At 64.3% G+C, this 48,544-nt stretch carries 39 protein-coding genes, 1 tRNA gene and 1 pseudogene; 26 read left to right on the top strand and 15 right to left on the bottom strand.

The genetic code is table 11. From position 1 onward, the window contains the following. The 7 genes from zwf to coaBC form a co-directional block, all read right to left on the bottom strand. A partial coding sequence (gene zwf / locus DF200_RS07140; protein WP_109137591.1) for a glucose-6-phosphate dehydrogenase occupies positions 1–1,071 on the bottom strand: 1,071 nt, incomplete at its 3' end. 261 nt (positions 1,072–1,332) lie between these two features. After that, positions 1,333–1,716 carry an aspartate 1-decarboxylase gene (gene panD / locus DF200_RS07135; protein WP_109137590.1) on the bottom strand — a complete coding sequence of 128 codons (384 nt, stop codon included), beginning with the start codon at positions 1,714–1,716 and terminating at the stop codon, positions 1,333–1,335. 30 nt (positions 1,717–1,746) lie between these two features. Then, positions 1,747–2,616: a pantoate--beta-alanine ligase gene (gene panC, locus DF200_RS07130; protein ID WP_109137589.1), complete on the bottom strand. Its 870-nt coding sequence runs from the start codon at positions 2,614–2,616 to the stop codon at positions 1,747–1,749. A 111-nt stretch (positions 2,617–2,727) separates the two neighbouring features. Then, a complete protein-coding gene (gene panB / locus DF200_RS07125) occupies positions 2,728–3,555 on the bottom strand; it encodes a 3-methyl-2-oxobutanoate hydroxymethyltransferase (protein ID WP_109137588.1) in 828 nt (275 codons plus the stop codon). Positions 3,556–3,616: 61 nt separating this feature from the next. Continuing rightward, positions 3,617–4,528 (bottom strand): Rossmann-like and DUF2520 domain-containing protein, encoded by a 912-nt coding sequence (locus DF200_RS07120; protein ID WP_109137587.1) that lies wholly within the window; start codon positions 4,526–4,528, stop codon positions 3,617–3,619. After that, positions 4,525–5,322, bottom strand: coding sequence for a type III pantothenate kinase (locus DF200_RS07115; protein WP_109137586.1), 798 nt, complete (start codon positions 5,320–5,322; stop codon positions 4,525–4,527). Before DF200_RS07115 ends, DF200_RS07120 begins: the two co-directional genes overlap by 4 nt. A gap of 55 nt (positions 5,323–5,377) precedes the next feature. Next, positions 5,378–6,703, bottom strand: coding sequence for a bifunctional phosphopantothenoylcysteine decarboxylase/phosphopantothenate--cysteine ligase CoaBC (gene coaBC / locus DF200_RS07110; RefSeq protein ID WP_109137585.1), 1,326 nt, complete (start codon positions 6,701–6,703; stop codon positions 5,378–5,380). Between the two features lie 360 nt (positions 6,704–7,063). Between coaBC and DF200_RS07105 the strand changes: the two genes are divergently transcribed. From DF200_RS07105 to DF200_RS07095, 3 genes are all read left to right on the top strand, one after another. Beyond that, the gene (locus tag DF200_RS07105; protein WP_109137584.1) at positions 7,064–7,843 is read left to right on the top strand and encodes an SDR family oxidoreductase; all 780 of its coding nucleotides are present in this window, start codon (positions 7,064–7,066) and stop codon (positions 7,841–7,843) included. A gap of 88 nt (positions 7,844–7,931) precedes the next feature. Beyond that, positions 7,932–8,264: a hypothetical protein gene (locus DF200_RS07100; RefSeq protein ID WP_109137583.1), complete on the top strand. Its 333-nt coding sequence runs from the start codon at positions 7,932–7,934 to the stop codon at positions 8,262–8,264. 331 nt (positions 8,265–8,595) lie between these two features. Continuing rightward, positions 8,596–9,609 (top strand): LacI family DNA-binding transcriptional regulator, encoded by a 1,014-nt coding sequence (locus DF200_RS07095; RefSeq protein ID WP_109137582.1) that lies wholly within the window; start codon positions 8,596–8,598, stop codon positions 9,607–9,609. Between the two features lie 6 nt (positions 9,610–9,615). On the opposite strand, the gene lacZ is transcribed toward DF200_RS07095, so the two are convergent. Then, positions 9,616–12,897: a beta-galactosidase, LacZ type gene (gene lacZ, locus DF200_RS07090; protein WP_109137595.1), complete on the bottom strand. Its 3,282-nt coding sequence runs from the start codon at positions 12,895–12,897 to the stop codon at positions 9,616–9,618. 368 nt (positions 12,898–13,265) lie between these two features. On the opposite strand from lacZ, the gene DF200_RS07085 reads away from it, so the two are divergent. The 5 genes from DF200_RS07085 to DF200_RS07065 all read left to right on the top strand — a co-directional run bounded on the left by DF200_RS07085 (position 13,266) and on the right by DF200_RS07065 (position 20,606). Beyond that, entirely contained in the window at positions 13,266–14,843 is a 1,578-nt protein-coding gene (locus tag DF200_RS07085; RefSeq protein WP_109137581.1) for a glycoside-pentoside-hexuronide (GPH):cation symporter, read from the top strand. A gap of 684 nt (positions 14,844–15,527) precedes the next feature. Next, positions 15,528–16,544 carry a cystathionine beta-synthase gene (locus DF200_RS07080; protein WP_109137580.1) on the top strand — a complete coding sequence of 339 codons (1,017 nt, stop codon included), beginning with the start codon at positions 15,528–15,530 and terminating at the stop codon, positions 16,542–16,544. A 276-nt stretch (positions 16,545–16,820) separates the two neighbouring features. Further along, positions 16,821–17,990, top strand: a complete 1,170-nt coding sequence (locus tag DF200_RS07075) for a cystathionine gamma-synthase (protein ID WP_109137579.1) — start codon at positions 16,821–16,823, stop codon at positions 17,988–17,990. A 58-nt stretch (positions 17,991–18,048) separates the two neighbouring features. After that, on the top strand, positions 18,049–19,974 hold the full coding sequence (locus DF200_RS07070) for a RecQ family ATP-dependent DNA helicase (protein WP_109137578.1): 1,926 nt from the start codon (positions 18,049–18,051) through the stop codon (positions 19,972–19,974). Positions 19,975–20,123: 149 nt separating this feature from the next. Beyond that, positions 20,124–20,606, top strand: a complete 483-nt coding sequence (locus DF200_RS07065) for an S-ribosylhomocysteine lyase (protein ID WP_241520181.1) — start codon at positions 20,124–20,126, stop codon at positions 20,604–20,606. Positions 20,607–20,724: 118 nt separating this feature from the next. Here the strand turns inward: DF200_RS07065 and DF200_RS07060 are convergent, their stop codons facing one another. Beyond that, positions 20,725–21,732 (bottom strand): LacI family DNA-binding transcriptional regulator, encoded by a 1,008-nt coding sequence (locus DF200_RS07060; RefSeq protein ID WP_109137577.1) that lies wholly within the window; start codon positions 21,730–21,732, stop codon positions 20,725–20,727. A gap of 264 nt (positions 21,733–21,996) precedes the next feature. Here DF200_RS07060 and DF200_RS07055 point away from each other — a divergent pair, with 264 nt between their 5' ends. The 4 genes from DF200_RS07055 to DF200_RS07045 all read left to right on the top strand — a co-directional run bounded on the left by DF200_RS07055 (position 21,997) and on the right by DF200_RS07045 (position 25,679). After that, a complete protein-coding gene (locus tag DF200_RS07055) occupies positions 21,997–23,010 on the top strand; it encodes a zinc-binding dehydrogenase (RefSeq protein ID WP_109137593.1) in 1,014 nt (337 codons plus the stop codon). A gap of 144 nt (positions 23,011–23,154) precedes the next feature. Next, a complete protein-coding gene (locus DF200_RS07050; protein ID WP_109137576.1) occupies positions 23,155–23,928 on the top strand; it encodes an SDR family oxidoreductase in 774 nt (257 codons plus the stop codon). Between the two features lie 274 nt (positions 23,929–24,202). Next, a complete protein-coding gene (locus tag DF200_RS11160; RefSeq protein WP_241520180.1) occupies positions 24,203–24,568 on the top strand; it encodes a hypothetical protein in 366 nt (121 codons plus the stop codon). Next, positions 24,525–25,679 (top strand): MFS transporter, encoded by a 1,155-nt coding sequence (locus tag DF200_RS07045; RefSeq protein ID WP_241520179.1) that lies wholly within the window; start codon positions 24,525–24,527, stop codon positions 25,677–25,679. Before DF200_RS11160 ends, DF200_RS07045 begins: the two co-directional genes overlap by 44 nt. 155 nt (positions 25,680–25,834) lie before the next feature. Here the strand turns inward: DF200_RS07045 and DF200_RS07040 are convergent, their stop codons facing one another. Next, positions 25,835–26,842 carry a LacI family DNA-binding transcriptional regulator gene (locus tag DF200_RS07040; RefSeq protein WP_109137575.1) on the bottom strand — a complete coding sequence of 336 codons (1,008 nt, stop codon included), beginning with the start codon at positions 26,840–26,842 and terminating at the stop codon, positions 25,835–25,837. A gap of 249 nt (positions 26,843–27,091) precedes the next feature. Between DF200_RS07040 and DF200_RS07035 the strand changes: the two genes are divergently transcribed. The 5 genes from DF200_RS07035 (at position 27,092) to DF200_RS07020 (ending at position 31,995) form a co-directional block, all read left to right on the top strand. Next, a complete protein-coding gene (locus DF200_RS07035) occupies positions 27,092–28,105 on the top strand; it encodes a zinc-binding dehydrogenase (RefSeq protein ID WP_109137574.1) in 1,014 nt (337 codons plus the stop codon). A 190-nt stretch (positions 28,106–28,295) separates the two neighbouring features. Next, complete coding sequence (locus DF200_RS11155) at positions 28,296–28,661, top strand: hypothetical protein (protein WP_241520180.1); 366 nt, start codon at positions 28,296–28,298, stop codon at positions 28,659–28,661. After that, a complete protein-coding gene (locus tag DF200_RS07030; RefSeq protein WP_241520179.1) occupies positions 28,618–29,772 on the top strand; it encodes an MFS transporter in 1,155 nt (384 codons plus the stop codon). The genes DF200_RS11155 and DF200_RS07030 overlap by 44 nt, the downstream gene beginning before the upstream one ends. Before the next feature lie 108 nt (positions 29,773–29,880). Then, entirely contained in the window at positions 29,881–31,128 is a 1,248-nt protein-coding gene (locus DF200_RS07025; protein WP_109137573.1) for an enolase C-terminal domain-like protein, read from the top strand. A gap of 90 nt (positions 31,129–31,218) precedes the next feature. Continuing rightward, entirely contained in the window at positions 31,219–31,995 is a 777-nt protein-coding gene (locus DF200_RS07020; RefSeq protein WP_206603424.1) for an SDR family NAD(P)-dependent oxidoreductase, read from the top strand. A gap of 328 nt (positions 31,996–32,323) precedes the next feature. On the opposite strand, the gene DF200_RS07010 is transcribed toward DF200_RS07020, so the two are convergent. After that, positions 32,324–33,034, bottom strand: a complete 711-nt coding sequence (locus DF200_RS07010) for a FadR/GntR family transcriptional regulator (RefSeq protein WP_109137570.1) — start codon at positions 33,032–33,034, stop codon at positions 32,324–32,326. Positions 33,035–33,210: 176 nt separating this feature from the next. Here DF200_RS07010 and DF200_RS07005 point away from each other — a divergent pair, with 176 nt between their 5' ends. Both DF200_RS07005 and gnd read left to right on the top strand, forming a co-directional pair. Continuing rightward, a complete protein-coding gene (locus tag DF200_RS07005; protein WP_109137569.1) occupies positions 33,211–33,741 on the top strand; it encodes a gluconokinase in 531 nt (176 codons plus the stop codon). A 75-nt stretch (positions 33,742–33,816) separates the two neighbouring features. Further along, positions 33,817–34,782 (top strand): annotated as a pseudogene (gene gnd, locus DF200_RS07000) (phosphogluconate dehydrogenase (NAD(+)-dependent, decarboxylating)); the annotation flags it as partial. A gap of 351 nt (positions 34,783–35,133) precedes the next feature. Here gnd and DF200_RS06995 read toward each other — a convergent pair. After that, the gene (locus DF200_RS06995; protein ID WP_109137567.1) at positions 35,134–36,282 is read right to left on the bottom strand and encodes an ROK family transcriptional regulator; all 1,149 of its coding nucleotides are present in this window, start codon (positions 36,280–36,282) and stop codon (positions 35,134–35,136) included. 355 nt (positions 36,283–36,637) lie between these two features. Between DF200_RS06995 and DF200_RS06990 the strand changes: the two genes are divergently transcribed. The 3 genes from DF200_RS06990 to DF200_RS06980 all read left to right on the top strand — a co-directional run bounded on the left by DF200_RS06990 (position 36,638) and on the right by DF200_RS06980 (position 40,600). After that, on the top strand, positions 36,638–37,969 hold the full coding sequence (locus DF200_RS06990) for an MFS transporter (protein WP_109137566.1): 1,332 nt from the start codon (positions 36,638–36,640) through the stop codon (positions 37,967–37,969). 94 nt (positions 37,970–38,063) lie between these two features. Then, positions 38,064–38,840: an SDR family oxidoreductase gene (locus DF200_RS06985; protein ID WP_109137565.1), complete on the top strand. Its 777-nt coding sequence runs from the start codon at positions 38,064–38,066 to the stop codon at positions 38,838–38,840. Between the two features lie 236 nt (positions 38,841–39,076). Further along, on the top strand, positions 39,077–40,600 hold the full coding sequence (locus tag DF200_RS06980; protein ID WP_109137564.1) for an FGGY-family carbohydrate kinase: 1,524 nt from the start codon (positions 39,077–39,079) through the stop codon (positions 40,598–40,600). A gap of 182 nt (positions 40,601–40,782) precedes the next feature. Here DF200_RS06980 and DF200_RS06975 read toward each other — a convergent pair whose 3' ends face one another. Beyond that, the gene (locus tag DF200_RS06975; RefSeq protein ID WP_109137563.1) at positions 40,783–42,219 is read right to left on the bottom strand and encodes an APC family permease; all 1,437 of its coding nucleotides are present in this window, start codon (positions 42,217–42,219) and stop codon (positions 40,783–40,785) included. A gap of 348 nt (positions 42,220–42,567) precedes the next feature. Here DF200_RS06975 and DF200_RS06970 point away from each other — a divergent pair, with 348 nt between their 5' ends. From DF200_RS06970 to dnaG, 3 genes are all read left to right on the top strand, one after another. Next, entirely contained in the window at positions 42,568–43,404 is an 837-nt protein-coding gene (locus tag DF200_RS06970) for an ATP-binding cassette domain-containing protein (RefSeq protein WP_109137562.1), read from the top strand. A gap of 44 nt (positions 43,405–43,448) precedes the next feature. Continuing rightward, the gene (alr, locus tag DF200_RS06965) at positions 43,449–44,807 is read left to right on the top strand and encodes an alanine racemase (protein WP_109137592.1); all 1,359 of its coding nucleotides are present in this window, start codon (positions 43,449–43,451) and stop codon (positions 44,805–44,807) included. Between the two features lie 64 nt (positions 44,808–44,871). Then, positions 44,872–46,953 carry a DNA primase gene (gene dnaG / locus DF200_RS06960; RefSeq protein WP_109137561.1) on the top strand — a complete coding sequence of 694 codons (2,082 nt, stop codon included), beginning with the start codon at positions 44,872–44,874 and terminating at the stop codon, positions 46,951–46,953. Between the two features lie 202 nt (positions 46,954–47,155). Here dnaG and DF200_RS06955 read toward each other — a convergent pair whose 3' ends face one another. Together DF200_RS06955 and DF200_RS06950 are read right to left on the bottom strand one after the other, a co-directional pair. Next, positions 47,156–47,701, bottom strand: a complete 546-nt coding sequence (locus DF200_RS06955; protein WP_109137560.1) for a DNA-deoxyinosine glycosylase — start codon at positions 47,699–47,701, stop codon at positions 47,156–47,158. Positions 47,702–47,839: 138 nt separating this feature from the next. Beyond that, a tRNA-Arg gene (locus DF200_RS06950) sits at positions 47,840–47,913 on the bottom strand. Positions 47,914–47,947: 34 nt separating this feature from the next. Between DF200_RS06950 and DF200_RS06945 the strand changes: the two genes are divergently transcribed. Next, positions 47,948–48,175: a hypothetical protein gene (locus DF200_RS06945; protein ID WP_109137559.1), complete on the top strand. Its 228-nt coding sequence runs from the start codon at positions 47,948–47,950 to the stop codon at positions 48,173–48,175. Positions 48,176–48,544 lie beyond the last annotated feature (369 nt).

Below are 48,544 nucleotides of genomic sequence, written 5' to 3'. Positions count from 1 at the left end.
GGCCCAGCGGCGGGGGGCGACGTCGAGCCGGATGGCGGCGTAGGTCTCGGTGGGGGAGTCGGGGCTGATGCCGTGTTCGTCGAGGTATCCGATGACCTTCTCGGAGCCCTGCCAGCCTTCGGCGTACTGGCCGCGGGCGGTGTGCAGGGCGAGGTCCTTCGGCAGGTGCACCGCGGAGAGCACCTTGGTCTTCTCGGCGCGCAGGTCGCTGGCGGAGAACGAGACCGGCTCCTCCATTGCGGTGAGGGCCATGAGCTGCAGCAGATGGTTCTGGATTACGTCGCGCGCCGCGCCGATGCCGTCGTAGTAGCCGGCGCGTCCGCCGATGCCGAGGTCCTCGGCCATGGTGATCTGCACGTGGCTCACGTAGTTGGCGTTCCAGACCGGCTCGAACATCATGTTGGCGAAGCGCAGCGCCAGCAGGTTCTGCACGGTCTCCTTGCCGAGGTAGTGGTCGATGCGGAACACCGATTCGGGGCTGAACACCTCGCCGACCACGCGGTCGAGCTCCTTGGCGCTTTCGAGGTTGTGGCCGAACGGCTTCTCGATGATCACGCGGCGCCACGCGCCCTCGGAGGAGTGGGAGAGGCCGGAGGCGGCCAGCTGCTTGGAGACGACGGGGAAGTCACGCGGCGGCACGGCCATGTAGAACGCGTGGTTGCCACGGGTGCCGCGGTCTCGGTCGAGTTCGGAGACGGTGTCGCTCAGGCGGGTGAACGCCTCGGAGTCGTGGAACTCGCCCTGCACGAAGCGGATGGAGTCGCGCAGGTGCCCCCAGGTGGATTCGTTGAACGGGGTGCGGCAGTGGGCGCGCACCTGCTCTTCGGCGTAGTTGGCGAATTCCTCGTTGCTCCACGGGCGGCGGCCGAAGCCGACGAGGCCGAAGCCGGCGGGCAGCAGTCCCCGGTTGGCGAGGTCGTATACGGCGGGCAGCAGTTTGCGTTTCGCCAGATCGCCAGTGACGCCGAAGATCACCAGCGAACATGGTCCGGCGACGCGTGGCAGGCGCAGGTCGCGCGAGTCACGCAGCGGATTGGAATACGCTGCCGTATTCCCCAAGGTGTTCCCCATGTGCAGCTCCTTTGGTGTTGATAGTGCGCATCAGTCTACAGATACGATATCTGTTCGAGTCCCGCCTTGCCCGAGTTTTCCTGAAAGGAAAAGTTATAGCGGGCTATCGGGGGTGTCGCGATCCGTTGTTCCATCGCATTGCGGTATGCGCTTGCCGCAATGCGATTCCCCTTATGGCGGACGCCGGCCGTGCGGGCCGCAAGTCGGCGTCCATGGACATATGCGGGCGTCCGTGGACCCGATGGCCGGCGCCTGCCGGCGTCACGCGATCTGGCCGTGCTTTTCGTAGTTGGTCACGCGCGTGGCGTGGTTCTCGCCGTCGACGAACACCACCTTGGGCTTGTGGGTCTTGGCCTCCTCGGCGTCCATCTGGCAGTAGCACATGATGATGGCGGTGTCTCCGGGGTCGAAGAAGTGCGCGGTGGCGCCGTTGAGGCAGATGATGCCGCTGCCGGGTTCGCCGGCGATGGTGTAGGTCTCAAGCCGCTGGCCGTTGTTCACGTTCACCACGGCGACCTTCTCGTATTCGAGGATGCCGGCGGCGTCGAGCAGGTCGGAGTCGACGGTGATGGAGCCGACGTAGTCGAGTCGCGCCTCGGTGACGGTGACGCGGTGGATCTTGCCTTTGAGCATGGAGAGTTGCATGATGCCTTTCCTTTGGATGAATTGCGTGAATCAGTGGAGTTCCGGGTAGAAGAAGTTGTCGATCAGTCGGGTCTTGCCGATGCGCACGGCGATGGCCACCAGCACCGGCTGGTCGAGCGTAGCCACGGGATGCACGTTCTCCAGGTCCACGACCTCCACATACTCCGGGTCGGCGAGCGGCTCGGTGGCCAGCACCTCGCGCACCTTGGCCTTGATCGTCTCGGCGTCCTTCTCGCCCGATTCGGCCAGCGCGCGACCGGCCTCCAGCGCCTTGTGCAGGATCGGCGCGGCCGCGCGCTCCTGCGGGTTCAGATACGTGTTGCGCGAGCTCTTGGCCAGGCCGTCGTCCTCGCGGATGATCGGGCAGCCGACGATCTCGATGTCGAAGTTGAGGTCGCGCACCATGCGCTTGATGACCAGCAGCTGCTGCGCGTCCTTCTGCCCGAAGTAGGCGCGGTTCGGCGTCACGATGTTGAACAGCTTGGCGACGACCGTGCACACGCCGCCGAAATGCACCGGACGGCTCTTGCCGCACAGTTCCTCGGTGATGGTGGCCATGGTGATCGCGGTGGTGCGGTTCGGGTGGTACATCTCCTCGGGGGAGGGGTTGAACAGCAGGTTCGCGCCAGCGCCGGAGACGAGTTTCGCATCGCGGTCGAGGTCGCGCGGATAGGCTTCGAGGTCCTCGTTCGGACCGAACTGCACGGGGTTGACGAAGTCGGAGACGACGACGCGGTCGTTGTCGGCCACGGCGTGTTCGATCAGGCTCCTGTGCCCCTCATGCAGGAAGCCCATGGTGGGCACGAGTCCGACGGAAAGGCCCTGGGCCTTCCACGCCTTGACGGTCTCGCGCACCTCGGCGATGGTATGGACGATGGCGAACTCGTTGGTTTCGGTCATGATGATGTCCTTCTTGTCTTGATGAATGTGGATATTGATTCGGATATTGGACTATTGCGTTTACCGCCGTTCCCTTTGCCTCCCTCGTCGTAGGGAGGCAAAGGCGTTGTGTCAGTGCAGCTCGTCGAGGATGGCCTCGTCCATCCTGAAGCCTTCCTTCGCGTTGTCGGGGAAGGCGCCGGACTTGACGTCCTTGATGTATGCGCCGAACGCCTCGCGCATCTCGTTGCCGATCTCGGCGTAATGGCGCACGAACTTCGGCTTCATCTCGCCGTACATGTTCAGCATGTCCTGGTAGACGAGGATCTGGCCGTCGGTCACGTCGCCGGCGCCGATGCCGATCGTCGGGATGGACAGCTCCTCGGTGATGCGCTTGGCGAGCGGAGTGGGCACGCCCTCAAGCACCACGGCGAACGCGCCGGCGTCCTCGATGGCGCGCGCGTCGTCGAGGATCTGCTGCGCGGTCTTGATGTTCTTGCCCTGAACCTTGAATCCGCCGAACGCGTTCACCGACTGCGGGGTGAGGCCCAGATGCGCCATCACGGGGATGGATGCGGTCACGATGGCCTTGATCTGGTCGTGGAACGCCACGCCGCCTTCGAGCTTGACGGCCTGGGCGCCGCCCTCCTTGACGAGCCGGCCGGCGTTCTCCACGGCCTGGTCGACGGTGTGGTAGGCCATGAACGGCAGGTCCACGACCACGAGCGCGTTCTTCGCGCCGCGGGTCACGCACTTGGCATGGTGGATCATGTCTTCCATCGTCACCGGCAGCGTGGAATCGTAGCCGAGCATGACCATGCCCAGCGAGTCGCCGACGAGAATGCCGTCGATGCCGGATTCGTCGAGCAGCCTGGCCGTCGTGTAGTCGTAGGCGGTGAGCATCGAAAGCTTCTCGCCGCTGTTCTTGGCCGCACGGAACGTTACCGCAGTGTGCTTCATTGTTGGGTTCCTTTCGTTGGTCGCGGTCGGCAGGGCCGATCCACGCCTGATTCGTTATTGTTCAGTTATGGGTGGAAGAGTCATGCGCCTGGCCGAGCGCCGCCCGCAGCCCGGCATAGTCGCGGTTGGGGTTCTTCGCGGCGGCGATGCCGGCCAGAGCCCGCGAAAGCGGAAGATACAGGGCCGACGCGTCCGGAGGCAACACGGAGAGATGCGCCTCGACGGTGCCGACGTCGGCGCGTTCGACCGGGCCGGTCAGCGCCGCCTTCGCGCCGCGCTCGCAGAACGAGTCCGCGTTGTGGCGGATCATCGCCGAAAGCGCCTTCCGGGCGTCGGGCTCCGTGAACCCGCAGGACCGCAACGTCTCCACAGCCTGGTTCCACAGGGCGATCGGCAGATTGCTGGCCATGACCGCGGCGGCATGGTATCGGGGCTTGTCCCCGGCGGCGATCGTGCGGTTGGGGTTGCCCAGCGACGTCAGCAGCTGCGACATCGCCTCGGTCACGCGTGCATCCCCCTCCAGCGCGAAGAACGCGCCGTCGAGCTGGTCGCGTCCGTCGGCGGGGAAGCGCTCGCTCACCGCCTGCATGGGATGCATGGAGAACGCGGAGACGCCGGCCTGGTCGGCACCGTCGAACACGCGGGACGAGAGGCATCCGCTGCAGTGGCCGATTGCCATGCCGCCCACGGCGTCGTCGGGCAGGCCGAGCAACGCCTGCCACACCCCGGCGATGGCGTCGTCCGGGGTGGTGACGACGAGCATGTCGCTCAGTTCGACGGCGGATGCCAATGACGGAAACGCCGCCACGGGAATGTTTGCATCGCCGGCGTCCACGTTCAACGCGTCGGCGGCCGACCGGGCCGACGTCGACGACCGGCTGTAATAGCCGCTGACGTCGACGGTCGTTGATCTGCGCAAGTGCGCGCCCAACGCGCAGCCCACCTTGCCGGCGCCGATGAACCCGATTCTCATCGACGGCCCTTCCCGCCGCGCGGCCCCTGCTTCCTGAGCCTCGCGTAGATGATGGCGAGACCCTTGAAGATGAGCTGCCGGTCGTAGACGTCGATGGAGTCGGTGGCGTTGTACAGCACGCGGCCGAGCCCGCCGGTGGCCACGACCTTGAAGTCGTGGCCGATCTCCTTGCGGAACTGGGCGATGGTGTATTCCACGCCGCCCAGATACTGGTAGTAGATGCCGGCCTGCATGGCGGTCTTCGTGTTCGTGGCGAGGATCGTATCCGGCTGCTCGATCTCGATCTCCGGGAGCTGGGCCGTGTGGCTCCACAGCGAATTGGCGCTGGTCTCCAGGCCCACGCCGATCACGCCTGAGCTGAACGTGCCGTGCTCGTCCACGTAGTCATAGGTCGTGGCGGTGCCGAAATCGATGACCAGCACCGGGCCTCCATACAGGTAGTAGGCGCCGGCGCAGTCGGCGATGCGGTCCGCGCCCACGGTCTTCGGGTCGTCCAGCCGCAGATTGATGCCGCAGCGGATGCCCGGGCCGATGATGATGGGGTCGAGGTCGAGGAACTTCTTGATGCTCGAACGGAACGCGTACATGACCTTCGGCACCACGGAGGAGATGATCACGTCGTCGACCTCGTCGGGGTCGATATGCGACATCGACATGAACGTCGACAGCATCATCGCGTATTCGTCGCTGGTGCGGCGGGTCTTCGTCGTCAGACGATACGTGCCGATGATGTCGTCGCCGTCGATGAATCCGATGACGATGTTCGTGTTGCCGATGTCGACGGCGATGAGCATGGCCGTTCCCTCTCCTTGTATCTCTCGTAGGTCCCTTGTCCTCAGCATGACCGCGTCACGCCGCCTGCAGCGTGTTCGCCCCGCGCAGTGCGGCGAGGCGGTCGAGGATCAGTCTGGCCAGACCGGTCTTCGGCATCCTGCCGATGCGTTCGATGTCGGCGATGCTGTGGTCGTGGTCCACGTCGTCGGGCGGCGTGAGGATCGTCACCACGTTCGTGTCGGTGGCGAATCCGGCGCCCGGGTCGCGCAGATTGTTGGCCACAAGCATGTCGCAATGCTTTTCGGCGAGCTTCCTCGCCGCGTTCTCCACCAGATGCTCGGTCTCCATGGCGAATCCGCACAGCACCTGCGAGCCGTCCGTGCGCTTGTGCTCACCGGCCCAGGCGAGGATGTCGGGGTTCGAGACGAGCTCCAGCGTCAGCGTGGTGCGCCCGTGCTTCTTGATCTTCTGCGGGCTGGCGGTCTCGGCGCGGAAGTCGCCGACCGCGGCGGCCATCACCGTGATGTCGGCCCCGGGGAAGCGCTCGCTCACGGCGGCGAACATGTCCCGGGCGGTCGTCACGTCGACGACGTCCACGCCTTCGGGGGCGTCAAGGCTCACGGGGCCGGAGACCAGCGTCACATGCGCGCCCATGTCGCGCGCCGCCTCGGCGAGGGCATAGCCCATCTTGCCGGTGGAATGGTTGGTCAGGTAGCGCACCGGGTCGAGTGGCTCCTGCGTGGGGCCGGCGGTCACCAGCACTTCAAGGTCCCTGAGCGGCATCGGGGCGGCATCGTCGGCATCGTCGTCGAACAGCGCGTCGATGGCCCGCTCGATGTCCTCCGGCTCGGCGAGACGGCCCTTGCCGACGTCCTGACAGGCCAGCAGCCCCGACGTCGGATCGACGAAACGGAAGCCGAGCTCGCGGCATTCGGCGATGTTGCGCTGCGTGACCGGATTCTCATACATATGCACGTTCATGGCCGGACACACCAGTTTCGGACAGGTGGCGGCGAGCACGGTGCTGGTCAGATAGTCGTCGGCGATGCCGGCGGCGAACTTCGCGATGACGTTCGCCGTGGCCGGCGCGATGACCACGGCATCGGCCCACTTGGCGTCCTCGATATGGCTGACGCCGACGCGCGCCTCGCCGAACCCGTCGGTGTACGTGGCGTATTCGGAGGCGGGGAACATGGCCGTCCTCGTGGCGGTGTGCGTGAGGGAATCGAATGTGACCGGGCCGACGAACCGCGTGGCGGCGTCCGTCATCATCACGCGGACCTCGTTGCCGTGCTTGGTGAGATTCGACGCCAGCTGGCACGCCTTGAACGCGGCGATGGAGCCGGTGACGCCCAGAAGGATATGACGCGGACGGGTGCCGCTGCTGTGTTTGGCGCTCATTACGCTGCCTCCATACGGCATACGCCACCCTCGCGGTGGGATGCCAGATCTCCAGTCTCTGCGGGAAGTCCCCGTCAAAGCCGATACAAGTTTAATAAGCGCGCGCACGCCGCCGCCACCGCGTGCCGACAATTGCCGCTGTAATCTTCCTCACATTCGCGATGCCCGCGCGGACGGCGTCACCCCTTCTGCAAATGCTGGCAAGGTCCGTGGCGCATCGTCCATGACGCTATACAGTGGAAGACACCTTCCGGCAGAGGCGCTTTCGGAGGACAATCCAACAACATTCGGCAATATTCGGTTTCGTTCCGCGGCATTCACGCAACGATGGTGGCCGCGGGATCGGCGAAAGGACGGAACATGGGCGTGTATGTCATCACCGGCGCGACGAGCGGCATCGGGGCCAAGACCGCGGAGATACTCGCGAAACGCGGCCACGAGGTCGTCAACATCGACCTGAAGGGAGGTGACATCAACGCGAACCTCGCCACCAAGGAGGGACGGCGGTACGCGCTCGACGAATTGCACGAACGATACCCCGACGGCATCGACGCCATGATCTGCAACGCCGGCGTCTCCGGCGGCCGCGCCCCCATCCCGCTCATCATCTCGCTGAACTACTTCGGCGCCACCACCATGGCCGAAGGCGTGTTCGACCTGCTGAGGAAGCGGCACGGCAGCTGCGTGGTCACGTCGTCGAACTCCATAGCCCAGGGCTCGGCCCGCATGGACGTGGTCGGCATGCTCAACAACAACCCCGACGAGGCGCGCATCGTCAACCTCGTCAAGGACTACGACCCCAAGGTCGGGCACACGTTCTACGCGGCCACCAAGTACTCGCTCGCGCGCTGGGCGCGCCGCATGAGCGCGCAGTGGGGCGCGTCCGGCGTGCGGCTCAACGCCGTGGCGCCCGGCAACGTGCGCACCGCCATGACCGCGAACATGCTGCCCGAGCAGCGCGTGGCCATGGAGGCGCTGCCCGTGCCCACCCATTACGGCGAGGAGCCGCTCATGGACCCCGTCGAGGTCGCCAACGTCATCGCGTTCGTCGCATCCCCCGAGGCGAGCGGCCTCAACGGCGTGGTGCTGTTCGCCGACGGCGGCACCGACGCGCTGCTGCACTCCGAGAAGGTCTACTGACGCGTCGCGGCGCACGGTCTTCTCAGCCACCACGCAACCATCACGCGATCACAACATAATCACCGGGATTTTCACAGGAGAGAACCACATGATCATCGATGACTACATCAAGGCCCTGCGGAGCAAGGACCACAGGGCGCTCGCCGAATGCTTCGTCGAGGAATGCCGGCTGTTCGACTACTGCCCCTCGCTGGTCGGACGCGAGAACTCGTTCGTCTACGGCCGCAAGGCGGTGGACATGTTCTTCCACAACCAGTTCGTGCTCGGGGGATACTCCATCCTCGACCCCCATATGGTCAACAGCCGCACGATGAACTTCTACGCCAACTACCGCGGCACCATCATCCATGCGCTGGCGCAGATAGAGAACGTGGACGACGCCGAGGGTCTCATCCAGGAACTGGTGATCCGTCCCGCGTAGCGGGGGTGCGGGAGTCGGGCGGCATGTGTCCCGCGATACACTCAAGGCCGTTCGGCCGCCGTTCCGGAGGCTGCTGGGTAAAGCCTAGCAGCCACCTCCACTAGCCTACGATCGCGGAACACATGCCGCCCTCCTCTCGTCAGGGTGCGTGCCGCATACGACGTCGGGAGCTGGCTCGCGCAGCATGACCGAGGACGGGCGGAATGCTCCGTCCCGCGATCTCCGTCATGTCGTCCCGCTGTCCGGCATGGCGACATAGGTGGCCTGATGCGTTACACTACAGATGAGTAAAATATTTACTAAATCTGTGGTGCAACGTACTGGAGCCGTCATGGTCACGATCAAGGACATCGCCAAGCGGGCGGGATATTCGCAGGCCACGGTCTCGCGACTGCTCAACGGCGACCCGAATCTCTCCATCAAGGAGGAGACGCGTCGCCGCATCATCAAGGCGAGCGAGGAACTGGGGTACTCCTCGCAGACCAAGCACATCACCGTGCCCCGCAATGTGGCGGTGCTTGACGTCATCGACCCCGGCGACCATCTGCAGGACGCGTATTTCAACGAGCTGCGTGACGTGCTGAAGTCATGCGCCGAACGCGAGCGCATGGACCTGACGTTCATCACCGATGTGGAACGGCTGATAGCCGAGGGCGACCGTTTCGACGGCTTCATCGCGGTCGGGGCCGAGATCGTCGGCAACGATGCGTTGCGCCGTCTGCATGGCGTGCTGCCGTACGGCGTGTTCGTCGATACGAATCCCGCGCCGAACCTGTTCGACTCCGTATGTCCCGATCTTTCCCAGACGGTGCTTGACGCGTTGGACGAGTGCGTGGCCGCGGGCATGGACCGTATCGGCTTCATCGGCGGCGTCGGACGCATCATGGGCATGCATGAATATGAGGAGGATCTGCGTCTTCTGGCATTCCGCGACTGGACGCGGCGGCTGGACCTCGACACCGGGGGATTGGTGTACATCGACGGGCCGTTCAACGTGGAAAGCGGCCAGCGTCTCGGCGAACGCATCATCGAGGACCTGCACGGCGACCTGCCGGATGTGTTCATCGTGGCGGCGGACGTGATCGCGGTGGGGGTGCTGCAGGCGTTCAATGCGGCGGGTGTGCTGGTGCCGCGGGATGTGAGCCTTGTCAGCATCAACAACCAGCCGATCGCCCAGTACACGTCGCCGCCGCTGAGTACGTACGCCATCGACCAGAACGAACTGGTCCGCGCGGCCATCGCCACATTGGGCGACGCGATCTCCAGCAGACGCGCTGTGCGGCATCATCTGCTGCTGTCCACCACGTTGGTGCCGCGCGGCAGCTTCGTACCTGTCCGGGAATAGCGGCGGCTAGATCAGTTCGATATGCACGTCGAGCGTCAGCGGTTTGGCGGCGTCGAGCAGGTACCGCCGGTGCACGGGCGCGCCCCACGAGTCATCGCCGCCCACACCCATCTGGGCCGCAAGCAGCCGCAGGAACGTGTGACGCGGCTGTGGCAGCTCGTTCTGGTGCGTGGCCTCCTCCAGCATCAGGGATGAGTAGGGGAGCAGGCTCGCGCTGAAGCGGTCGGCCCCGGCCTGCGAGACCCGCATGCCGTGGCCGTGCTCGTCCGTGACCTCCGCCCAGCGCACGTCCTCATGGTTGCCGGTTTCCTGCGGCACCAGATACTGGGCGACGGAATCCGCGGCGGTGGTCTCGTGGATGCCGAGCCTGCCGCCGAGCTTGCGGTCGGGATACGTCTCTTCGGGGCCGGGGCCGTAGAACCGCAGATTCGTGTACTGCGCGGGAAGCATCCACTCCAGGCCGAACGCCGGCAGTGTCGGCGCATCTGCCGCACCGGGATAGGATGCCGTCAGATGCACCGTGCCGGCGCCATCCACCTCGTACCGCACCGTCACGCGGGTGTGCCGCGGTTCGGCCAGTTCGTAGACGTATTCGGCCGTGATACGGTCCGGCGCCGCGTCGAACCGGGTGTCGGCCACGCGGGCGTAGCGTCCGGCTCCGAACCACTGTGCGCGCTCGAATCCGCTCCCGTTGCCGCGGTCGTTGTCGGTCAGCGGCCGGAACGTCACGATCTGCGGCCTGCGGATCACCATTTCGCGCCTGCCGCGGCGCAGCGACACCATGCCGCCCTGCGTGCGGGAAAGCAGCACCTCGAAATCGTCGTCGCCGGTCGTGCCTGTGCCACGTCCGGCCATGCCACTGTCGCCGGCCACGCTATGGATGCCGAGGTTCCAGCGCCCGTCGACGACCTCGATGGCATTGGGCCGCGTACCGCCGTTCCCGTCGTCCCCGCCGTCCGCCTTCGACTCCACCGCGATCGTGTGCTGGCCGAACGCGAGCTCATAGCCGGCCTCGGCCCATGGGGTCGCCTTGGCCAGACGCTGGTCGACCTCATACGTCACCTCCACGGTTCCGCCGTCAACGCGAGCGAAGTCGCCGGCATCGGGGAATGCGACGTCGAAGCGCCGCGTCTCGCCGGCGGGCACCTCGAACCGGTAATCCGCCTTCCACCGCTCGACGCCGTCGACCAGCAGACGGGCCGTGAACACGTATCCTCCGGTCGGCACGAACAGGTTCCCGTTCGCAATGGTCACACCCGTGGCGTCCGGCGTGATCCTCACGTTCGCATACAGCTGCTTCACCTCCTGCGCCTTGGGTGAGATGGTGCGGTCGGCGAATACGATGCCGTCCCCGGCGAACTCGTAGTCATGCGGACGGTCATCCCAGTCGCCGCCGTAGGTGAGACGCTCGGACCCGTCGCCGAGCCGCTGCCACAACGCCTGGTCGATGTAGTCCCAGATGAACCCGCCCTGATACCGCGGATACCGTTCGAGCGCCGTATACAGTTGCATGCCGCCCACGGAATTACCCATCGCATGCATGTATTCGCATGAGATATACGGCTTCTTCGGGTCGTTCGTGAGATATTCCTCGATTTCAGCCGGCTTGGCGTACATGCGGCTTTCGATGTCGGAGGCGGCGTCGAATTTGCGGTTCCAGAACACGCCCTCGTAATGCACGGGGCGCATGGCGTCGAGCTCGTGCACCAGGTCGTGCATGGCCTGGATCACCGTGCCCGCATAGGATTCGTTGCCCAGCGACCAGATGACCACGCTCGGATGGTTGAAATCGCGCCGGATCATGGAGTCCACGCGGTCGAGGCAGGCACCCTCCCATCGCGCGTCGTTGCCGGGCACGTTGGTCTCGGGCGTCACCCCGTCGCCGGGGGCGGACCAGGTGCCATGTGTTTCGAGGTTCGTCTCGTCGATGAGATAGATGCCGTATTCGTCGCACAGCTCGTACCATCGGCTCTGGTTCGGATAATGCGAGGTGCGTACGGCGTTGAGGTTGTGCCGCTTCAGGAAGCGCACGTCCCAGAGCATGTCCTCCTCGGTGACTGCGCGGCCGCGTCGGGCGTCGAACTCGTGACGGTCCACGCCCTTGAACACGATGCGTTTGCCGTTGATCTTCATGATGCCGTCTTCGATGGCGAATCGACGGAATCCGATGCGCTGCTCGGCGACCTCCACTACCGACCCTTCCGCGTCGGTCACGGTCAGGCGCAGCGTGTACAGGTACGGGTCCTCGGCGCTCCACGGGTGCGCGCATTCCACGGCGGTGTTCCAGCTGAGCATGGCGGCATCGGCCATGCCGTCGTCGCCGTCCGCCGCCGCGCCGTCGTCCCGGACTGGCCCGACGTCGTGCGGGGAGCGCCACACGACGTCGCCGTCGGCGTCGATCAGCTGCGCCGTCACGGTGCGTGCCGTTCCCGGGACGGCCCCATGCAGTTCGGTGCGGATGTCGAGCAGTCCTTCGCCGCGCCTGTGGTCGAAGTCGGCGACGATCCGCATGTCGCCGATGTGCGCGGCCGGCCATGCGGTCAATTCCACGCTGCGGAACAGGCCGTGAAGACGCCAGTAGTCCTGGTCCTCCAGCCAGCTGGCGCTCGCATACTCGTAGCATGCGACGGCCAGCACGTTGTCGCCGTCGATGACGGCGTCGGTCACGTCGAATTCGCTAGGGGTGAAGGAATCCTCGCCGTAGCCGATGAACATGCCGTTGAGCCACACGTATATGGCGGTCTGCGCGCCGTGGAAGACGAGGGTCACGCGCCGGCCGTCGCGAATCGCCGAGCGGATGGGGCCGGAGGCCGCGAACGTGCGACGGTACAGCGCCACATGGTTCCTCCGGGGCACGTCGGGCGCGCACGGGTCGTCGTGGCCGTCCCAAGGGTATTGGACGTTCACGTATTTCGGCGGAAGATATCCGGCCGTTTCCAGATGCGACGGCACGGCGATGGTGCCGAAGCCGGAGTCGTCGAAGTCGGGGCGGGCGAAGTCGGGGCAGGCGGTGTCCGGGGCCGCGGTCACGGAGAATCCGGCGCTGCCATCCGCTTTGCCGTCCTCCGCAGCCTCCACGACGTTCACCCGCCAGCGCCCGTCGAGGCTGGCCGTAAGATTCGACGACTCGCCGCACGCCGGCGTGTGGTCGTAGCATCGGTGGTCGGAGTGGGCGGGCATACGGTTGACCGCGAACACCTCCGGATCGCGAAGCCAGTCCGGTGACGCCTCGGATGCCGTGCCGATGATGATGCGCTGCTGTAGTGATGTGGTTGCGTTGCCGGTCATGGTGCATGCCTTTCTGACATTCATTACATCGTTGTTAATGATATATCCAAGAGTGAGTAAATCTCTTTACTGAATAAAGTAATCATAGACTGGTATTTTGGCAAATACCGAGTGTTGGCAATACTGGATAATCATGTGAATTGCCGCATCTACATCATGGCCGACAGAAGGTGCGACGTTGTTGCGCGACGGCAATTGTGACTGATATTGCAACGATATACAGCCGTTGACCGACAGTGGTCGCAGGCAACACGCCGGTATGGCGACCGTAAGTAATGAATTTTACTTTTAATTAGTAATGCATTAGTATCGCGATTGTCGGATCAAAGGATGATCTTCATCATCATGTGTCTTCTAAGGAGAAGGCTATGAAGCGCGCATCGCAATCACAACAGGTTCAATCAACGAAATCCCGACCGGAATCCGCCGCCCGGACAGCGGCGGCACCGACGCCACCGACGACACCGCCGACGCCGAACGTCGGCGGGGCGAAGACCGGCGGCATCGGCCGTCGCATCTGCTATGCGGTAGGCAATCTCGGGCAGGCCGCGTTCTACAACGCATTGAGCACCTATTTCGTCGTCTATGTGACCAGCACCATGTTCGCCGGCGTCGACAAGGCGCTCGCCGCCAGACTCATCGGCATCATCACCGGCCTGATCGTCGTCATCCGCATCGCCGAGATCTTCCTCGACCCGCTGCTCGGCAACCTCATCGACAACACCACCACACGATTCGGCCGCTTCCGCCCATGGCAGGTCATCGGCGGCTGCGTCTCCGCGCTGCTGCTGGCGCTCGTCTACACGGGACTGTTCGGACTGGTCGATGTGAGCGAGACGTGGTTCGTCATCCTGTTCGTCGTGGTGTTCATCGCGCTCGACGTGCTCTATTCGCTGCGCGACATCTCCTACTGGGGCATGATCCCCGCCCTGTCCGAGGATTCGCACGAACGCAGCGTCTATACGGCGCTCGGCTCGTTCACCGGCTCCATCGGCTACAACGGCATCACCGTCGTCGTCATCCCCATCGTCACGTACTTCAGCTACGTGTTCACCGGCTCCCGGGCCGAAAGCCAGAGCGGATGGACCGCCTTCGGCATCATCGTGGCGCTGCTCGGCGTCATCACCGCGCTCACAGTGGCGTTCGGCACCAGGGAGAACGAAAGCGTGTTGCGCGCCAAGGCGCAGAAGAACGGCAACCCGCTGCAGGCGTTCGCCGCGCTCGCCAAAAACGACCAGCTGCTGTGGGTGGCGTTGAGCTACCTGCTGTACGCCATCGCCAACGTGGCCACCACCGGCGTGCTGCTCTACCTGTTCAAGTTCGTGCTCGGCCAGCCGGCCGCGTTCTCCATCGCCGGCATCATCCCGATCATCACCGGTCTTGTGGCGGCGCCGCTCTATCCGGTGCTCAACCGCTACATTCCCCGACGATACCTGTACATCGCCGGCATGGTCTTCATGATCGCCGGCTACGTCATGTTCATCGTCGGCGCGCAGAACCTGTCGCTCGTCATCATCGCGCTCGTGCTGTTCTACATTCCCGCGACGTTCATCCAGATGACCGCCATCCTCTCGCTCACCGACTCCATCGAATACGGCCAGCTCAAGACCGGCCGCCGCAACGAGGCCGTGACCCTTTCCGTCCGTCCGATGCTCGACAAGATCGCCGGCGCGTTCTCCAACGGCATCGTCGGATTCATCGCCGTCGCCGCCGGCATGGTCGGCACCGCCACCGCCACCGACATGACCGCCACCAACATCCGCACCTTCAAGATGTTCGCCTTCTACACGCCGCTCGCGCTGATCGTCGCCAGCCTGCTCGTGTTCGTCTTCACCGTGAGGATCGACGAGAAGATGCACGCGCGCATCGTCGAGGAACTCGAAGCCAGACTCGCCGACGGCGAGGGAGGCATGGACGGGTCCGCATCGATGGACGACGCCGCGTGATCCGCAGAAATGCTTCGTCGCACATGGGGATTCGTCGTTGACGGACGAGGTCGCAGAATCCCCCGAAATGCCGTGTCGTCCGTCGTCGATTACGATGCCGGTCATCATAAACCGCATGATTCCAACGATGATGACAGCCGGTTCATGAATTCGCGATGGACGACGACGCATATTCGCCCAAAAACCGTCGTCGTCCGTCGTGTCGGCGGGAGTCGAGGCGCAATGCTTCGACACGCCGGTGCGAATGCGTGTGCTACTGTTTGAGCCATGACGTTCCTTTCATGTTGTTGTCGCTAGCCGCCGCCCCGCCGCATATGATGCGGTCGCACGTGATCGTGCAGGGCGCTGGTCAGTGACGCATAACTTGAAATAGGACGATTCTCTTGTTCGAATCCCGCATGATGTTCGTGGATTTCCCGCAATGGTCGCATGACAACGGGTTGCACGGATACGACGATCAGGGGATTCGATGATTTCCCAACCATTTCGAACCGGCCAACGATTTAATCTATAGCCAAACCGTTTACGTCGGCGCGAATCTCAACCAACCGGAAACCGGCATCCGGTATCGTCTCATTTCAGTACCGCACTGCACCGGCCGCCGAAGGGGCGACGGCAGGTCACCAGCAGAACCGCAAACGCAGTCAGTACGTGAACCAATCGTCATCCGAAGGGATATGAGACATGACCATCGCCAACTCCATCACCGAACTCGTCGGCAACACCCCGCTCGTCAGGCTCAGCCGCGTTACCGAAGGCATCGATGCCACCATCGCGGTGAAAGTGGAATACATGAACCCGGGCGGCTCGTCCAAGGACCGCATAGCCGCACGCATCATCGACGCGGCCGAGAAGTCCGGCCAGCTCAAGCCCGGCGGCACCATCGTGGAGCCGACCAGCGGCAACACCGGCGTCGGTCTCGCCCTGGTCGCCCAGCAGCGTGGCTACCACGCGATCTTCACCCTGCCCGATAAGGTCTCCGAAGACAAGCGCGCCGTATTGCGCGCCTACGGTGCCGAGGTCATCGTCACGCCTACGGACGCCGGCCCAGGCGACCCGCGCTCCTACTACGACGTCTCCGACCGTCTCGCCCGCGAGATCCCCGGCGCGTTCAAGCCCAACCAGTACGACAACCCCAACGGACCGCTGAGCCACTACTACACGACCGGCCCGGAGATCTGGGAGCAGACCGACCACACGGTGACGCACTACGTGGCCGGCATCGGCACCGGCGGCACCATCTCCGGCGCGGGCAAGTACCTCAAGGAGGTCTCCGACGGGGCCGTGACCGTGGTCGGCTCCGACCCCGAAGGCTCCATCTATTCGGCCGACGATCCGGCGGACGTGCACCAGTACAAGATCGAGGGCGTGGGCGAGGACTTCTTCCCCAAGGCCTACGACCCGAGCGTGGTCGACGACATCGTGAAGGTCAACGACGCCGAGGCGTTCGAGATGACGCGCCGTCTCGCCGCCGAAGAGGGCCTGCTCGTCGGCGGATCGTCCGGCATGGCCGTGGTCTCCGCACTTAAATACGCCCGTCAGCACCGGCTCGGCAAGGATGCGGTCGTCGTGGTGCTGCTGCCCGATTCGGGACGCAGCTACCTCGGCAAGATCTTCAACGACCAGTGGATGATCGACAACGGGTTCGAGGACGTCGTCAAACGCACCTCGCATCCCAGCGCCATCCCTGCCCAGGACTGACGGCTAAGGAGCCTCGTATGACCGTCGTATCGATTACGAGACGATGTCGCTGAGTGCCGTCGCGACTCCCCTCAGTCCGCTGCGCGGACAGCTCCCCTCAGGGAGGGGAGCCGAAAAGCGCACGCAGCAAGGGAGGAGGCATACGTCGCCCGGCCGTAGGCTTGGCCGAACGGCCTTGAGTGTGTCGCGGAATGCACATCATCCGACCGTTTCGGCACCATGAACCCCAATCCATAATCCAAACCACCACAACAGATAACAAAGGAAACATCCCCCATGACCATCGATTTCACCGCCACCCAGCTCGCCACCCGCGCCATCCACGCCGGCCAGGAGCCCGACCCCGTCACCGGCGCCGTCGTGCCGCCGCTCTACCTGACCTCCACCTACAAGCAGGACGGCGTCGGCAACCTGCGCAAGGGCTACGACTACACGCGTTCCGGCAACCCGACCCGCGACTCCTTCGACGCGCAGCTCGCCGCCATCGAGGGCGGCAGGTACGCGCTCGCCTTCTCCTCGGGCCTCGCCGCCATCGATGTGCTGCTGCGCTCCACGCTCAAGCCCGGCGACCGCATCCTGCTCGGCGACGACGTGTACGGCGGCACCTACCGCCTGCTGAGCAAGGTGTTCGTGCCATGGGGCATCGGCCTCGACGTGGTCGACGTTTCGAACATCGACGCCGTGAAGGAGGCCTTCGAGGACTCCGACTATGCGGTCATCTGGGTGGAGACCCCCTCCAACCCGATGCTGCGCGTCACCGACATCGAAGCCGTGAGCGCCCTCGCGCACGCGCACGGCGTCAGGGTGGTCGTCGACAACACGTTCGCCTCTCCCGTGCTCCAGCATCCGCTCGAACTCGGTGCCGACGATGTGGTCTACTCCACCACCAAGTACATCGGCGGCCACTCCGACGTGGTCGGCGGCGCCATCGTGACCAACGACGAGGCCACGCGCGACGCCGTCGCCTTCCTGCAGAACTCCGCCGGCGCCGTGCCCGCCCCGTTCGACTCCTGGCTCCAGACCCGAGGCCTCAAGACCCTTGAACTGCGCGTGAGGCGCCACAGCGCCAACGCGCTCGCCGTGGCCGAACACCTCGCCACCCTGCCCGAAGTGGAGCGGGTGCTGTATCCGGGCCTCGAATCGCATCCCGGCCACGACATCGCCGCTCGCCAGATGCACGGCGGCTTCGGCGGCGTCGTCTCCGTGCAGCTCGCCGCAGGACGCGAGGCCGCGCTGAAGTTCGCGGAATCCACCGAGATCTTTACCCTGGCCGAATCCCTCGGCGGCGTGGAATCGCTGATCGAGCACCCTGCCGCCATGACCCACGCCTCCGTGGCCGGCACCACGCTGCAGGTGCCCGACAACCTCATCCGTCTCTCCGTCGGCATCGAAAACGCCGACGACCTCATCGCCGACCTCGACCAGGCCCTCGAACGCACGAAGTAGCACGACGCAGGCCGCCGCACGTGTCGGATTCTCTCCGCCGGGCCATAGACTCGAAGTCATGGCAGACATGAACGATGCGCGTGCGGCGCTCAAGCACTATTTCGGCTACGACGGGTTCCGGCCCGGCCAGGAGCCGCTCATAGCGGCCATCCTGGCCGGGCGCGACGCGCTCGGCGTCATGCCCACCGGCGCCGGAAAATCCATCTGCTATCAGATCCCCTCCGTACTGCTCGGCGGCATCACCGTCGTCGTCTCGCCGCTGGTGTCGCTGATGGCCGACCAGGTCGCCGCCCTTGAGGACAACGGCATCCACGCCGTCTACGTCAACTCCACGCAAAGCCTCGACGAACAGTCCGCCGCGCTCGCCGAAGCCGCCTCCGGACGATGCGACGCCGTCTACGTGGCGCCCGAACGACTCGGCACCCAACAGTTCACGAACTTCGCCGCCCGGACCCGCATCGCACTGCTCGCCATCGACGAGGCCCACTGCGTCTCCCAATGGGGGCAGGACTTCCGCCCGGCATACCTCGGCATCGGCGACTTCATCGCCGCGCTCCCGTACCGTCCCGTCGTCGCCGCGTTCACCGCGACCGCCACCGAACGCGTACGCCACGACATCATCGACCTCGTGGGGCTCAGGAACCCCCAGGTCAGCGTCACCGGCTTCGACCGCCCCAACCTGTACTTCGACGTCATCAAGGCCGTGCCCAGCGTCAAACGCCAATGGATAGAACGATACGTGACCGCACGTCCCGACGAATCCGGCATCATCTACTGCGCCACACGCAAGGAGACCGAGGCGCTCGCCGACGATCTGCGCGATCGCGGCATCGCCGCCGCCTGCTACCACGCGGGCCTGCCGGCCGAGGAACGATCTCAGGCGCAACGCGACTTCGTCAACGACGAGGTGCATGTCGTCGTCGCCACCAACGCGTTCGGCATGGGCATCGACAAATCCAACGTGCGCTATGTAGTCCACCACAACATGCCCGACAGCATCGAAGCCTACTATCAGGAGGCCGGTCGTGCCGGACGGGATGGCGAACCCGCCCGATGCACGCTGCTGTGGAGCGACGGCGACATCAACACCCGGCGTCGTTTCATCGACAGGGAGAACGACAACGAGCGGCTCAGCGATGACGAGGCCGAAGTCATACGCAACCGCCGGCGCGTGCTGCTCGATGTCATGATCGGCTATTGCCGCACCACCGACTGCCTGCACCGATACATCACCTCGTATTTCGGCGAGACCGACGCCGGGCCCTGCTCCGGCTGCTCCAACTGCGATGGCGAATTCGAGACGATCGACGTGACGAGGATCGCCGTGGCCGTCAGCCGATGCCTGCACGACATCCGCGAACTGCTCGGAACGGACCGCGACGGCCGGCCCGGATGCCTCGGCGCCGGCAAGATCACGCAGATGCTGCGCGGCTCCGACGCCCAGGAGATGCACGACTGGCGGCACCTCGACTCCGCCGACTCCTACGGGGCGCTTGAGGACGTGCCGGCCGCCCGCATCCGCGACGTCATATCGCAGATGGCGTCGGACGGATACCTGCGGATACGCGACGGCAAATACCCGCTCGTCGACTATGGCGAACGGGCCGCCGAAACCGCTCGGACCGACTTCCACATGGTCATCAAGCAGGTGGAACGGCCGGTATCGGGCGGCGGGCCTGCGTCGGGCGGCGCATCGCGCGGAGCTCGGTCCGCCGCCCCCGCCGAACTCTCCGATGCCGACGCCGAACTGTTCGAACGGCTGCGCGGACTGCGCACCGAAATCGCGCGCGAGATCGGCAAGCCGCCGTACATCGTGTTCTCCGACAAATCATTGCGCGGCATGTGCGAGCTCAAGCCGACGGACGACGCCGGATTCCTTGCGGTCAACGGCGTCGGCCAGCACAAGCTCGAACTCTACGGCGAGCGGTTCCTCGCCGTGATCCGCGAGTTCGCGGGGGCCGGTTTCGGCGGCGACGGACGGTGATCCATGATGGGCCGCGCCGCCGATGGCCGGTGATAATCGACGTGTATGACCATGCGGTTGACGATTGACGATTTTGCGACGACAGTAGATAGCGGTCATATGCGTGCGATGCGCGCGTGACGTCGTTTTCGTCTTGCAAGGAGGACATCATGGCAGACAAGCCGGTCGTCGAAAGCTTCCAGCTCGATCACACGAAGGTCAAGGCGCCGTATGTGCGCTACATCGATACGGAGACCGGCCCCAACGGCGACGTGATCTCCAACTACGACCTGCGTCTGGTGCAGCCGAACGAGAACGCCATCCCGACCGGCGGCCTGCACACCATCGAGCACACCATCGCCGTGCTGCTGCGCGAACGCATCCCCGGCTACATCGACTGCTCGCCGTTCGGATGCCGTACCGGCTTCCATCTGCTGACGTGGGGCGAGCATTCCACCGAGGACGTTGCCCGCGCGCTCAAGGAGGCCCTGGAGTTCATCGCCTACAAGGCCACGTGGGACGATGTGCCCGCCACCACGATCGAAAGCTGCGGCAACTACCGCGACCACAGCCTGTTCACCGCCAAGGAGTGGGCGAAGGACATCCTCGCCAAGGGCATCAGCTCCGACCCGTTCGAGCGCAAGGTCGTCTGATCGCCGAAGGCCCTTCGGCCCGTTCGGTTCCGAGGCCCGGATTCCCGATTCATCGGGGTCCGGGCCTTTTTCCGTTGTTGGTCGGTTGCCGGTTGGTTGTTGCTCCGGCGCCGCGTGGTCATAGCGAGTGCCCGGGGACCCGTTTGGTGGGCACCACTATCTCGTTGCGGGCGGGCGGGTTCCCGTTGATGACGTCGAGCAGCGCCTGCGCCGCCTGCCGTCCGATGGCTTCGGGGTCCTGGAGGATGAGGTCGATGCCGTGCCCCACGTACTGGCCCCATTCCCAGTCGTCGAAGCTCAGCATCCCCAGGTCTTCGGGGAATCGTGTGCCCGTCGAGCGCGCCGCGGCGAGCACACGCAGCAGCAGCGGTCCCATCAGCGAGACGACGACGGTTCTGCGCGGGTCCTTCTTCAGCGTCCGCAGCGAGTCGGCGAGCCAGTCGTCCGAACGTCCGTTGAGATCCATGATGCTGAGGTCGATGCCGAGTGCGGCCGATTCGTCGATGATGGCCCGCATACGTGGCATCTGGGCCGAGGTGTCGACGGTGGTGCTGCGGATGACGACGATGCGTTCGTATCCGCGAAAGGCGAGCTCCTTGCACATGTTGCGGCTGGCGTCGGCGTTGTCGCTGGTCACGTGGATCGCCGACGACGGGGTGGAGGCGACGTATCGGTCCACGAACGCGAGCGGAGTGTTCGCGTTGACGATGGGGTAGTAGTCCTCGAAGTCGTTGCGGCTCGGCTGGATGATCAGCCCGTCGACGTTCTGCTCCAGCAGTTTCTCCACGCAGTCGCGTTCGGCGTCGGCGTCGTTGTCGGCGTTGAGCAGCATCACGCTGTATCCGCGTGGCTGCAGCGTCTTGTACATGCCGGTGAACAGCATCGACGCGAACACGTTGGAGATGTCGCCTACGACCACGCCGATGATGTGGGTGCTGCCCGACCTCATGTTCTTCGCGGCGGCGGACGGCCGGTAGCCGAGGTCCTTGATGACCCGGCCGATGCGTCGCTGCGTCGCGTCGCTCATCTTGCCGAGGTTGCCGTTGAGATACCGCGAGACGGTCGTGACGGATACGTCGGCCACTTGGGCGACTTCCTTGATGGTTATGGTCTTGTGGCGTCTCATGGTCGTATCCGTTCGGGGGGGGGGTATGCGGAAACTGCGTTCATTGCATATTCTACGGGTCGTTCTTTTTGTGCGCCGCACTTTTCATAACGTGTCTTATTGAATTATTTAGTGAAACGATAAATCAGTGATTTGATAGGTGCGACACGACTCAAATTTCAACGTATATTGACATTATAACGAGTTTAGGGGTAACGTTATCTCAACAAGGGAAACGATATACCTTGGGAAATGAAAACATCAGACATCAAGGAGGATGTTGAAGTGAAGTCGGTACTTATCAGCGGCAAGGGACTGATTGACCTGGCTGAGCGCCCCGAACCCGAGCACGAGGACGGCAAGGTCGTCGTCCGTCCCCAGTTCATCGGCATCTGCGGATCCGACCTGCATTATCTGGCCGACGGCCAGGTGGGCATGTCGGTCGTCCGCGAACCCATCGTCCCCGGCCATGAGATCAGCGCGGTGACGGACGAGGACGTCGAGGTCGACGGCAAGGTCATCCCCGCCGGCACCCCGGTCGCCATCCATCCCTCCACCTGGGGCGAGAAGCAGCCCGGCATCGAGGACAAGCCGGAGATCTGGCCCAACGGCCGCTACCTCGGATCCGCCCAGTACCTGCCGCACGAGCAGGGCGGCATGACCGAGAAGATGGCGGTCCGCCCCGACCAGCTCATCGTCCTGCCCGAAGGCGTCTCCCTCAAGGCCGCCGCCCTGGCCGAGCCGCTGGGCGTCGGACTGCACGCCATCAACCTCGCCGGCGGCGTGCGCGGCAAGAAGGTCCTCGTCTCCGGCGCCGGCCCCATCGGCCTGCTCGCCGCAGGCGCCGCCCTCACCGAAGGCGCCGCAAGCGTGGCCGTCTCCGACGTGCTCGACCATCCGCTCTCCGTGGCGAAGAAGCTCGGCGCGACCAAGGTCTACAACGTGGCCCAGGAGTCCCTGCCCGACAACGAGTACGACCTCATCCTCGAATGCTCCGGCGCGGCCCCGGCCATCAGCGCCTCGTTCAAGGCTGCCGCCCCCGGCGCCACCATCATCCAGGTCGGCATGATGGTCAACCGCGACGCCAGCCTCAACATCTCCGCCATCAACGGCAAGGAGATCACCTACATCGGCAGCTTCCGCTTCTTTCAGGAGATCCGCGACGCCGTCGAGGTGCTGGCCAGGAACCCCAACCTCGAAGAGGTCATCACGCAGGTCTTCCCCGTCGATGACTACCGCGAGGCGTTCGCCACCGCGGCCGACGCATCCAAGTCCGCCAAGGTGCTCATCGCCATGTGACCCCCATGGCCGGGGCGCACGCCACAGGCGGGCCCCGGCCCCTTCCTCCCGTCGCCGGCGTCCGGTCGTACGGGCGGCGGCGACCGTAATCCGCCACCAACCGCAATCAACGGAACCCCATCAACGGCATACAAAGGAGTAATCATGCCCAAGTTCGATCGCAACAGCTACAACCTCGAAGGCAAGGTCGCCCTCATCACCGGCGGCGCCCGCGGCCTCGGACGCAACTATTCCATCGCGCTCTCCATGTACGGCGCCGACATTTTCGTCGCCGCCGAGAACGAGGAGGGCTGGGACGAGATCCGCGAGATCGTCGAGGCCAACGGCCGCAAGATCGGCTTCATCAAGCAGGACATCACCAAGCCCGGCGCGGCCGACGCCATCGTAGACGCCGTCGTCGAGCAGTTCGGCCACCTCGACATCCTCGTCAACAACGCCGGCATCCAGATCCGCAACGATGTGCTCGACTTCAAGGACGAGGACTGGTACAAGGTCATCGACGTGAACCTCAACGGCCTGTACATGCTCTCGCACGCCGCCGCCAAGGTGATGGCCAAGCAGAAGCACGGCAAGATCATCAACATCGGCTCCATGCAGTCCTACCGCGCCGGCAAGCGCATCTTCCCGTACGCGGCCAGCAAGCACGGCGTGCTCGGCCTGACCCGCGCCTACGCCGATGCGCTCGCCCCGTACAACATCCAGGTCAACGGCCTTGCCCCCGGATACATCATCACCGACATGACCCGCTCCCTGCAGCAGGACCCGGTCCGCGGGCCGGAGATCCGCGAGCACATCCCCTCCGGCGAGTGGGGCGTGCCCGAGCAGCTCATGGGACCGATGGTGTTCCTCGCCAGCGAGGCGTCCGACTACGTCACCGGCGTGATGCTGCCGGTCGACGGCGGCTACCTGCTGCGCTAGTCCGGTCCGTCCGGCAAAACAAGACTCCTGCGTCGGGCACGGCACATGCCGCCCGACGTCGGGAACCGGGAGGAGACGGCGGTTTCGCCGTCCTCCCGCCTATCGACCGGGGCAATGACGCCCCGGCGAACCGGGCGCACGCTCGTTTCCATCTTCCTTTACCAGCGTGAGCCTGCCGTGGCGCGCCTTCTGCCAGAGGCGTTCGCCTCGGGGAACGGGAGAACGTCCTCCCGGCGAATAAGAAAGTATCGTTTGTTGAAAGGTGAAGATTATTATGTCTTCTGCTGTCTCCACGCCGACCAAGGGCGGCGATCCCTCGCTCGCGAAGCGTACGATGGGCGATCTGGTCAAGGCGGCCGTGTCCGGCTGGCTCGGCACCGCGCTCGAATTCATGGATTTCCAGCTCTACTCGCTGGCGGCTGCCCTTGTGTTCAAGGACATCTTCTTCGGTCATGGCTCTCAGGCCGTGGCGATCATGTCGGCCATGGCCGTGTACGGCGTGGGTTATATCGCCCGCCCGATCGGCGCATGGTACTTCGGCCGTCTTCGGCGACCGTATCGGCCGTACCCACGTGCTGTTCATCACCATCGCCATCATGGGTGTCGCCACCACGCTGATCGGTGCGCTGCCCACGTATGACCAGGTGGGTCTGCTCGCCCCGGCCCTGCTGGTGATCCTGCGACTGGTGCAGGGCTTCGGCGCGGGCGCCGAGATCGCCGGCTCGTCCGTGCTGCTGGCCGAATACGCGCCGACCAAGCAGCGCGGCATCATCGCCTCGCTCACCGCGCTGGGCACCAACTCCGGCACCCTGTTCGCGGGCGCGGTGTGGGCCGTCCTGCTGGCGTGGCTCGGCAACGACGCCGTGATCGCCTGGGGCTGGCGCATCCCGTTCCTCGGCTCCGTCATCGTGATGGGCGTGGCCGTGTTCATCCGAATCCACCTCAAGGAGACCCCGGTGTTCGAGGCCTCCGTGGACGAGATCATCGAGGAGTACGACAAGCCGCTGGACCGAGAGGCCGAGAAGGCCAAGAAGGAGGCCGCCGCCCAGGCCCGCAAGGAGGCCATCGCCAAGCTCGCCAAGACCAAGCGTTCGTGGAAGGCGTTCCTCGTGGCCTGCGCCCTGCGCTTCGGCCAGTCCGGCAACTCCGGCATGGTGCAGACCTACCTCATCACCTTCCTGACCGCCAACCTGCTCGTCTCCAAGTCCGTGGCGTCGAACATCGTGGTGTACTCCTCGCTCGTCGGCTTCCTCACCGTCCCGATCATCGGCTGGCTGGGCGACCTCTTCGGCCGCAAGCGCATGTACACCGTGGTCACGGTCATCGACTTCTTCCTCATCGTGCCGTGCTTCCTGATGATGCTGAACAACCGTGGCACCGACACGGTGATGGAGCAGACCTCCACCGGCATGGTGGCCCACTTCTCCAATCCGACGCTCATGTTCTTCATCGGCTACATCGTGCTGCACAACCTCTCCGTGCTGGCCCTCGCCTCGCTGGAGAACCTGACGATGGCGGAATGCTTCGGCTCCGCCCACCGCTACGAGCAGCTGGCCCTGTCGAAGGAGATCCCGAACCTCATCACCGCCGGCTTCGGCCCGCTGGTCGCCGCCGCCCTGGTCGCCGTGTTCAACTCGTGGGTCGCCCTCGCGGTGCTCATGTTCTTCTACACCGCGGTCACGTTCGGTGCCAGCATCGTGATGACCGAGGTCGCAGGCCGCGACCTGACCGTCCGCGAAGACGCAATGTGATGCACGCGATGTGATATAAGACCTACCCCTGAATCCCTTGATTGCACGGTGCCGACCCGTTCCTTCCCTTCCTGGGAACGGGCCGGCACCGGCGTATGCGCGGCCGGTGCGGTGCGGACGCCGGCAATCGCGGGTCGTCCGCGCCGGACGGCCCCCTATAGCGAGTGCCCGGCGATCCGCTTGGTCGGCACGCTGATCTCGGATCGCTCGGGGGAGCCGGTCTCGATGATCCGCAGGAGGGATTCGCCGGCGAGACGCCCGATCTCGTCGATGTCGCGCTGCAGCAGATCCACGCCATGGCCGATGAACCGGCCCCAGTTCCAGTCGTCGAAGCTGACCAGGCCCAGATCGTCGGGGAACGACAGCCCGGCGAGCATCAGCGCGTCGAGCGTGTGGAAGAGCATCGGTCCCATCAGCGGGAAGACCGCGGTCCGCAGGCCCGGCGTAAGGCCTCCGCGTATGGATTCCGCCAGCCAGGCGTCGTCGTGGCCGCGCATGTCCAGCGCCACGTGCTCCATGTGCAGGTCGGCTGCGCAGCCGGCCACGGTTCTGAGCCTCGGCATCTGCGACGACGTCGGTGCCGTGGACTCGCTGACGGTCAGGATGCGACCGTACCCGCGTTCATGCAGCTCCCGGCACATGGCCGCGGTGGACGTCGTGTTGTCGGAGGTCACGTGCGCCGCGTTGCGGGGCAGTGCGCGCACGATGCCGTCGACGATGACCAGCGGCGTCCCCGAGACGGTGATGGGGTAGAAGGCCTCGGGCTCGTCCTGCGTGGGCTGGATGATCAGACCGTCGACGTGCTGCCTCAGCAGCTTGCCGATGCATCGGCTCTCGTCGTCCGGGTCGTTGTCGGCGCTCAGCAGCATCAGGCTGTAGTTCCTAGGCTTGAGGACCTTCTGGAGTCCTCCGAACAGCAGTGGCGAGAAGACGTTCGAGATGTCGCCCACGATGACGCCGATGATCTTCGTGGAGTTCGACCGCATGCTCTGCGCGGCGGACGAGGGCTGGTAGTGCAGGTCCTCGATGACCTTCCCCACCTTGTCGCGGGTCTCCGGGCTCATGCGGGCCATCTGCCCGTTGAGGTAGTTCGACACGGTGGTGACGGAGACCCCGGCCACCCTTGCGACCTCCTTAATGGTGATGGTTCTGCGTTTTGCCATTGCCTCTCAATCCCATGACGTCTGCGATATATCGGAAACGAGGAAATTCTACCGTCGCCATCGGTCAAGTAGGTGTTCGACATGGGCGGCTGCTGGCGGACGGATATCCTCCGTACGTATTTTGGTGAAACGATAAATTGCTGCAACACGCCGAACAATCCCTTTATTTACAAGGGAAATACTCTGATTATAAATGATTAGTGTATCGTTACATCTAACAGCGCAACACATGCAATCAAGGAGGATGCTGTGAAGGTAGTCAAGATTCCCGGCAAAGGCCGGCTGGAGATCAGGGAGGTCCCCGAACCCGTTGCCGACGAGGCCCACGTCGTCGTTCGTCCGAAGTTCATCGGCATCTGCGGCTCAGACCTGCATTATCTTGCCGACGGTTCCTGTGGACTGTCGGTCATACGCGAACCGCTGACCCCCGGTCATGAGATCAGCGCCGTGCTCGATGAGGACACCGTCATCGACGGCAAGACCGTGCCGGCGGGAACCCCGGTCGCCATCCACCCCGCCACTTTCGGCGACAAGCTGCCCGGCATCGAGGACAAGCCGGAGATCTGGCCGAACGGCTCCTACTTCGGTTCCGCCCAGTACTTCCCGCACACCCACGGCGGCATGACCGAGAAGATGCTCGTCCGCCCCGACCAGCTGCGTGTGCTTCCCGAAGGCCTTTCCCTTGATATGGGCGCGCTTGCTGAGCCGCTCAGCGTCGGGCTGCACGCCATCCGCCTCGCAGGCGATGTGCGAGGCAAGAAGGTGCTCGTCTCCGGCGCCGGTCCAATCGGCCTGCTCGCCGCAGGCGCGCTCGTCTCCCTTGGCGCGGCTCGCGTGGATGTGTCCGATGTGCTCGACGCCCCGCTGGAAGTGGCGAAGAAGGTCGGAGCCCAGGGCGTGTTCAACGTCGCCAACGAGTCGCTTCCCGCCAACACCTACGATCTGGTGTTCGAATGCGCGGGCGCGGCCCCTGCCATCAGCGCCTCGTTCAAGGCGGCCGCCCCCGGCGCCACCATCGTGCAGGTCGGTATGCTGCTCGACCGTGACGTGCCGCTCAACCTCTCCGCCATCAACGGCAAGGAGATCACCTACATCGGCAGCTTCCGCTTCTACGACGAGATCAATCAGGCGCTGCGGATCCTCGCCGGCACCCCGGCCCTGAAGGAGGTCATCACCCAGGTGTTCCCCGTCGACAAGGTCGCCGATGCGTTCGCCGTGGCCCGTGACTCCTCGCGTTCCTCCAAGGTGCTCGTAGAGTTCTAGAATCGAATCCCGTCTGCATCATCGGGTTTCATATGTTCCGAATAATTAGGTAATACTCCGGCTCCTCGACGTGGAGAAGCCGGCGATCTCCCACTATTTCATTCATATGGTTTACGGCATCATACGAATAATGCCGCGAATGGTTTCCACTCTCATCGAATACTGAATCTGTTGAAAGGTGAAGATTATTATGTCTTCTGCTGTCTCCACGCCGACCAAGGGCGGCGATCCCTCGCTCGCGAAGCGTACGATGGGCGATCTGGTCAAGGCGGCCGTGTCCGGCTGGCTCGGCACCGCGCTCGAATTCATGGATTTCCAGCTCTACTCGCTGGCGGCTGCCCTTGTGTTCAAGGACATCTTCTTCGGTCATGGCTCTCAGGCCGTGGCGATCATGTCGGCCATGGCCGTGTACGGCGTGGGTTATATCGCCCGCCCGATCGGCGCATGGTACTTCGGCCGTCTTCGGCGACCGTATCGGCCGTACCCACGTGCTGTTCATCACCATCGCCATCATGGGTGTCGCCACCACGCTGATCGGTGCGCTGCCCACGTATGACCAGGTGGGTCTGCTCGCCCCGGCCCTGCTGGTGATCCTGCGACTGGTGCAGGGCTTCGGCGCGGGCGCCGAGATCGCCGGCTCGTCCGTGCTGCTGGCCGAATACGCGCCGACCAAGCAGCGCGGCATCATCGCCTCGCTCACCGCGCTGGGCACCAACTCCGGCACCCTGTTCGCGGGCGCGGTGTGGGCCGTCCTGCTGGCGTGGCTCGGCAACGACGCCGTGATCGCCTGGGGCTGGCGCATCCCGTTCCTCGGCTCCGTCATCGTGATGGGCGTGGCCGTGTTCATCCGAATCCACCTCAAGGAGACCCCGGTGTTCGAGGCCTCCGTGGACGAGATCATCGAGGAGTACGACAAGCCGCTGGACCGAGAGGCCGAGAAGGCCAAGAAGGAGGCCGCCGCCCAGGCCCGCAAGGAGGCCATCGCCAAGCTCGCCAAGACCAAGCGTTCGTGGAAGGCGTTCCTCGTGGCCTGCGCCCTGCGCTTCGGCCAGTCCGGCAACTCCGGCATGGTGCAGACCTACCTCATCACCTTCCTGACCGCCAACCTGCTCGTCTCCAAGTCCGTGGCGTCGAACATCGTGGTGTACTCCTCGCTCGTCGGCTTCCTCACCGTCCCGATCATCGGCTGGCTGGGCGACCTCTTCGGCCGCAAGCGCATGTACACCGTGGTCACGGTCATCGACTTCTTCCTCATCGTGCCGTGCTTCCTGATGATGCTGAACAACCGTGGCACCGACACGGTGATGGAGCAGACCTCCACCGGCATGGTGGCCCACTTCTCCAATCCGACGCTCATGTTCTTCATCGGCTACATCGTGCTGCACAACCTCTCCGTGCTGGCCCTCGCCTCGCTGGAGAACCTGACGATGGCGGAATGCTTCGGCTCCGCCCACCGCTACGAGCAGCTGGCCCTGTCGAAGGAGATCCCGAACCTCATCACCGCCGGCTTCGGCCCGCTGGTCGCCGCCGCCCTGGTCGCCGTGTTCAACTCGTGGGTCGCCCTCGCGGTGCTCATGTTCTTCTACACCGCGGTCACGTTCGGTGCCAGCATCGTGATGACCGAGGTCGCAGGCCGCGACCTGACCGTCCGCGAAGACGCAATGTAACGGCCACGACATGATCCAATCCCGATGCACCGGACGCCGACGGTTCGGCCGCCGGCCCGGTGCATACCGACCATTCCCAACTATTCCAACGATTCCAAGGAGAATCCCATGACAGTCACCATCGAAAAGGTGCGGGTCATCTGCACGGCGCCCGAGGGCATCAACCTCGTCGTCGTCCGCGTGGAGACCAACCAGCCCGGTCTCTACGGCCTCGGCTGCGCCACTTACGCATACCGCCATCTCGCGGTGAAGACCGTGGTGGAGGAGTACCTCGACCCGCTGCTGCGCGGCCGCGACGCGGAGAACATCGAGGAACTCTGGCAGCTCATGCATCAGAACGCCTACTGGCGCAACGGGCCGATCTCCAACAACGCCATCTCCGGCGTGGACATGGCCCTGTGGGACCTCAAGGGCAAGATGGCCGGAATGCCGGTCTACCAGCTGTTCGGCGGCAAGGTGCGCGAGGGCATCCCCGTCTACCGCCACGCCGACGGGCGAGACCTTGAGGAGCTCTGCGACAACATCCGGCAGTTCCAGGAGATGGGCATCACCACGATCCGCTGCCAGTGCGGCGGCTACGGCGGCGAGGACTACGGCAACACGCCGGCCACCGCCCCGGAGGGCGCACATCCCGGCGTCTACCTCGATTCCAGGAAGTACATCCACGACACGGTCGAACTGTTCGCCGGCATCCGCGAGAAGATTGGCTACGAGATGAACCTCGTGCACGACGTGCATGAGCGCATCGCCCCCGTGGAGGCCGTGCAGCTCGCCAAGGCGTTGGAGCCATACGAGCTGTTCTTCCTTGAGGACCCGGTCTCGATCGAGCAGACCGACTGGCTGCGCCGCCTGCGCCAGCAGACCAGCATCCCGATCGCCCAGGGCGAGCTGTTCAACAACCCGGCCGAATGGAAGACGCTGATCGCCGAGCATCTCATCGACTTCATCCGCGTGCACATCAGCCAGATCGGCGGCATCACCCCAGCGCGCAAGCTCCAGATCTTCGCCGAGCAGTTCGGCGTGCGCACCGCATGGCACGGTCCCGGCGACATGTCGCCGCTGGCCCACGCGGCCAACATCCACATCGACCTGGCCGCGCAGAACTTCGGCGTGCAGGAATGGTCCGGCATCGAACCGCCGAACTTCGTGATCCAGGAGCTCAAGGGGCCGCATGGCGCGCTGCTCGACGTGTTCCCCGGCCTGCCGGAGTACCGCGACGGCTACGTGTACGCCAACGACCGACCCGGTCTCGGCGTCGACCTCGACGAGGCCGAGGCCGCCAAGTATCCGTGCGAGAACACGGTGACCACGTGGACGCAGACCCGCCGCCGCGACGGCGCGCTCGTCACCCCGTGACCATCGACGTCATCGAATCCCATATATACCCGTATATCAACGTAAGAACCACAACCAAACCAACAACAAACAACAATATGAAAGGAGCCAATGATGGCTTTCGATTATCAGGACAAGTTCAACGTCGCCGGCAAGAACTGCATCGTGACGGGCGGCGCCCAGGGACTTTCCCGCGGCATGGCTGAAGGACTGCTGGAGAACGGCGCCAAGGTCGTGGTCATGGACGTGCAGAAGGAGAAGCTGGAGAAGGTCGTCGAGGAGTACCGTGCCCAGGGCTACGACGCCCACGCCGTCGTCGGCGACCTTTCCAAGAAGGCCGACATCGACCGCATGTTCGACGAGGCCATGGAGATCCTCGACGGCCGTCTCGACGTGCTCATCCCGGCCGCCGGCATCCAGCGCCGCCACCAGCCGTGGGAGTTCCCGGAGGACGAGTGGAAGCTCGTCATCGACATCAACCTCAACCATGTGTGGTTCATGTGCCAGAAGGCCGTCGCCATCATGAAGGACCAGCCGACCGGCGGCAAGATCATCAACATCGGTTCCATGGTCACGTGGTTCGGCGGCACCACCGTCCCGGCCTACACCGCCTCGAAGGGCGCCGTCAGCCAGCTCACCAAGAGCCTCGCCGTGGACTGCGCCCGCTACGGCATCTGCGTGAACGCCATCGCTCCGGGATACATGGACACCGAGATGTGCGCCAACATGACCCAGGAGCGCAAGGACGAGTGCACGGTGCGCATCCCGGCCAACCGCTGGGGCCTGCCCGAGGACCTCAAGGGGCCGGTCCTGTTCCTCGCCTCCTCCGCCAGCGACTACGTCAATGGCACCGTCATCCCCGTCGACGGCGGCTATCTGGTGAAGTAGTCCTCCGCCGGCTCGCGTCCTGAACGATTTTTCGGCAGAAACGCGAGGCCGATGATCGCCATACCGATGATGCGATCCGTGGTCCACGATGCGTATGGAACGTTTGCGATGGCAAACGCGCATGCGCCGTGGATCACGGATTTGTGGCGTTTGAGGGGATTGGCGGGTAATCGCGTCGCCACGTGGGGAGGAACGTCATGTGGGGGTGCCACGCGGGGGAATGCCACGTGGCGAAGGAAGCTCGCGCGCGGCGGGAATGCCGCCGGGGGAGAGGCGTCCGCTGTGATTATCGAGCTGTGATTATCGAGCTGTGATTATCGAGCTGTGATTATCGAGCCGCGATCACCGTGCTGACCTCGTCGACGATGTCATGCATGGCACGGCGTGCGCGTTCGGCGTCGCCCTTCCACACGGCGTCGGCGACCTCGTCATGGGCGTCGAGGGCGCTCGGTGAAGGCTTGCTGGGATACATGTTGATCTCCACGCGGCCGCGCAGGATGGTCTCCACGATGGGCGCCAGCGAGGCGAACAGCTCGTTGCCGCTGTTGCGCAGCAGCGTCGAATGGAACTCGATGTCGAGCTCGTGGAACGGGTCGAGGTCACCGGCCTCGCCGTGCCGCCGCATCTCCATCGCCAGCACCGGCATCTTCGCGCGGGTCTCCAGCGACGCCCGATGCGTGGCGCATGCCGCGGCAGCCGGCTCCACGGCGAGACGCAGCTCGGTGAGCGACAGCAGCTCCTGCTTGCGCTGGTTCGAATGCAGCTTCCAATGGATCACCTGCGGGTTCATCGCGGCCCAGGTCGCGGGGTCCTGCGCCACCAGTCCCACGCGCCGCCGTATCGTCACCGCGCCGGTGGCCTCAAGGTATCGCGCCGCCTCGCGCGCCACCGTCCGGGAGACGCCGAACCGGTTCTGGATGTCCTCAAGCGTCATGTTGGATCCCACGGCCCACGGCCCGTCGATGATGTCGGTGGCCAGCCGATCCGCGATGGGCAGGTGCATCAGCGTGGTGTCGGTGGGTTTCGGCGTATCGGTCATAAGAAAAAGATTATCAATCAACGAAAAGAATACGTAATCCTCCGATCGGAAACACGAAATTTTTTAAAAGTACTCTTTTTAAATTGACAAAGATTACTAAACGTGATTATAATCATCCCATCAACTTGCAGTCGTAATCGTGGCCGCAATGCGGTCACCGAGCAAAGGAGCGAACGATGACAACGCATGTAGTGGTAATGGGCGTGGCCGGCTGCGGCAAGACCACCATCGCCGAGGCCGTCCGGGACCGCATGGGCTTCGTCTACGCCGAGGGCGACGAATTCCATCCCAAGGCCAGCGTCGACAAGATGCGCGCCGGCATCCCGCTCACCGACGAGGACCGCTGGCCGTGGCTGCGTACCATCAACCAGTGGATGCGCGACCGCTCCGCCGAAGGGGAGTCCACCGTGGTCTCCTGCTCGGCCCTCAAACGCGCCTATCGCGACGTGCTGCGCAAGGACATCCCCGTGTTCTTCGTGCACATGGTCGGCAGCGAGGAGGTCATCGGCGAGCGCATGTCCAAGCGCAAGGGCCACTACATGCCGCCGTCGCTGCTTCCCAGCCAGTTCGCCGACCTCGAACCGCTTGAGGACGACGAGCCCGGCATCACGGTGTCCATCGAGGGCAGTATGGACGAGATGGTCGCCCGTGCGCTTGCCGCGGTCGAGGAGCATGCGGCCAAGGAGGAGCGCGCGCTCGCGGCCTGAGCCCCTGGGCTCTTCGCGCCATCGCGGGGAGCCATGCCATAAAACCGGCGGCATAGGAACCGACGTCATAGAAACCAACGGCACAGAAACCAACGGCATAGAAAACAACGGCATAGAAAACAACGGCACAGAGAAAAGAGCACAATCATGCAGATCGGAATGATCGGACTCGGCCGCATGGGCGGCAACATGGTCAGGCGGCTTCGCGACGGCGGCCATGAGGTCGTCGGCTTCGACATGAACCCGGAGTCCGGCCGCGACGTCGACAGCCTCGCCGCGCTGGTCGCCGCGCTGGACGCGCCCCGCGTGGTCTGGGTCATGGTGCCGGCGGGCGTGCCCACCGAATCCACCATCGACGGGCTGAAGTCACTGCTCGACCCCGGCGACATCGTCATCGACGGCGGCAACTCCAAATACACCGAGGACCGCGCCCATGCCGCCTCGCTGGCCGAGAAGGGCATCCGGTTCCTCGACTGCGGCGTCTCCGGCGGCGTGTGGGGTGCCGAACGCGGATACGCGCTCATGCTCGGTGGCGAACGGGAGACGTTCGACCATGTGCGGCCCCTGCTGGAGACCCTCAAGCCGGAGGGGGAGTACGGTCTGGTGCTTGCCGGGCCGGTCGGCGGCGGCCATTTCGCCAAGATGGTGCACAACGGCATCGAATACGGCATGATGCAGGCGTTCGGCGAGGGCTTCGCCACCATGATGCGCAGCGAATACATCGACGACGCCGCCAAAACCATGGTCTCGTGGCGCGAGGGGTCGGTCGTCGCCTCCTGGCTGCTCGACCTGTTCGAGAACGCCACGAAGGACGATCCCGAACTGCGTGACGTGCCGGCGGTCGCCAACGAGTCCGGCGAGGCCAAGTGGATGGTCGAGGCCGCGCTCGAACTCGGCGTGCCGACGCCTGCGACCGGTGCCGCGCTCTATGCGCGTCAGGCTTCGCGCGGCGGCGCCGACGACGTGCTGCGCGTCGTCACCGCCATGCGCGCCCAGTTCGGCGGCCACGTCACCAAGGTCGACGAGATCGCCACGCACTAGGGGCGTTGGGGCGTCGTCCATCCGGCTTCGGTCGGACGGACGACATGCCGATCTGGCGTGGCATGACCCGTCGTCCATCATTTTCGATGGACGACGGGTCATATTGTGTGATTTCACGGCGTCATCCTTCGCCAAACACGAGGGGATTGTTCAGAAACGTTGCAATCATGCGGTTCTTCGTTCGCGGCCGATGATCGTCTGACGGACGAAGTCGCCGAATTCATGATTTCGCGGCGTCGTCCGTCATGGCCGATCCCCGGTCGGGTCGTTGATGCTCGGCCGGTGTCCTCGATGTATGGGAACGAATCCCGATATGGGGATTCGTATCTATGATTATGACCGCTTCGATGCCTACCGCCGGTTGTAGGCGCCGATCTCCTGGTCGAGGAACGGTTTGATGTACGACAGCGCCGCGCCGAAGATGTTCTGCCCCTGCGAGCATGCGCCCCGGATGATGTCGAACCGGTCGTCGGGGAACGACGCGATGGCCGCCGTCTTCTCCCGCAGCGTGGCGAAGTCGTTGTCCGAGAGCAGATAGGCGATGCGTCCGCCGATGATGATGTCGTTGCTGAGCACCGTCCTCATGTTCTTGATTGCGTAGGCCAGATACGTCAGATATTCGTCGAGCAGCCGCACGCAGTCGGGGTCGCCGTTGTGCGCCTGGGTGAAGAAATCGGAGAGGCTGCCCCGTCCCGACCGTTCCAGCAGCGACCGGCGCGACGTGTAGGCGTCCAGGCATCCGCGCTGCCCGCAGTAGCATTCCCGTCCGCCGATGACGAGGGTCATGTGCTCGCAGGTGCCGTTGCGCAGGTTCTCGCCCTCGTCGATGCGTCCGCCGGAGATCACCGCGCAGCCCACATGCTCGTCGAGGTAGATGCAGGTGGCGTTTTTGATGTCGGCGCTGATCCACAGTTCGGCGATGGCCGAGGCGTGGGAGTCGTGGATGAGCCGGCAGGGGTGGTCGATGCGTTCGCTGAGGCGGTCGAGGGTGAGGCCGGTGTTGCCGAGGATCTTGCCGAACGTCAGGTGGGAGCCGTCGGGGGATACGATGCCCTGCACGGCGAAGCCGACGCCGAGGATGCGCGATCCGTCGGCGTCCAGACAGTTCGCGAACTCGTTCACGTGCCCGGCGACGGTCTCGTAGTATTCGTCGCTGTTGTCGTAGGCGAGCATATGGGTCCTGCCGTCGATGCGCTCGCCGTAGAGGTCGTATGCCTGCAATGCGACGGATCCGCCGAGGATCTCCACGCCGATGGCGATGCGGGCGCCGGCCGTGAACGAGTATATCTGCGCGCGCCGGCCGCCTTTGGAGTCGAGGAACCCCGACCGTCTGATGAGCCCGGAATCCTCGAGTTCGTTGAGGTTCTGCGTGATGGTGGGCAGGCTGATGGGCAATGCCATGCCGAGTTCCTGGCGGGAGGTGTGGCGGTGGTGGTAGATGTGGCCGAGCACGAGCTGCCGTTTCTGCTCCTTGATGGCCGTGGTCGTTGCGATCTCCATCCGTTGGACCTCCTTGCGATGTACCTCAGTGTAATGCGCGACACGCCGTGACGATGATGTTCGGTTTGCCGAAACGTGTGTGTTCCCAGTGTTTTTCCATTATATTGACCACTTTGATAAAAGTGGGTTGACAAAGCGTGTCGATAGTGCGTATGCTTTAGCCAACCACTTAAAGAAAAGTGGTCAATTAAAGTGTCAGGGCGGAACGCGCGGCACGGTCCATGAGGGTTTGCGGCCGGTCGCGCGACAACGACAACGACGGCGATGCAGCGGTGCACGCCACGGTTTTCTCAAGGAGGTGGACGATGACGTTCGCATCGAACACGGCGTCTTCGACTCCCGGCAAGGAGCGAGGATGAGCAGACTATCAAGCGCCACGCGCAAACTGATCGGTGGCTTCCTCGCCATCGCGGTGTTCATGACGGGAGACGGCTTCGAGCTGACGTTCCTGTCGAAATACATGGTCGACCACGGCTTCGCCGCCACACAGGCGTCGCTGCTGATCACCGTCTACGGCCTGTTCGCGGCCGCGGCCGCATGGACCAGCGGCGTGCTCGCCGAGATGTTCGGTGCCAAGCGGCTCATGCTGATCGGCGCCACATGGTGGATCGTCATCCAGATCATCTTCCTTGCGGCGGCGTTGCCCTCCGGCAACTACCCGTTCATCCTGTTCGTCTACTCGATACGAGGCGTGGGATATCCGCTGTTCATATACTCGTTCGTAGTGCTCATGGCCGAGACGGTCGATCCGGCCAAGCTCTCCAGCGCGATGGGATGGTTCTGGACGTCGTTCTCCATGGGCATCGGCGTGTTCGGCGCCTACCTGCCCAGCTACATCATCCCCGTGCTAGGCGAGTACAAGACCTTCTGGTGCGCCATGCCGTTCGCCATCATCGGCACGATCATGTGCATCCTGCTCGTGCCCAACACCAAGGGCCGTGCGGCCGAAGGCCTCGACCGCGCCGAACAGATCCGCGAGCTCACCAAGGGCGCGACCATCCTCGTGAAGAACCGGCAGGTCGCCTTCGCCGCCATCGTGCGTGTGATCAACAACCTGGTGCTCTACGGGTTCCCCGTCATCATGCCGCTGTACCTTTCGACGCACAACAACGGCGGCGGCGGATGGTTCCCCACCGAGACTTGGATGCGCTTCTGGGGCTTCGTATTCGTCGTCACCCTGTTCGCCAACGTGTTCTGGGGCTGGTTCGGCGACCGCTTCGGCTGGATGATGCCGGTGCGCTGGTTCGGCTGCGTGCTGCTCGCCGGCAGCACCCTGTTCGTCTACTACGTGCCGCAGTTCTTCGGCGCCAACGCCCCGCTGATGTGGCTCGGCTTCTTCCTCGTCGGCGTCGGAACCTGCGCGTTCGTGCCGCTCACCGCCGTCGTGACCACGCTGGCGCCGGGCGAGCAGGGCGCGGCCCTCTCCGCCTACAACCTCGCCGCCGGACTGACCACGTTCGCCGGCCCGCTGATCGCCACCATCATCATGCCGATCGGTGGATTCGGCGGTGTGTGCTGGGCCTACGCCATCCTGTACGCGTTCGCCTTCGTGCTCACGCTCTTCATCCGCCCGAAGCAGCCCGGATTCGACGCCAAGGGCCGCCGACTCATCGAGGAGGTGCGCATCGACGAAGCCGAAGCCATAGCCGGCGACCTCGACGGGATTCGTCCCGCCAAGCAGGCCTGACCACCATCCGAGGGACGACACACGACGTTCCGATCCAAGACCAACCAGATACCAACCAGATAAACAAAAGAAACCACAATACAAAGGAGTAACCATGGGAATCATCGAGAAGATGCGACTGGACGGCAAGAACATCTACGTCACCGGCGGCGCGCGAGGCATCGGCAAGTCCGTGGCCACCGCGTTCATGGAGGCCGGCGCCAACGTGGCGATCGTGGACGTCGACATCGACGAGGCCACCAAGACCGCAGCCGAGCTCGACGCCGCGCACGACGGCCGCTCGTTCGCCATCGCCTGCGATGTGACCGTCCCCGAGCAGGTCGACGCCATGGTCGCCAAGGTCGTCGAGGAGTTCGGCGGCCTTGATGTGGCGTTCAACAACGCCGGCATCTGCATGAACATCCCCGCCGAGGAGATGACGCCCGCCCAGTGGGCCAAGGTCATCAACATCAACCTCACCGGCATCTTCCTCACCGCCCAGGCCGCCGGCAAGGTCATGCTCAAGCAGGGCCACGGCTCCATCATCAACACCGCGTCGATGAGCGCGCACATCGTCAACGTGCCGCAGCCGCAGTGCTCCTACAACGCCTCCAAGGCCGGCGTCATCCAGCTGACCAAGTCCCTCGCCATCGAATGGGCCAAGCGCGGCGTGCGAGTCAACTGCATCTCCCCGGGCTACATCGGCACCGACCTGACCCTCAGCTCCGAGTCGCTCAAGCCGCTCATCGCCCAGTGGAACGCCATGGCCCCGATGGGACGCCTCGGCAAGCCCGAGGAGCTCCAGTCCATCTGCGTGTACCTGGCCGGCGACACCTCCACGTTCACCACCGGCTCCGACTTCGTCGTCGACGGCGCCTTCACCGCCTTCTGACGGCGGACGACGCCGCGGACGCGGCATGGCAAGGCATGACATGACATGGCGTGGTGTGGCGGGCCCTACCACCCCGCCGCACCATCCATACGACCCCACCCGTCCCTCGGCCGGGCATCAGGCCAGGCCGAAGGACGGGTTTGCCTTTTTCTGCGCATCAATCGATTTTCATCACGACACACCGGCAAACCACCCGGAAACCCACGAAATCCATTCGCATCTGAAACGAGGACACAATGAAGTATCTTCTCGGCACCGACATCGGCACATCCGGCACCAAGACCGTGCTCATGAACACCGACGGCGAACTCATCGCCCAGGACCTCCAGGAATACGACGTGCTCACGCCGAAGCCCCTCTGGGCCGAACAGTGGCCTGACGTCTGGTATCGCGGCGCCATCGACTCCATCCGCAACACCGTGGCCAAGGCCGGCGTCCCCGCCTCCGACATCAAGGGCATCGCCGTCTCCGGCCTCTACGGAGGCTCCGGCATCCCGCTCGACGAGAACATGGAGCCGATCCGCCCATGCATGATCTGGATGGACCGCCGCGCCGACGAGGAGACCCGATGGGTGTTCGACAACATCGGCGAGGAGAAGCTGCTGCGCATCACCCAGAACGGCGCCGACCCCTACTACGGCTACACGAAGATCCTGTGGATGAAGAACCACGAGCCCGAGAACTGGGCGAAGACCAGGCTGTTCCTGCCGCCCAACGACTACGTGATCTACAGGATGACCGGCGAAGTGGCCATCGACTACTCGTCCGCCGGCAACATCGGCGGCATCTTCGACATGAACACGCGCACCTGGTCCGAGGAGCTGCTGGACGACATGGGCATCCCGGCGTCGATGATGCCCCAGCGCATCGTGGAGTCCACCGACATCGTCGGCGGCCTCAAGCCCGACATCGCCGCCGAACTCGGACTCGAACCGGGCATGCCGGTCATCGCATCCGGCATCGACTGCGGCGCCGCGAACATCGGCCTCGGCGTGTTCGAGCCGGGCGTGTACGCGGCGGCCATCGGCACGTCGATGTGCGCGGCGCTCATCTCCGACAAGCCTGTCAAGGGCAAGGGGCTGATCGTCTGGCCGTACCTGTACGACGCAAAGCGGCTCTCCTACAACTTCGCCGGAGGCAACACGGCCGGCGCCATCGTCAAATGGTTCCGCGACACCCTCTGCCAGTGGGAGAAGGAGGAGCAGCGGCGTGGCGGCGCCAGCGTGTACGACCAGCTCAACGAGGAGGCCGAGAAGGTGCCCGCCGGCAGCGACGGACTCATCGTGCTGCCGTACTTCATGGGGGAGCGCAGCCCCATCTGGGACTCCGACGCCAAGGGCACGATCGTGGGATTGTCGCTGACGCACACCAAGGCGCACCTGTACCGCGCGTTCCTGGAGGCGGTGGCGTATTCGCTGCGCGACGCCATGGAGGCCACCGCGAGCGATCTCGGCGACCACATCCTGCTCGCCGGCGGCGTGACCAAGTCGAAGCTGTGGCGGCAGATCTTCGCCGACGTGACCGGATACCCCGTCGTCTGCCCGAAGGAGGACGTCGAGGCGAACATGGGCGACGTGATGCTCGCCGGCATCGGCACCGGGCTGCTCACCTACGAGGAGACCCAGCGGTGGCAGGTGCTCGACAAGCCGGTGAAGCCCACCGTGGAGGGGCACAGGCTCTACAGCCGGTACTTCGAGGTCTACAAGTCCGTCTACGAGCATCTCAAGGACGACATGAGGACGCTGTCCTCGCTGCGATAGGTTCCCCGGCCGATTTCGTGATTTTGGCTGATTTCGACCGATTCCGACCAAAATCGGCCCGAATACGACGAAGGACCACGCCGCAGAATCCCGTTTCTGTGGCGTGGTCCTTCGCTACTTGGCAGAACCGATCATGAGGGGCCGGAAAACGGGCCGTAGATGACCGGTTCTACCAAGTTGGCCTAATTGCCGTCGTTCTTCTTGCCGAGCACCGAGTGCCTGCGGCTGAACCCGAAATACACGGCCAGGCCGATGGCCAGCCAGATGGCGAACCGCACCCAGGTCTCCCAGTTCAGTCCGGCGATGAACACCAGGCAGAAGATGATGGAGAGGATCGGCGTGAACGGCACGCCCGGCGCCTTGAATCCGCGATGCGCGTCCGGCTGGGTCTTGCGCATCCACAGCACGCCGGCCGAGACGATCATGAACGCGGAGAGCGTACCGATGTTCACCAGCTCGAACAGGATGTTGATGTTGATGAAGCCGCCGGCGATGGCGGTGAGGATGCCGAAGAACCACGTGCCCTTGAACGGGGTGAGGTACTTCTTGTGCACCTCTCCGAACAGCTTGGGGAACAGTCCGTCGCGTGCCATGGCGTAGCAGATGCGCGACTGGCCGTAGAGCTGCACGAGCATCACGGTGGTCATGCCCACGAGCGCGCCGAGGTTCACGATCACCGCAAGCCAGTTGAGGCCGGTTTCGAGGATCACGCCGGCAACGGGCGCGTCGATGAACTCGGCGAAGTCCTTGTACGGCACCACGCCGGTCATCACCAGCGTCATGATGATGTAGATGACCGTGGAGATGGCCAGCGAGATGAGGATGCCCCGCGGCAGCGTCTTGTTCGGGTTCACGGTCTCCTCGGCCGACGACGAGACGGCGTCGAAGCCGATGAAGCTGAAGAACACGATGGACGCGGCCGGGATGATGCCGTACGGCTGCGTCGAGCCGGGCTGGAACGTGTAGACGCCGTACGGGGAGAACGGCTTCCAGTTCGCCGGATTGATGTAGCGGATGGTGCACACGATGAACAGCACGATGATGGCCAGCTTGATGATCACCATGATGTCGTTGACGCGCTTGGTCTGGTTGATGCCGACGGAGAGCACCCACGTGATGATCAGCACGACGACGAATCCGGGCAGGTTGAAATACGTGGTCACGCCGGGCGTCGTGCCATACGCGGCCGTGAGCTCCACAGGCAGATGGAATCCGAAGCCCTCAAGCAGCTTGTTGAAATAGCCGGCCCATCCGGCGGACACGGTCGCCGCCTGCAATGCGTATTCGAGGATGAGGTTCCAGCCGATGACGAACGCGATGAGCTCGCCGAACGCCAGATACGCGTACGAGTAGGCGGATCCGGAGACCGGGGCCATCGACGCGAACTCGGCATAGCACAGTCCCGCGAAGCCGCAGCAGATGGCGGCGAGCAGGAACGACACGGCCAGCGCCGGTCCCGCGGTCAGCGCGCCCTTGCCGGTGAGCACGAAGATGCCGGTGCCGATGATTGCACCGATGCCGAGCATCGTCAGGTCGAACGTCTTCATCGTGCGCTTCAACGGCGTGGCTTCGGCCACGATCGTGGACACGTCTTTTTTGCGTAATAGGCTACTGCTCATGGATTCCTTCTTGGGATTTACGGCTCTCTCATGCGATCGTCAACATCTTACGGGAGCAATTATTACCAACGGTTCGATTTGAACGTAAAACGTCCGTATGGTAAGACAATCGTGCGATTCCTTCAAAGCCAACGGTATATGAACGCGCCGATAATGCATTGGTAATCATGGCGTAACCGGCGGTTATCCCCATATGAACTAGTTATTACACATGGGTCGAATCCACTGCGCACGCAATCGAATCCACTGAATGCGCGGCCGGATTCCCCGGGTTTTCGGACTCCTGCCCCGCCTGCCTCCACATCCCTCCCTACAATGGTGGGAGTTTCACGATGATGGGAGCCAAGCATGGGACTGATGGATCTGTTCGCCCGCAAGAAGACCATTGACACGCGCAAACGCCGTCTGTCGTTCGTCCTCGACGACGCCGGACTGACCTACGAGGACGGCAAGACCGGACTCGACCCCGTCACCCTCACCATCGCCGAGAAGCGCGTGGCCGTGATCGGACTCAACGGCGCCGGCAAATCCACCCTGCTGCAGCTCATCGACGGAACGCTCAAGGCGACTTACGGCACCGTGAGCGTGGTCCGCCACGTCCTGGACGACGACGGCGAACCCGCCCCGGGGGAGGACACGGCATTCGACCCCGCGCGCAAATCCGACGCCAAGGCGCTCAAGGACGTCATCGGCATCGTGCGCCGCGAGGAGATCCCCCAGCGGTACTACATGGCCGAGAACATCGCCGAAGCCGTCGCCGAACCGTTGAAGAAAAGCAACCTGCCCGAAGGCGCCCGTCACGAGACCGTCGGCGCCCTGTTCGCGCACTTCGGCCTGACCCCGTACGCGCGCAGCAAGGCCGGCAGCCTCGACAGCGAGAAACGGCACCTGCTCGCCATCGTCGGCGCGCTCGCCATCAACCCGGCCGCCATCGTGGCCGACGAACCCACCAAGGGACTCGACGAGAACGCCACCCGCACCGTGGCGCGCGCCCTGTTCGGATACGACAAACAGGTCGTCTTCGCCACCCACGACCTCGACCTCGTGACCAACCCCGACTACGCCATCGACCGCGTGATCGTGCTCGACGAGCACCACGTGGCCTTCGACGGCGAAGCCAGGGCCGCCGTCGACTTCTACAACGACCTCGTCGCAAGGAAATATGCGGAAATGACGAAAAAGTGAGCCCCATCACGATTCCGTCGCATAGCGGCGGCACAATAGGGCACATGACTTTGAGTGCAGCGCCCCAGTGGGCTTTCTCTTCAACCGACGGCGAAACCAACTATCGCAACGCGTGCGAGCAGTATCCGGCGCAGTGCATCGTCGACCTGGCGGTCCTGCGCGACAACATGCGCCATCTCGTCTCCGTATGCGGCGGCCCCGGCTCCGGCACCGCCGTGATGGGCGTGGTCAAGGCCGACGCCTACGGGCACGGTCTGATCCCCGCCGCACTGGCGGCGCTCGCGGGCGGCGCCACGTGGCTCGGCACCGCACAGTCGCATGAGGCGCTGCTGCTGCGCAAGGCCGGCATCGGGCCCGACCGCTGCCACATTCTCACATGGGTGTACAACGGCGTGAACGTGCCGTTCGGCGAACTCATCGCCAACGACATCGACATCTCCATCGGCTCGCTCGCCGGCATCGACCCGGCCGCAGCGGCCGCCCGCGCCGTGGGCCGTACCGCCCGTGTGCACGTGAAGGTGGATTCCGGCTTCGGACGCAACGGCTTCACCGAGGAGACCTTCGACGAGGCGCTGAGGAAGTTCGTGGCGTATGCGCGCGAGGGCGTGTTCCACATCGTGGGGCAGTGGAGCCATCTCGCCGTGGCCGACTCGCCCGACGTGCCCGAGTTTGTGGCGTCCACCGACCGCCAGATCGAGCATTTCAACGCGTTCACGGCGCGTATGGAGAAGGCCGGCATCGCGCCGGAGATCCGTCATCTGGCCAACACGGCGGCCACGCTGAACCGTCCGGAGATCCATTTCGAGCTCACCCGTCCGGGCATCGGCCTGTACGGCTATGAGCCGGACCCGGCCATGGGCACGCCGTCCACCTGGCGGCTCAGGCCGGCCATGACGCTGCAGGCGCAGCTCGGCACCGTCAAGCATGTGGAGGCGGGGCACGGCATCTCGTACGGCCGCACGTATCTGACGCCGGACGACACCTCCACCGCCATCGTGCCGATCGGCTACGCGGACGGCATCCACCGTTCGGCCTCCGGCTTCGACATGCAGGGCGCCAAGCACGTGCAGAAGGATGGCGGCCCGGTGCGTGTGATGACCAGCGAGGGGCCGAAGCTGTACCGCGTCTCCGGCCGCGTGTGCATGGACCAGTTCATGATCGACCTGCACGGCTCCTGCGACGAGCTCGACGTGCATGAGGGCGACACCGTGGTGCTGTTCGGCCCGGGCCGAGGCGAACGCTTCGCCGAGCCGACCGCCGACGACTGGGCGCGCACGGCGGGCACCATCAGCTACGAGATCTTCACCTGCCTGCGCAACCGCATCCCGAGGCTGTACCTCCACGCCGCCGAGGTGCTGCCGGCCGGGGACCTCGCCATGCTCGACCCCGCCACGCTGCTGTAGTCGGCGCCGGTGCGGAGGGGCGGGTTCCCGGCACCGGCCCCACCGTCGAGTAGACTGAATCGATATGCCGGGTTTGATCGTAAAAGAAGACATTGAGAAGGTGCGTGCGGCCGCCGACCTGTACGACATCGTTTCCGCCGACGTCACGCTGAAGGCGTCCGGCTCCGGCACGTTCATGGGTCTGTGTCCGTTCCACGACGAGAAGACGCCGAGCTTCTCCGTGCGTCCGGCGCTCGGCGCCTGGCACTGCTTCGGCTGCGGGCTCGGCGGCGACGTGTTCAAATACGTCGAACAGTCCGAGAACGTGGGCTTCGCCGACGCCGTCGAGATCCTCGCCGACAAATACCATATCGAACTGCATTACGATTCCGACCGGCCGCAGCAGCGTCAGGGGTCGAAACGCTCCCGGCTGCTGGAGGCCAACGACGAGGCGCAGCGTTTCTTCGTCTCGCAGATCATGAGCCGTGAGGCGCTGGCCGCGCGCAAGCTGCTCGCCGGACGCAACTTCTCCCAGGTCGACTGCGAGCGCTTCGGCTGCGGGTATGCGCCGCAGGGCTGGGACAATCTCGTCCGTCATCTCGCGTCGAAGGGGTTCACGCAGCAGGAGATGATGGACGCCGGTCTTGCCCGGCAGGGTCAGCGCGGCGTCTACGATTATTTCCGTGGCCGTGTGACGTGGCCGATCCGCGACGCCACCGGCCGCACGCTCGGGTTCGGCGCGCGCAAGCTGTTCGACGACGACACGATCCAGGCGAAGTACATCAATACGCCGGATACGTCGTTGTATCACAAGAACCAGGTGTTGTATGGCCTCGACATCGCCAAGTCGAACATCGTGAAGAAACGTCAGGTCGTGATCGTCGAGGGGTATACGGATGTGATGGCCTGCCATCTTGCGGGCGTGGATACGGCGGTGGCAACGTGCGGCACGGCGTTCGGCCGCGAGCACGCGAAGATCGTGCGCCGGCTGATCTCCGACGACAGGCTCGGCGGGTTGCAGCTGATCGGCCCGGGGAGGAACCGCACGTCGCGCGTGGTGTTCACGTTCGACGGGGACGCGGCCGGGCAGAAGGCCGCGTTGCATGCGTTCGGTCTTGACGGGGCGTTCCTCTCGCAGACGTTCGTGGCGGTGGCCGACGACAATCTCGACCCCTGCGACCTGCGCATCGAGCGTGGGGATGCGGCGGTGCGCACGCTGGTCGACAACGCGTCGCCGTTGTATGATTTCGTGATCGACACGGCGATCGGCCGGTTCGACACGCAGTATGCGACCGGGCAGATGGGGGCGGTGAAGGCCGTGGTGCCGGTGATCGCGCAGATTCGCGACCGTTCGCTGGTGGATCTGTATGCGCGCAAGGCGGCCCGTCGCATCGGTGTGGATCTGGATGTGATGATTCGCGAGGTGCGCAATGCGCGACGGCAGTTGCGTGTGCGCGACGAGGACGCGTATGCGCAGCGGGAACGGCGTCGGTACGGCAACGGCGGCGAGGGCGAGTATGCGGGGACGCGTGACGCCGACCCGTATGCGGATCCGACGAGGCGTCGTGCGTTGGAGCGGCGGGATGCCGTGGAACAGGGGTATTACCGGATCGATGACGCGGTGTTCATCTGCGAACAGCAGTTCATGGGCATTCTCATCCAGGTGCCGCGGTCGGTGAATCCGTCGATGTTCGTGCAGTTGACGGTCGATAGTTTCATGACGCCGGTGTTCCGTTCGATGTATCAGGCGCTGGAGGCGGCGGGCGGACTGCCGTCGAACGATACGCCGCAGGGATTGTGGATGCATAATCTGTCGAAGGCGGCGGGGCCGATGCTGGAGGGCGTGGTGAACGAGCTGGCGGTGATGCCGCTGCCGTTGCCGAGCGTGGACAGGGACCCCCAGCAGGTGCCGGACGAGATGGCGCAGTCGTCGTCGGCGGTCTCCGCGCCGCTGCGCCCAGCCACCGACGCCGAACGGCAGTATGCGTCCGAACTGCTGGTGCGGTTGCTCGACATGGGCTACATGCGCAGCATCGCGCGCGCCAAGCGACGGATGAACCAGCTGCCCGAGGGCGAGGAGAAGTTCCGTCTGCTCGGCGACATCACGCGGCTTGAGGCCAGCCGCAAGAACCTGCAGGCCGAGATCTTCGGCAACACCGTAGGGTGATCCGACAGGAAGGTCGCCAACCGTCTCCCCTCCGGAGGGGACCCAGTAGGCGGGGCACACATTCCGGCTCTCCTCCGGAAGGGAGCCAGTAGGCGGGACATCTCATTCCGGCTCCCCTCTGGAGGGGAGCTGTCCGCCGTAGGCGGACTGAGGGGAGGATGCCCCGGTCACGCCTGTCCCGGTAACCTCTCGCGCTGTCCGCCTATGACTCTCGGCATCCGGCTGCGACGCACGCTTCGGCCACCGGCCGGTACGCCTCCACGAGCCGCGCCAGACTCATGCGCGCGTTGGCGGGGCTCGTCGACGGCAACGGCGTCATCGGCGTGTCGAATCCGGCGTCCGCCAAAACAGGCGCGCATAGCCTCCGGTACAGTTGCGCGGCCTTGCCTCCGGTGGTGAACACGCGCCCGATGCGCGATGCGCGGATGATCGGCGCCAGGTCGTTCGGCACGGCGTTGCGGATCGACGAGTCGCTGGCGCCTTCGATGTCGCAGGAGGCGATTACGTCCCATAGGGCGATCCGGTGCCGCAGCGCGAAATCACGCCGGGCCTCCGCGGTCGCGTCCGGCACGGGTTCGTCGAACAGCGCGGCCATCACCGGCCAGAACCGGTTCCGCGGATGCATGTAGTAGAACGCCGCCTCGCGTGATTTCGGACTGGGCATCGACCCGAGCACCAGCACGCGCGAATCCGTATCCCACACCGGCCCGAACCCGTGCTCCACATGCTGCAATTCCCGCGATTCCATGGTAACCAGCATAGTAACGATGTAGGAACCGCCGTTGGACGCCCGAAGACTTCCGCCATAGTACCTGGTAGTACCCAGAACGATTAGAGGTGAAAAAGCAAGGCCCTTGGAATTCCAATGTTTCCAAGGGCTGAGTCGTGACCCCGGCCGGACTCGAACCGGCGACCTACAGATTAGAAGTCAGTTGCTCTATCCAGCTGAGCTACGGGGCCAAAGACAACGAGAAGACATTGTAGCAACTCGTGCGTGGTTTCGCCACGCCAAACCGCCGGCAATGCGCAAGCCGCCATCATCGCGCATCTGGAGGACTGGACGATGAGCGCCAGCGTCAGGCGCATCGAACTTTACCGGTCTTATGACGATGCGGTGCAGCTGGAGGGCAATGTGCAACACATGCACATTTTGAAGATTCCGACCGGCCCGCCTCCTGCTACTACGATTTTGGCGTCATCATATCGGTCGGGTATCGGGTGAAGTCGCGGTGAGGCGTGCGGTGCTAGACCCATTGAAAACATGTCTTTGGGTATGGCAATCAAAATCGGCGACGCACTTCGCGTTTCCAATCCGCGTAAGCTGTTAGATGATTCTGATTCGTCGAAAGAAAAACAGCGCCGGTTAGGCGTGTGTGTGCCCTAATGATGTTCGTCCCCGGCCATAGGACGTGATATGTGGCCGAAATTCATGGCTCTTCGGGTGTTTGTGTGGGTGTGGATCACTGGTCCGGCCTGCTGGTTATTGGCGTCCGGGGAGTTGTAGGTCGAGTCCTCCGCATTTGAGCATGACGAGGCTGATGAGGTTGTCGAGGTTGCGGTAGCCGTAGCCGATCTTGATGGTGGTCTTGAT

The sequence above is a fragment of the Bifidobacterium catulorum genome, from assembly GCF_003129925.1.
Taxonomy (GTDB): Bacteria; Actinomycetota; Actinomycetes; order Actinomycetales; family Bifidobacteriaceae; genus Galliscardovia; species Galliscardovia catulorum.
This window is presented reverse-complemented; position numbering and strand designations above follow the sequence as displayed.

Coding starts and splice junctions, on each gene's coding strand:
- panD (WP_109137590.1), bottom strand. CDS start 1,716: ATGCAACTCTCCATGCTCAAAGGCAAGATCCACCGCGTCACCGTCACC.
- panC (WP_109137589.1), bottom strand. CDS start 2,616: ATGACCGAAACCAACGAGTTCGCCATCGTCCATACCATCGCCGAGGTG.
- panB (WP_109137588.1), bottom strand. CDS start 3,555: ATGAAGCACACTGCGGTAACGTTCCGTGCGGCCAAGAACAGCGGCGAG.
- DF200_RS07120 (WP_109137587.1), bottom strand. CDS start 4,528: ATGAGAATCGGGTTCATCGGCGCCGGCAAGGTGGGCTGCGCGTTGGGC.
- DF200_RS07115 (WP_109137586.1), bottom strand. CDS start 5,322: ATGCTCATCGCCGTCGACATCGGCAACACGAACATCGTCATCGGATTC.
- coaBC (WP_109137585.1), bottom strand. CDS start 6,703: ATGAGCGCCAAACACAGCAGCGGCACCCGTCCGCGTCATATCCTTCTG.
- DF200_RS07105 (WP_109137584.1), top strand. CDS start 7,064: ATGGGCGTGTATGTCATCACCGGCGCGACGAGCGGCATCGGGGCCAAG.
- DF200_RS07100 (WP_109137583.1), top strand. CDS start 7,932: ATGATCATCGATGACTACATCAAGGCCCTGCGGAGCAAGGACCACAGG.
- DF200_RS07095 (WP_109137582.1), top strand. CDS start 8,596: ATGGTCACGATCAAGGACATCGCCAAGCGGGCGGGATATTCGCAGGCC.
- lacZ (WP_109137595.1), bottom strand. CDS start 12,897: ATGACCGGCAACGCAACCACATCACTACAGCAGCGCATCATCATCGGC.
- DF200_RS07085 (WP_109137581.1), top strand. CDS start 13,266: ATGAAGCGCGCATCGCAATCACAACAGGTTCAATCAACGAAATCCCGA.
- DF200_RS07080 (WP_109137580.1), top strand. CDS start 15,528: ATGACCATCGCCAACTCCATCACCGAACTCGTCGGCAACACCCCGCTC.
- DF200_RS07075 (WP_109137579.1), top strand. CDS start 16,821: ATGACCATCGATTTCACCGCCACCCAGCTCGCCACCCGCGCCATCCAC.
- DF200_RS07070 (WP_109137578.1), top strand. CDS start 18,049: ATGGCAGACATGAACGATGCGCGTGCGGCGCTCAAGCACTATTTCGGC.
- DF200_RS07065 (WP_241520181.1), top strand. CDS start 20,124: ATGGCAGACAAGCCGGTCGTCGAAAGCTTCCAGCTCGATCACACGAAG.
- DF200_RS07060 (WP_109137577.1), bottom strand. CDS start 21,732: ATGAGACGCCACAAGACCATAACCATCAAGGAAGTCGCCCAAGTGGCC.
- DF200_RS07050 (WP_109137576.1), top strand. CDS start 23,155: ATGCCCAAGTTCGATCGCAACAGCTACAACCTCGAAGGCAAGGTCGCC.
- DF200_RS11160 (WP_241520180.1), top strand. CDS start 24,203: ATGTCTTCTGCTGTCTCCACGCCGACCAAGGGCGGCGATCCCTCGCTC.
- DF200_RS07045 (WP_241520179.1), top strand. CDS start 24,525: ATGGGTGTCGCCACCACGCTGATCGGTGCGCTGCCCACGTATGACCAG.
- DF200_RS07040 (WP_109137575.1), bottom strand. CDS start 26,842: ATGGCAAAACGCAGAACCATCACCATTAAGGAGGTCGCAAGGGTGGCC.
- DF200_RS11155 (WP_241520180.1), top strand. CDS start 28,296: ATGTCTTCTGCTGTCTCCACGCCGACCAAGGGCGGCGATCCCTCGCTC.
- DF200_RS07030 (WP_241520179.1), top strand. CDS start 28,618: ATGGGTGTCGCCACCACGCTGATCGGTGCGCTGCCCACGTATGACCAG.
- DF200_RS07025 (WP_109137573.1), top strand. CDS start 29,881: ATGACAGTCACCATCGAAAAGGTGCGGGTCATCTGCACGGCGCCCGAG.
- DF200_RS07020 (WP_206603424.1), top strand. CDS start 31,219: ATGATGGCTTTCGATTATCAGGACAAGTTCAACGTCGCCGGCAAGAAC.
- DF200_RS07010 (WP_109137570.1), bottom strand. CDS start 33,034: ATGACCGATACGCCGAAACCCACCGACACCACGCTGATGCACCTGCCC.
- DF200_RS07005 (WP_109137569.1), top strand. CDS start 33,211: ATGACAACGCATGTAGTGGTAATGGGCGTGGCCGGCTGCGGCAAGACC.
- DF200_RS06995 (WP_109137567.1), bottom strand. CDS start 36,282: ATGGAGATCGCAACGACCACGGCCATCAAGGAGCAGAAACGGCAGCTC.
- DF200_RS06990 (WP_109137566.1), top strand. CDS start 36,638: ATGAGCAGACTATCAAGCGCCACGCGCAAACTGATCGGTGGCTTCCTC.
- DF200_RS06985 (WP_109137565.1), top strand. CDS start 38,064: ATGGGAATCATCGAGAAGATGCGACTGGACGGCAAGAACATCTACGTC.
- DF200_RS06980 (WP_109137564.1), top strand. CDS start 39,077: ATGAAGTATCTTCTCGGCACCGACATCGGCACATCCGGCACCAAGACC.
- DF200_RS06975 (WP_109137563.1), bottom strand. CDS start 42,219: ATGAGCAGTAGCCTATTACGCAAAAAAGACGTGTCCACGATCGTGGCC.
- DF200_RS06970 (WP_109137562.1), top strand. CDS start 42,568: ATGGGACTGATGGATCTGTTCGCCCGCAAGAAGACCATTGACACGCGC.
- alr (WP_109137592.1), top strand. CDS start 43,449: ATGACTTTGAGTGCAGCGCCCCAGTGGGCTTTCTCTTCAACCGACGGC.
- dnaG (WP_109137561.1), top strand. CDS start 44,872: ATGCCGGGTTTGATCGTAAAAGAAGACATTGAGAAGGTGCGTGCGGCC.
- DF200_RS06955 (WP_109137560.1), bottom strand. CDS start 47,701: ATGGAATCGCGGGAATTGCAGCATGTGGAGCACGGGTTCGGGCCGGTG.